Raw genomic sequence first — 57,671 nt, 5'->3', positions numbered from 1 at the left:
TCACCTTCATTTTCCAAGAGTATTGCTATCGGTTTGTTAAGCTAACGGGCAGTATAGTTCTGAAAACTGATATGTTATATTTGGTTTAAATGATAAGAAATGGGGATTGAATTTGGGAGTATCAGAGGACAATAAAAAAATTGCTCAGGCTGCCCTTAGTGCATTTGAAGGTAAACCTAAGGTCTTTGAGTATTCGGATGATAATAATGAAAGCTCAATAGATATACTATGCTCTTCCAACGACATGCATAATAGTCTTTCATTTTCTACCATTGGTCTTTCTGATTTTTCCGTTGGTTATGATTATAATGAAATACCCCTAAGGATTGAATTGGTAGGTGCAAGTCAATTTGAATGTTTTGCAAATGTACTGGCTACATGTGCATTTAACATAATAAATTCAAATTATAAATGCTATCCCGGTATTATTTTCAATGATATTGTGAAAATGTATTTACCAAATAGCCCTATGAGACATATTTTATTTGTTACTCCATTTCTATGGGAGGACAGTTTAAAAACAATGAATTTTATAAATAGACAAGTCGCTTGGTTAATGGCGGTTCCTATCTCGGAAGCGGAAAGAATTTATGCAGATGAACACGGGAGTGAAGCACTAGAAGAATTATTTGAAGTAAAACAAATCAGTGTATTTGACTTAGAACGCAGTTCTACAATTTAAATGTTTGTTCAACTAACGGGGAACGATAGTTCAATACTGACAGGGCTGCCACTTAGCAGCCTATTGTTCAACTAACGGGCAGGATAGTTTAATCATATCGCGAATACTTTAAGTTTCTGAACTTAGTAAATTAGGTTTAATGGGGGCAATAAATATGAAGTACACATGTCCTTGCTGTGGTTATAAAACTCTGGACTATGAGCCACCAGGCAACTATGACATCTGTGATATTTGTTTTTGGGAAGATGATGGTATTCAATATAACGACCCCGATTATGAGGGGGGAGCAAATACTCAGTCATTAAGGCAATATCAAAAAGCCTTTTTACTGGGACGTGTTAATCGCAAGCCAACCGCTAACGATAAACGTGATGAGAAGTGGAAACCACTTCCTGAGAAGTAACATTCGTTTCACTGACGGGCAATGAGAGCTAATTAAGCATAATGAGAAGGTGCTGCCGACATGAACAAAGTGGAGTTTCTAAAGGAACTTGATGAAATTATAGAAGATAAGATGTTCATTGGAAATGATATCGATGACTTAGAAGAAGAAATTTTACATAACACATGGTCAATTTCGATGAATCAACAGTTAGCTAGTGAGTTTACATTTGGGGAGATAAGAAACTTTTTTTGTAATGTAATTACTAATAGAGATGAACAAATGACAAAAGCAGACCGTAATCATGGAATGCTTTTTTATGTATGGTTTGATTGGCAATCTGGAAGGTTACGCTTTAATCTTATTTCAGACATCCATACAAAACTACCTTTTAAATGTGAGATTGAAACAGTAGAAAACATTGATTCGATAATAAATGAGTTTTTAAAATATCCGTATCATGATGGTATTCCTTTTGGGGAAGTAACAGATGAAGATGAGCAAACTGTGGAAAATACAAAAGTAAATTCACTAAATGTCTTTTTGTACGAATTGAGAAATTAGAGGAACAATTTGTTAAGCTAACGGGGAACGATAGTTAATAACACATATGATGAGCAAGCTCTACGTTAGCCTGCTCATCGAGCTATTTCATCGGAAATAAAATGGGGGCATGAAGTGAAATTACTTAACTGGAAATATGATGATGAGGTTAAAGGTTCTTTGGGCGAGTGGAACTGGATAGAGATCACCTTAACTTTTGAAGACGGCAGCAAACGGTGGAGCATTTTATATACACCTGAAAGATTGCATAATAACCTTTCACGCCCGAACATTGACCCACCAGGATTCCATATTCCACACATGATCATCGTTAGAAGCTACGAAAGTGATGATATTGAGAAAGTCCTCCGTTACCATGAAGCTGAGGGTGACCTACTCTCAGCTACAAAAGCGTATTGAGTTAAGCTAACGAGCAACGAGAGTTGATTGCAAATTAACAATAAAAAGGGGATGAATTGATGAAAAAGCCATTAGGTGTTCGAATTCAAGGCTGTGTTTATGCTGATGATGGAGATTTAGGGCATGACAAATTCCTGGATGCATTTATCGAATTCATCGAAAGTAAAGGGTGGCAATTCGGAGGAGGAACCGTTCAGATAGATGAAGAAGGAGAGAAAATTGATGATATAGATTAAACTAACGGGACACGATAGTTGAACGGAAAATGGAGCAGTTTGCCGCGGCAGCTGCTCCATTTATTATTAAGCTAACGGGCAGTTTAGTATGGTAGTAGTCTGTTATATCTCTCTCCTTTTACATATGGTAATATTAGTTAAAGTGTTTGTATAACGTTTGCTTAGTTTGTTATGAGTAAGGGAGTTGTTATCGGTATGGAGTACACCGAATTGATCCCAAAAGAAAAATCAGATTACGAGTGTGTAGAGAGATTAAAAGTAGCAGGAAAAGAAAAAATAATTCCTATTCTCCCTCAACTTCTTGAATGGTTACAGGACATGAACTGGCCTATTGCTCAAGATATTGAGGTTATCATTTCTGATTATGAAGAACACTTAATTCCTCATATTCGGGTTGTCTTGGAATCTAATGATGGTGTATGGAAGTCCTGCTTGCTCCATGGATTAATAAATGGTTTGTCAAATGAGAAACTGTTGGAACTGAAACCTGATCTAATACGGATGAAATTAAGCCCAACTAGAGATGAGGTAGATGAAGAACTTGCTGAACAAATTGAGGAATTGCTAACGAGGATCGATTCAGCTAACGGAGAACGATAGTTGTACAATCAAGGAGCAGTTTGATGCGGCAGCTGCTCCATTTCTTTGTTAAGCTAATGGGAAGTTTAGCGTAACAACTCTTGAGAATTACCCATTTAAAGATAAATCAATTCATTTCCTTAATTTATTCATCTAAGGAGTTTTAAAGAAACTTTTTCGTTTTCTTTACGTTAAAAAATTTATCAAACATCCTGATGGGTGAAGAAGATGATAAAACACGATCCAATCAGCAAATCTATAGCCTGAGGAAAGATCCTCGCCAGCAGGGCATGCGTCTTGCTGCTTTCTGCAAGTTTGCTGCTAACTCTGATCCCGTCTGCCGTTTCCGATTCCACCAATCCACTACCGCTTGCTTCACCCTCAGATTCTTTTGCCCGGTTGGCGGCTTGACCTACATGCCGATCCGCACACGTACTGCTGCTTTTTGCATCTCCGTAGAGTGGGACAATGTCAGCCGAAATGTTTTTATCGATCTTTAGCTTCCATTCCAGCAAAAAAAAGCACTCTCATCAGAGGAATTAGCCGGCTATGAGATTTCCACCTAGGGTCTATGACATTGCCTTGCTTTGTCCTGTTAAAAAAAGGAATATAGTTTATTGACTTACGGAAAATAATTGTCTATTCTATTATTGACTGATCTAGTCAATCTAAAAATCGAACACATTTTTTTAGTGAATAATTGACTGATTAAGTCAATCGAATGTTAGGGGTGAATCATATGAAGAATATACAAAAAGAAGGCAAGGCTATCGTGATCGGTGGTAGCATCACAGGTTTAATGACGGCTAGGGTCCTCTCGTCGTATTACGAAGAGGTAATCCTTTTCGACAAGGACAAATTTCCGCATCATCCCGCAGATCGGAATGGCGCTCCGCATGGCTTTCATCCCCATAGGTTCACACAGCGTGGTAAAATGATTATGGAGCAGCTTTTTCCTTGCTATGAGGAAGAATTGGTGGCTCTTGGTTCACCAAGTTCACTAAATAAAACCGTTCATATGATGAATCAATATGGAACAGTAGCCGGACCTTATCAACGGAACGACATCAAGTTCAGCCGTGCTGTACTGGAGTGGGTGATTCGTGGACGTGTAAAGGAGATTCCCAATGTACGGCTGCTAGCGGAGCATGATGTCATTGGGCTTCATACAACTCCGAATCATACGGCCGTTACGGGAGTCCAAGTACGTAGGCGGGGAACAAGCAAGAAGTGCGAATTCTTGGCGGATCTTGTTGTGGATGCCAGCGGCCGTGCCTCCAAACTGACGCAATGGTTGAAGGAGTTTGGATATGATATACCTCGATCTGATCGGATGAAAGCAGCTATAGGATATAGTACGCGTCGATATAACGTACCTGCACATTTGAAGCACCTGATTGAGAAATGGGATGTGATCAACATCATGGGCCAACCGGTCAAGGGAACATTTACGGGTGTATTTTCCTTTATAGAGAATCAGGTGGCTGAAATGCTACTGTATCGTCCAGGTGGGCACTATCCACCAACGAATGCAGAAGATTTCGAACAAGAGGTCGCTCAGCTTCCTACCCCCATGATTGCAGAAATCTTGTGTGAGCTCGAACCTATCACCCCGCCTAAGGGTTTTCGCGTACCAGAACTGTACCGTCACCACTATGAGCAAATGGAAAGATGGCCGGACGGATTGTTAGTGTTGGGCGACGCGTTCTGTATCTATGACCCGATTTTTGGTCAAGGGATGACGGTTGCTGCCATAGAAGTGGATTTGCTAAACACCTTGTTGCAGGAGCGACAGAACAACCCTGAGCCTCATTTCGAGCAAAAGGTGCTCCGTAGGATACAAGAAAAGGCCATTACCCCTGCCTGGTGGTTAAATTGCGCAGCGGATTTGCAGTGGGATGGCGTCGAATATGAGGCAGGCACTGAACCACTCAAGGGAATTGCTTTTGGCAGCAGGTATATGAATTTGATCCTAAAAGAGGGGACTGCGAATCATAATTTCAAGCTATTCGGTTTATACTGGGGCGTTAATTCGCTATCATTACCGCTGCATGAGTTGTTTAATCCACAGATGGTCAAGTCGGTGCTTGAGGCATCGGAGGAAGGACAGCAACTACTCGCGGACCTGCTGAAAGAATTCGAGCTGCCGTTAGAAGAAGCATTAACTAAAATGATTCCAAGTTAGGAGTGAAAGACGTATTGTCTCCGTTGAATGAAGAACAACAGCATCACATTCGAGATGAACGCAGGGAGCAAATTATAAGCGCTGCGCTTAAAGTTTTTGCAAGGCGGGGTATTATTGGGACGAAAATGAGCATGATTGCCGCTGAAGCCGAGATTAGTCATGGGCTGCTTTATCATTACTTTACGTCTAAAGAAGAGCTTTTTACAACACTTGTTGAAAGAGCAATGATTGCATCGGCTGAGGCTATGCAAAGTGTTTATGAGCTGCCGGGCTCGCCGATCGATAAAATCAGAGCGTTGACGCAAGATATGTTGGATGAAAGTGGTACGGACTACTTTCTGCTGATCCATCAGGCACGAACATCAGATGGAGTGCCTGAAAAGGTGGTGGAGTTGATGAAGCATTACTCGATGGACAATTACGTCAAGCAACTGCAGGCATTATTCCGGGAAGGACAAGAGCTCGGAGAGCTTGTGGTTGGCGATTTGGACGAAATGATTTCGTCTTACCTATCGGTCCTCTCCGGTCTGATGGTACTTAATGTGCAGAAGATTGGTGGCTACCAGCTTCCGAGAGTTGACGTGCTACTGAGGATGATTGCTCCTTTATAGCGAAGAGTAACATGGCAAGTAAGGGCTGTTTTCAAGTAGATAAATCTACTTCGAGACAGCCCGTTTTTTTAATTCGATGTTGCCATCATGCATGTAAATGATGGCATGCAGTTCTGAAGATTACATAAAAACATTAGAATTAGTACAGAAAAAATATCCTAACATTGATATGGAAATTAAGTTTGCAAGAAAAGCAATAGAATAACGTGTTTTATTCAACTAACGGGGAACGAAGGAGCAGTTACTACGGTAGCTGCTCCTTGTTTTTATTAAGCTAATGGGCAGCATTCCTATTCTGAAGAAATACGAGGTTAAAAAAATAAAAAGACTCCTTGGTATGATGTTAATGGCTCCACTACGCTGGTAGGCTGTTGAAGGTCAACCCTTTACTGTTTAATTAATTAAGGAAGGAACGTAGGTTCTGTTTTGATAAGAATGTTGCGAACGTGGGAGACAATGTTGGTAATTTTGTGTCATTAATGTAGGTGAATTCGTGTCCTACACCAACGTTTTCTCGCCATTCCCATTGTTTGAAGAAAATAATGTAATGTTCTAGACTGAAAAATAAAGTGTTAGACTGAGAAAATAAAGTTTTAGACTGACAATGCTTCATTAAGCTAACGGGCAGTTTAATGCAACTTTTATAAGCGCCATTGTCGGAAGTCAAGAACTTGATCCCATTCCCGACTAGTGACAAGAACATAGTCCCATTCCCGACGGGGAAATGATGCACCATGTCGTTCATTCTAAAAAACAAACGTGCTGCCGTAATACTCATGAGTAAGTCGTGTTATAGAAGATAAAGTATTAGACTGACGATGCTTCATTAAACTAACGGGCAGGTTAGCTTAATAAAACCTGGAATTTAATAATGAAATATCCATTTTCAATAAGGTAATCGAATTTCAAAATTCCTTAAAGCTCCTATAGCTTCTTATTGACTTAATATGGTCATTTTTAGCATAGAAAGAGTAAATAAGTTAAGGTATCTATTTCTAACTTTATTAGATACGAATCTGTATTATGAGAACGGGATAACCAAAATGCAGGATTTCGGATTCAATTTAAACAATTCGTTTAATAAGCTTTTAAGTGACTAGAATGTCACTTAAAAGTCACTTGAAAGTCATTTTGGGCAGATATACTAAATTTATCGCAACATGGGGGAGAGATTGTGGGTAGTGGGGTATTAAGTGTGACTAAGGATCCGTAGAGTTAGCAATGTAAATTCAACCTATATTAAAGGAGATATTATGGAAGTGAAATTACGAAAGACCATCTTTGTAGGATCCATCTTATACACAATTGTTGTCTTATATTTTATGTTCTTTGCTTTTAATAGAGTAGATCATGCAGCCAGTGAAAATGGATACACATTTATGCTTATTCCAGAGGGAGTTCCGCTTCTATTTCCAAAACTAACCTTCTCATGGATATTTGCATTTGGAAATATTGCTGCTTTTATCCCTTTTGGTGTACTCATTCCCCTATTGTATCGTATACGCTTTGGGAGGTTTATAACCTTCTTTATCTTGACGATTCTCGTTTTGGAAACACTGCAAGCTTTAACATATCTTGGCAGCTTTGATGTAGATGATGTAATATCCAATACATTAGGTGCAGCGATTGGATTTGTTATGTATAGAGTTGGATTTGCTTCAAAGATCTCTTATAAAAAGCTTATTGTTTCGGTTCTATCTATGGGTGTACTTCTTATTGGAATCATAGCGATCTCTGAAACCATCCATTACGTTCTAGAGAAAAGAGAAGGTCCTATTCAAGCTTTACATGATGTGAAAGAATTTACAGGAAGCATGCCTTTGACAGAAAATCTTCCTAGTCTCACCGTAGCAGGCAAGGGAATAGAGCCCAAAATGAACGTATATAGCGGTGAAGGTGAATCAAGCAAAAAATACACCTACATCCTAGGGAACAAAAAAGATGTATTGGTTTATTTCTATTACGGTATTCCCGACAATGGAGCCTTTATGGGTGAAGTTAAAATAATCGTAGATGGGAAAAAAATATTTCAGCGAATTGCCCAAGATGATCAAGAGGCAGAGGCTTTGGATTGGCATTTTGAGAAGATAAATGAAATTACGATTATAGTTTCTGGGAACGCTAAGCTGTGGGATGTTGGAATCAGTGAAATGAAGCATTGGTGGGAGTGAAGAACTAACACACAACAAATAGAAACGCAATAATCGAGGGCAGGCTGTCAAGAAAGTCTCTTGACAGCCTGCCTTCTATTATGACTTAATCATTTAATACGATACCGTGATATCCATGTAATGTTAGAGACGATTACATCTATTTATTTACTATGCTGGAAACACACAGGGGTATTAAACACCCAAAAAGAGATTAAAAAATGCAAGGCAGTTTAAGCACAGGGAATTAGCTCTCAGCTGGGAGAGCACTTGCATGGAATGCAAGAGGTCGTCGGTTTGATCCCGATTATCCCCACCAATACCTTAAACCTAAACGGCAGAGATACCGTTTTTTTGTGCTTTGATTAATTGTTGCCGCCGTTGACATGTGAAGTGTGTAATACTGATGGTTTTGTAAATAGTTGAGATGTGACAGTATGGCTCAAAATGTATTACTCCAATCTTAAAGTAATCGAAAATAGAAATTTGGTTCATTGGATCATAAATAAAGTCACGGCACATATATGCTTAAGCTATTTCAAAGAGTGGCTTAATATTGCAAAACAAAGATCAAAGAATTTAACCGTTCTGAAATAAAAGGAATGAAAGATAGATGTATTCCAGAGATGGCTTTTAGATTTCATCCTGACATGGCAAAAAAACAGTCTGTAGAATTTTATTATGAGACGAGAAACACTTTGCATTCGTTAATGAACAGATCGTTCGGTGAATGCCCGCACGAAAAGAAGTCAATTCGATCGAGTCTATATTCGATGAAATCCTACAATCCGCTAGGTGCATCAATGATGTACTACTCACATATGACCCAGGAAAACAAAGAGCTTTGTCAATATGTCGATCAGTATGTATTGAGATTGATATTATAAACTGCATAATCAACAATGGGAATCCGCGCAAGCGGATTTTTTTATTGTATTAATCGTGAAGGATTCGGGGAATCCGTGCAAGCATTTTTTTTCTTGTTTTGCTTATTCGCGAGGGAATGGGATCAAGTTCTTAGTCATCCGATGTCGGATGACAAGAATATGAGCCGATTAATTACCGCGTAAATCGCGGTTTTTTTGTTTTATCGGTACATATTCTTGGCAATGTACAATGTCAAGAATATGTACCGAATGCCGAAAAAGGCCAAGAATGTATACCGATTGCCGATATACTATTTATAAAGTGTTTGACTTATTTCAAAATAAAATCAAGACTCGACCTTTGTTATGCTGGGCATTCAGCTCTAACGGGTACAATTGCTCAGTGCGCCACGAGGCGCTGTAAATAGATACTTGTATCAAGTGAAGGGTTACCTCATACCCTATCAGGCTAGAATGGTATACGTCGGGTTCGAGCAAATCCGGGGTGTGAAGCCCATCCAACAATGTACCTGTGAAGAAAATCCATCTTTCCAAGAAGCAGGGCTAGCCTCAATGACCTGCCATGGTTAGCGAAAGCAAAGTCATGTACGAAGCGCGATCACGTTTAACACTTGAAAACGAATGGATGATACGAGTGGGTGGAATGAACGACATGTCCTTGAGCTTGACACGTCGACCCGATTCAAACAAGAACCGGTGGTTGTATGGATAAAGAGGTGCAATCCTGCAAATCTTCCCCGCGTATAGTGACGACCTAAAGTAGCGAGACGACTTACAGTGAACGTGGGAACCCCTTCTTTCGGTCTCACTGAGACTGGACAGCTGACGTTAATGTGAAAGAAGGGGGACGGAGGATTCGTAGTAGTCGGAGATAGGATAGCCTATTACATGGCGAAGGAATCCAGTCTAAAGTCAGTGCGTATTTGCAAAGTAGAGCCCCTAGCGAATCTTTAAAGATGGGGGGCGATTGCGATGTCTACCTTCGCTCTATCCTTCCATGAAGGAAAGAGATTCGAAACCCAAACACGCCTAGCGCAACGAGCCATTCAAAACCAAAAGTTTTCCCGGTTACATCAACTACTTCGATGGAACATATTCATCGATCTTTCCATTACACGGGTATTACGTAATTTGGGCTCCAAGACTCCGGGAGTGGATGGAAAAACGAGAAGCGACTACGCTACACCTGAGGAAAAACGAAATCTGAGGGAACCAGGTAAAGGAGACATTGAAGAACTATATGACTTCGCCTGTACGACGAATATACATTCCGAAACCGCATAAGCCACATGAAAGGCGCCCGCTCGGCATACCCACACTGGTATATCGAGTAGCTCAGGACGTAGTGCGTTGTATTCTAGAACCGATCTATGAAAGTAAACAACATCCTCACAGCTACGTCTTTCGTCCATTTCGTTGCACACATCACGCCATTGAGAGGGTACGCTCTCTTATGGGTAGTCATCACTACCACTGGGCGGTGGAAATTGACATCAAAGGCTTTTTCGATAATGTGGATCATGACACCTTGATTCAAATCTTATCCAAAGACTTTCAGGACAAAAAGCTGCTTCGTGTCATTTTGAACATGCTGGAATCCGGGATGATCTATGAGGATCAATTTCAAGAATCGAACCTCGGAACCCCACAGGGCGGCATTGTGAGTCCGTTATACTTACAGCATTAATAACCTGATTAAAGCTGGATACAACCAAATCGGCCAGTATGTTACAAAGAAAAATTGGATGTTATTTAGAAAATAATTAGATTGAGCAAGTCTGTTATGAGCTAAAGAGTCATTACCGTCAAAGGTAACGACTCTTTTTTATTTAGCTAGCTAGTTTTCCTCAAAGCAGAACAAAAGTCCGACAGCTAATAATATAATTCCTCCTACAATCTACTCTGTTGAGAGCAAGCGAAGCAATTGAAAGAACAATTGAATCAACTAACCTTTATGATTGATGATCTGAAGATCCAAAATGAAAATTTGATAACCGTTTCAGGTATCAAAGTAACATCTGAGTATGCAGAAGAATGTCAATCATTACTCGCCATTTTGGAAAAAGTACATAAATTACTAGAAAATCACAATGAAATTTTATAAAAAGAGAATCGGATAAATGTATTACAACCAAGCATGATGGACTGTCCTACTCAATAGGGTAACCCTTCATGCTTATTTAACATACATCTTCATTAACACGCCGATCCTGCGTGTCTTTTTATGCTTCGAACGATAATGTTCTTGAATCAGTGCCGTTCGAACAGACAGATTCTTGTATGCTCATTTGTTTACCGATACCCTTCCTAGAATAGTCGTAAAAGGAACAACTGGAATTTCGTCGACATGAACTTAGGTACTTTGTAGAAAAAGAAAAGAATGTACATTTAAAAATACAGTAAGCTCGAATAAAAACATTGATTCCTTCCTTTACGAACTTAGCAGAGGCTCAAATATTCAACTTGACAAGTAGATAGATATATTGTAGATTGGGTTAGTGGTTAGTGGCTTTAACCATTAACCATATAACTATAAAGGAGAAAAAGGTGATGCGATGAGAACTGACAAAACCGTTTTTTGCACAGGTTGCAGAGATAAATGAAAATGACTTTTATTTGGACATCGGTAAGACCGTCATACAGCAAGATCGAGTAAAAACATCTGCTCTTTCCTTTACGAATTTAGCAGAGGCACAAATGTTCAACTTGACAAGTTGATAGGTATATTGTAAGTTAGGTTAGTGACTTAAATCATTAACCATATAACCATAAGGAATAAGGGTGGTGCCATGAGAACTGACAAACCCGTTTTTGCACAAGTTGCTGAGATGATTGAAAATGACATTTTATCTGGAACATACAACCAGGATGACTTAATTATTTCAACCACTCAGATTTCTAAGCTTCTCTCAGTAAATCCAACTACATCGGTAAAGGCTGTTAGTATTCTTACGGATAAAGGGATACTCTACAAAAAGCGGGGGATCGGAATGGCGGTAACCAGTGAGGCAAAGCAAATCATATTGAAAGAGCGGAAAAAAGAACTGTTAGATACGATTCGACAATCGGTGAAAATTGGGATATCACGAGAAGAAATAATTAAATTAATAATGGAGGAAAACGATGATGATTAATCTATCCAATGTAACCAAAAATTACGGGAAAAATTATGGGTTACGAAACTTTTCCGTAAGCTTGGATTCACCCGGCATTTATTGTTTGCTGGGTAAAAACGGAGCTGGTAAAACTACCTTTCTCAAATTAATTGCAGGACATCACAATGCCAGCACTGGCAAAGTCACAGTGAACGGAAATACCGTGGATATGCTGCATATGCCGGAGCCAGTCCATTTCGTTGCAAGTGATGCAAAACATTTTAACATGCGTATAAAGGATTTATTCAAGACTGCAAACGAATTGCATTATCAGTTTGACATTAATTTTGCAATTGGAATTGCACAAAGATTCAAACTTGATTTAAGTAAAAAATATGAAGAGGCATCTTTTGGGATGAAGGTTATGGTCAATACAATTTTGGGTATGGCAAGTAACAAAGCTGTGATTATTCTCGATGAACCGGTTTTAGGTTTTTCTGCTATTACACGCAAAAAATTTTACGAATTATTACAGGAATGCAACGAACAGAAACCAAAAATTATTATTGTTTCCACACATCTAATCGATGAAATCTCCAAAGTCGCGGAAAAGCTTCTTATCATTGATAAAGGGGAACTCAAGTTATATGCCGATACCAACGATATTGATGAAATGGCCTATTCTGTAACAGGTCCGGTTAATATCGTTGAGCAGGTGACAAAAGGTCTAAATATTATCGGAACGCAAAACGTGGCTGGATTTGTATCGCAATACGTTTTTGACAAGCCAATTGAGGATTCAGACCCCAACGTAATTATTTCGCCATTGGGTCTACAGGATTTCTTCATTAGTTTTGTTGGAGATGAATAATAAGTTCTTGGTAATGAAAATATAAAATTGGGAGGAATCAAGATGACTGCACTTGCTGTAGCAAAATTGAATTTTAAGACTGTCAAATTATCTTACTTTATTTTTTTAGCAATAATTGTCTTACAACTATCTAGTTATCTGATCAACGATTTATTAAACACATCTAAGGAAGGCTTTTCTCTTAGTTTTGGATTTTATTCCTATATCATAATCATCATGAGTGCGATGTTAATACCTGCTAGAAATTTCCAAAAAATTATGAATCTTAATGTAAAGAAGTTGTATTATATGAGAGGTAGCTTTATTAATTATGTTGTTTTCTCCCTCATTATTTCTCTATTTACACTGCTTTGCTACCTTTATTTGGATAAATTAATACCTGTATCTAATAATGGTTTAGTGGCAAACCCATTTGGTGTTTTTGGTTGGAGTAACAATGGTGTTCTTGTTGCCTTCATTCGTCAATTTGTATTTATGTTGATGGTAGCTCTGATTTTTCATACATTAACTACAATCCAGGGCACTTGGTACGGTTGGCTTACGAATTTCATGATTGTAGCTGTCATTAGTGTATTTACACCTATTGCTTCCCTTCGAAAAGTATTGGTCTCGATATTTGACACTCTAATCTTTACTCCAAACGCAGTCATTCATATTGTAAGTTGTCTTGGGGTATCTGCTGTTGTCTATGGTTTATGTGTTTTGGCCGTGAGTCGCAAAAGAATTTAAATCCTAATCTTAAAATTATTCGCAAAATCGATAATTAGGGAAAGGGAGGAACGGAATAACGATGGAGACGTCAAATGGGAAGGTCGTTGCGCAGTCAATGTGGATGGTCTGGGAGAGTATCTTTGATATTTTCTCACGATTTCGGAGTGAGTCGATCTGGAGGTTCGGTATCTGCAAACTCGTCATTCGCAGGCACTACGGCAAACGGATCGTGTGCCATGACGGCAGCCAGATTCAGGCAGGAGATTGGATCGGGGAGCTTCATTTAGATAATCAACAAGTGATTGAGCTCTCTCGCGCCGTCGGATCGGATCGGGCCGGGATCATGACGGCACGCATGCTGCGCCGCGGTATGAAGCAGATCAGCCAGGCGATGAAGAACTCGCCGGAGCTAGCAAAAGTTCAGGCGATTACAGGGGTCACGCTGCTCCATCGCGGGATTATTCATGGGTTAGGTTTTGAACAGCATCAGATCACGTCCAAATGGGCAAAGGGATTCTCGAAGGTCTACCTTCGGTTTCTGCTTCGGATCTTGCATCCCGAAGGGAAGCAGCGAGTGAAACAAGCGGGGGAGAAGCTGGAGCCCAGGATACTCGTCATCTCGAGGCAGGCTTTATTCGAGCGATTCACAGAGAAAGATAAAGAGAAGGAACCGCAAATGATTTACATGTAAGCGTCATTTGCGGCTGAAGCGGAGAGCATATCATGGCTATTACCTTTGATGACGGGCCGCACCCGACTTAAACGCCTATTCTGCTGCATATGCTGCACACGCATGGGGTTAAAGTGACCTTATTCGTACTTTGCAGCGAGGCTGAGAACTGGAAGGACATCAAATCGGCATCCACACTTGAATGGAGTATAAGAACCTACGACGCCTGCATACACCATGAAACTACAACTTAGAGATTACTGGAGGATATAATTATTAACAACTTTTTCAAACCTATTATAGCGGGAGCAATAACAATTTCACTTGTCGCCTGTGCAACACCATCACAGCCTGATGAACATTCACAAAATCAAAATGCCACTCAAGGCACCCAAAGTTTTGATGCAGAGACTTTGAAAAAAAGAAGCGCCGCCTATTTAGAGCAGTTTCAGAAACATGAATTCGATCGCCTTTATGAAAATGTAACTGGTGAAATGGCTAGTAAACTGTCTAAGGAAAAGATTGCTTCTGAGTGGAATGATCTATTAACTCAAATAGGGCCTTCTCAGGGTATAGAATCAGAAGCATTTAATATAAAGGACCAAAATGGGATATCATCTATTACCACAGTACATCGGAAATATAATTTAAAATCTACTTTTGTTTATACAAAGGATGGCAAGATAACTGACATTCAAACTCAGCTGCAGCCCCTCATAGTTAAACCGCAGCAAAGCGACAAGTGGGAGGAGTCTTCGGTAAAGGTTGGTTATAATGAAAAAAAATGAATGGGTTGCTAACTCTCCCTAAAGGAATAGAAAAGCCACCTGTTGCAATTATACTCTCGGGCTCCGGTGCTAATAATATGGATTCCATTATTGGCACAGGTCTTAATCGTCCTTTAGCGGATATTGCTCATGGACTTGCTGATAGAGGGATTGCCTCTATCCGTTATGACAAGCGCTCTTATGCCTATACTGATGATGTCTCTGACATAGAAACTGAATATTTGTATGATGCAAAAGAGGCAGTCCGACTTGCCAAAGAAGATACAAGAATAGATAGTAACAGAATTTATCTAATTGGTCACAGCCAGGGTGGGTTAATTGGACCAAAGGTTGCGCAAGATAATCCTGATATAAAAGGCTTTGTCTCAATGGCAGGAACCTTGAGTCGCTTAGAAGATGCAGTTTTGTCCCAAACTACAATGCGATTGGAGCAAGATACGAACCTATCGAACGAACAGAAAAAAAAGGAATTAGACAAGACGACAGCGGAAGTACAAAAGGTCAAAAAGCTTGATCCTTCTGACAAATCCGGAATTTTTCTAGGCTACCCCACTAGTTACTGGATTAGTTTAAATGCAATTGATGGAGTTAGCATTGTAAAAAATCTTACGATTCCTATGTTTATCATTCAAGGTACAAATGATTTTCATGTCTCAATTCAAGTAGATTATAAACTTTGGCAAGAAACACTGACTGATAAAAAGAACGTGAGTTTTAAGCTCTATCCAGGACTGAATCATTTGTTCATGCCAGGTGGTTCCCCAGATAAATTTGACGGTAGTATATACAATAAACCTGCTCATGTAGATTCTCAGGTGATCGAGGATGTTGCTGAATGGATTAACGTTTTTCATTAATTCTATTACTCTTTTGAGGGTTTGGCCGAGACACATCCGTATTGAGAAATCATGTAAGAATCAACTTAATTCAAATTTATTATAGAAAGAGGTTTTAGTAGTTATGAAAAAAGCATTTAAGTCTGTTTATATAGCACTCGGGTTAGCACTTTTCACTTCAGCTTGTACAACAGATTCTGGATCGCAGAACACTACAACTTCATACGAAGAGAAAAATTATGCTGTTGATGCGGATAAAGTCAGCCAAATGTCTTTCACTGCTAGTCATCGTACGGTTGAACTTGTAGAATCAACTGATAATCAGATTCACATCAATTATTTTGAAAATGATAAAGAATCTTATGAAATTAATGTTTCAGACAATAAGGAACTTACAATGGAAGCTATTAACAATAAAAATTGGAAAGATTATATTGGGTTAGACACAGAGAAAACGCATCGTAATGTTAAGATAGCTGTTCCAAGCGATATTGCCGGTGGTATTAAAATTAAAACATCCAAAGGTGATATTATTATTTCTGAAATGGATATAGCTGGTTCCATCGATGCAGCAACTTCAGATGGAAAAATTGAAATTACTAATGTTGTGGTTGATAAGATTTTAAAATTGGAAAACAAAAATGATGACATAATTATATCGGATGTGAATACGAAAGGTTCCGTTGATGCATCCATATCAAATGGCAATATACTGGTGACGAATGTCGCGGTTGACGACACCTTGAAATTAAAATCAAAAAATGGCAATATTACTGGAACCGTTAAGGGTTCATATGATGTCTTTAGTATTTCAAGCAAAGCCTCCAAAGGGAAAAATAATCTCCCTAAGAATAAAGGTGGGGGTTCTAAGACTTTAGATGTCAGCTCGAATAATGGAGACATAAACCTTGAATTTGTTGATTAGTCATATGAAATGTCTGTAACTGGGCCAATGTATTATATTAGACTCCAGACATAAATTGAAATGTAAGTCTCTGCTATGGATAAGATCCATATCTTAATTTGATAATGCGGACTATATGGTAAAATGACATATAGTTAAAGGATTGATACGAAAGCTTATATGAAAAGGCTGTTATGGGCCGTTTGATAATTAAACGGTTCATGGCAGCCTTTCTTGGAAATTGGATAATTACTCTGCCCGAGACCTTGGCTATGAAGTGAGATAAAAAATATGGAATTTAAAGGGAGGAGGTACTTCCGTAATGGCGGATGTGATCGCACCGGATTTAGTACTTTCGTATATTTTACATTACAAAAGGACTTGAGCTAGAGTGAATGGAACAGATTTGTAAAAGTTGGACTTGAATTCATGGAATATAAAGTCAACCGCAACTGCTAAATATTCGGGAAAATATTGCTGTAGGACAAACCGATTGGATTCTTGCAACAGATCGTGTCCACAGCGCTGCGATGCAATCAGGAGCTAGCGAATACATTGCCGAATTAGAGGATGCTTATGAAACGATGCTCGGAAAAGAATTTGGTGGGGCAGAGTTGTCAAGGGGACAATGGCAGAAGATCGCTATCGCTAGAGCATACTTCCGAGATGCAGAATTACTTATATTGGACGAACCGACCGCTGCCTTAGTGTCGGATGACAAGAATATTAGCCGATTAATTACCGCGTAAATCGCGGTTTTTTTGTTTTATCGGTACATATTCTTGTCAATGTGCAACCAAGCCATGTAATGTCGGAAGTCAAGAACATTGTCCCATTCCCGACTAGTGACAAGAACATAGTCCCATTCCCGACGGGGAAATGATGTACCATGTCGTTCATTCTAAAAAACAAACGTGCTGCCGTAATAATCATGAGTAAGTCGTGTTATAGAAAATAAAGTATTAGACTGATGATGCGTCATTAAGCTAACGGGCAGGTTAGTGCAACAAATCCGAATAATATCCGTCTAAATATTGGAATCCATATAATGGGATAATTATTAAACGATCTAGTTTATTGCAACTTCTCATAGTTTTGTTTCTAAATTCTTATTTAGAAGGGAAGGAAAACCGAATGAACAAAGCAAAGAAAATAATGTTTTCCTGTGCGATTGCTACAGTTCTAGTCGTAGGTGTATCTGCGGCTATTTATACTCAACACTCCAGTCCTGCTACTACTGTTGCCCCTCAATATTCTGATCCTAGTGCCCCTGGTTTTGTGAAAATATCCAGGACTGAGTACGAGCGAATGTCTGATATTGTTATTTTAGTAAATAAAGGGGAACTTCCAGTTTCCGCTCTTAAAGATGCTGAGCCTCTATTAGAGCGTAGTCCAGAATATATCACAAAAAAAACTCGGGCTGAATACAACGCATTAAAGAAATAAAAACCTAGGCTACTAAACAAACCGCATCTCCCAATTCATACAGGAGTCACTCGATACGCATGGATGATACCTATTGGACTAAGCTAACGGATAACGATAGTTGAATAAAACAAATGAATGAGCAGGCGCTGTGGTGGCCTGCTCATTTTATTAAGCTAACTGGCAGTTTAATGGAAGTATTTACTTGTTGTTTCAAGGTTCTATTTACATATAGAGTAGTAGGCAAAAGAAGTGGAGAGGAAAAAATTGAGTAAGAAAGAACTTCTGCTATATTTAATTTCAGGTTCGTTTGTATATGGTGCAACAATTATTATATTAAATAGCTTTCTTTGGATCTTATTTTTTTTACTATTCATAAGTTTGTTAATCACTCTAAGAGTTTCCTCTACAAATCATAGTTTCGGTAAACAATTTTTTAGCGTTTGTATTGGGCTTTTCTTTTTTGGGTGGATTGCAGTATTAATTATCTTGATGGTTAAAGTGTTGTTCATGTACTTGTACAATCTATTAAGCTAACGGAGAACGATAGTTGAACAAATAAGGGGCAGTTTGCTGCTGCAGCTGTTCCCATTCTTTATTAAGCTAACGGGCAGTTTAATGCAAACAAGGTGATTTTAATTTTAATCTAAAATCAGAATCCATCAATAATTACCACATTAAAGATAAGTCGATATCTAATATTATTAAAACGTTCTGCAGAATTACCTAGAACAAGTGAAATTAGTGAGTGTTTTAGTTAGGAGGGAAAGAAATGGATGAGGGCTTGTTGTCCCTGATTATTTTACTTTTATTTGTTATGCTTATGTATACACTGTTTTGCGTAGTTAATTATATTGGGTATAAAAAACGTCAAGATAAACTTATTTCTCAGAAATTAGATCAAATAGTAGAATTACTTACAAAAAATAATTGATCTTGCTTTGAACGGTGTACAGCCATATCGTGTTTAGAACACAAGTAACGCCAATTCTCTTAATAGGGGGTGGCATTATTTGTGTTATTTTAGTTGAAAACCAATGTGGGAAGGAAACGTGTATCTCGTTCGAAAAGGTTCTTTTGGTGGCAAGAAATTCGCTAATTCATTAAGCTAACGAGTAATACGTAATTGTTATGTCTCTGTTATAATATTATAAATTGGGGAGGTAACAATGAAAAAACCATTTATAAGAGCTCTCGTTTTAGGACTAATATTTGTGTTTGTTTTTTATGCTTTTCAGATGCTTCAAGGATTGTATCTCACGCTGAATTATGTTCCAGATATTGTTGAGACATACGAATCAGATGATTATCTTCAACAAAAAGTCGCATTTGGATATGTTTTAAGCCCAGTATGGAGAACATTAGAAATCCTGGGATTAATGCTACTTGGAATAATTGTTTATTATGCTGGGAGAATATTAAGAAAGAAGAAATAATCTTGATTAAGCTAACGGGAAACGTTAGTTCAACGTGTTCCAGCAAGCATGTGAAATCCGCAAGGGTTGGGCTTAGAATGCACAAGCAGCGGTATATACAGAAGAAGAAGGTTGCCAATCAACGTTAAGCAAATTTCCAAGACGATTCCCCCAAACGCAATAAAACGCCCTCAACCAAAGAATAGGATGAGGGCGTTTTATTGCGTTTTATTTATTTAAATTCTTAATAGCGTAATCGGCTTCTTCTTGTGTAAATTTTTCACCGTATTCAGAAGTCAGTTGCTCCTTTATCGCTTCTGGTGACATATTCATTGATTCCTGATAATTTTTTGCTTTTTCCAAGGCATTTTCATTAAAATTGGCTTTCATATTATCAATTGCGTACTTAGCTTCATCGTCACTGAACTTTTCACCATGTTCTGAAGTTAATTGTTCAAAAACTCCTCGTTTTGACATGTGCATAGTTTTTGCATATGTTTCAGCCTTATTCAAAGCGTTTGCTTTCCAGTCAAATTCAAGATTATCCATTGCATACTTAGCAGATTCTGCGGAAAACTTTTCACCATATTCTGAAGTTAATTGTTCAAAAACTCCTTGTTTCGACATGTGCATAGTTTTTGCATATGTTTCAGCTTTTTTCAAAGCAGACTTATATTCTCTAGGAACATCATCCTCTGCCTTCGTATCTTCTTTTTTTGGTTCCTCTTTTTTCGGTTCTTCTTTTTCCCCTGTTGGCTTATCCTTTACTGGTTCGGTGACAGCTGGCTTGCTTTCCTTTTTGTCTGCGTCCGTTTTGTTATCATCATTGCCGTTGACAGCAGATACAATAATAATAATCGCAATCACCCAAACCCACCATTTTTTATAGAACGGTTTTTTCTGTTTTTGTTGTTTCTCCACTTCCTGTACCCCCTATGATGTCATTCAGTATAAAATTATATCATTCTTTTAGTCTGGCACAGAGTTGTAAAATTTTTCTGAGAATACCACATAGAGAGATTTGACGACTACGTAGCTGGCAAGGAATACACCGTTGATTCGTTGATGGCTGACTTCCATGTGACGACGAACAAGGTAGCCGTAGAAGTTTGAGATTGAAAAAAGGATTTATCAGAAACCTTCACAAATAACAGTTGCGGCTTCAACAGCGTAACATTTCTTATGTGGTTTTTTTTATTTGAAAGGCTCTGTTATTCGTCATTGTTGTTTTTGCTCATTGAGCTAACGGGTAGGATAGTTGAATGATTTCGCGAATAACTTAAGTCATTACGAATTTACGAAGTTCGCAAAAAGACGTTAGCCGAAAGAAGTTCTTAGTTTAGGAGGAGTCTATATGATATTAGAAAAAGTTATAAATAGAATTGTAATACAAAGTGAATATAAGGATTTTGTTGATAAGTATATAGATAATATACTTACCGAATTTAAAGGTAAGATTCATAGCATTTATATGTGTGGCTCGATTCCAAAAGGAACTGCTAAACCTTTTAAGTCAGATGCAGACTTTACTATTGTATGTGTAAATCCCAAAGATATTGATTACGAAAGATTGTCAAATATTAAAGACAGGCTTTTGGAAGAATATCCAGTAGTAACTAAGATTGATACGATAATTTGCTCGATTGACGATGTATTAAGTAAACCAAATGAGTGGGGTTTTTGGGTAAAGATAATTTGTGTTTGCATATATGGTCATGACGTTGGTGAAAAAGTACCACCGATAATTATTTCTCCAGAGTTCATTTTAGACTTAAATACAGAGACCAAGGAGGAAGTAGATCGTATACATAGTTTACTTTCTAATGCTAGTGATAACACAATGAAAACTAGATATATTAAAGGTTACTCTAAGAGATTAATTCGTGCATTATACTCTTTGGTTTTAGAAGATACAGGTGTATGGCAAGATGACATTATTAAGATGAAGAATGCCATATTAAACTATTGTGAGATTGACTCCGCTTTAGTTGATTATCTGTATGCTTGTTACTTGGATAGTAATGTACTTGTTGAAGAGTTTCTGGGAATTGCAGATGAAGTATATAGCTATTTTGAGAACGCCTTAAATGCAATGGCTGCTTCCAGAACTTCCTTCGGCTAACACCATATTGACGCTCCGGGTCACTCTGAGAAGCGAGTGACCACATCCAGCCCCCTAAGCCCGTCGGGACGTCACTGCGTTAGGTGTTCGGCAAGCCTCACAACTATAAGCAGCGACTCTAATTAAAACATAAGACTATTGAGCTAACGGGTAACGATAGTTCAAAAAAACAGCTCCTCGCGATCCGTTTCTGACACTCAGTCCCTTCTCGAAACTATGAAACGACAGGGGGGGTTTCGCATGACCGATGGTAATGTGATACCATTTCCAAATCAAAAGACCGTGCTGCAGATCGTTCAGGAAAATCGCGCCAAACGCATAGCAGAAGAAGAAATCCTAATCGCCGAAATCGAGGAATTGAAACGCAAACTTGGCGAAACAAAAGAAAAGATACATTGGCTTGATTGATCTCATCTGGTAGATAATTTTATAAATTCATGATAATTGAGGACTAAAATAATGGAACAATTACCGAAAGTAATAAAGGAACCACCGTATTTCAAGCTTTTAAATTATGACCCTCTGTATATTTTGGAAAAGCTAATAAATGCCCAAATTGTTTTGATTTTTTTAGAGGCATACGATGAAGAGACGATTGAATACTTTCTAAGAAATAATCAATTTACAATAATGGCTGAAGTAATACAAAGCAGAAAATCGAATGATGTAATGATGTCGTATTACCCTCATTTAAAGACCAGAGATCAACTTAGAAGCGCACTTCAAAATGAAGACTGGGGATTTTCATGTATTGGAATGACTCAAACATCACAACATTTATTTAACATACGGGGAATTGAAGAAGTGGGCGAAATGGGAATTAAGATTAAGGAAATGGAATATGGATTATACGACAGATTTATTAATATACATTGAAGTTTGTTTGATACAAAAGAAATTCGATATAAGCAACGGGAACGATAGCTTATTAAACGCGAAGAAACGGCAGCCAAGTCCATGGTTGCCGTTTTCTCAACTAACGGGCAGGATAACGCAAAAGTTGGTGCATCATTTTCCTGATAATTAAGTATAGATATTTGGAGGTGTTTGTTATTGTTTAGAAAATACTTTGTAGTCTTGATTTTATTCGGCACTTGCTTATTACTTGCTGGATGTAATCCAAGCAAAGATGAAGTGGTTCAGAATTTATTGCCTGCAAAGGAATGGAAAAATTCCCTACACGTTTTTTATTACCAAGAAGATGTTAGGAAATTAGGGGATGAACTAAATCTTTTTCAGAACTCCTTACCAGATTTGCAAAAAGGATTTCAAGTTCAACTATGGGATTATAACCAAGAGAGAATTAAACAATGGGCAGATGCTCTGGGAGTAAAAAAATTCCCTACGTATCTTATACTTAATAAAGATGGAGTTGTTCTGCAAACACAGGATATTGAAAAAGCAAAGAAATATCTAACAGAACATTAAACTAACCTGGAACGATAGTTGAATAATTCATATGGATGAGCAGGCGCTGAGGTGGCCTGCTCATTTTATTAAGCTAACTGGCAGTTATGCGAAAAAAATAAAATTCGTCTTCGTAATTAGAAGGAAGTATGCTGAGTACAGCGACTCTTATGACGTTATCCATGAGGAATGTCTCATATTTTAAAAAATCAGAAACCTATTCAAGACTCGACGACTTAAACATGAATTAGAATTACTCAAACCAATACATGTCATTTTGCATGAAAATAAAGAAGTCTTTGAAGATCATTGGCAAGCAAGAACAGAAGCGTATGAATCGCTACCGGAAGAAGATATTCAAAGTATTTTAGTCTATACTCATAAGAAACTAAATGAATTATCAAATTATTTGAATACCATTAAGTTCAATAAACGTTCAAAGGATATTTTATTCTTCTTTACGGACTATGTAGATCATTTATTGAAATATCACAAAAATAAATTTGATATGAGGTATCACCTACAATACATGTATTGTTATAGTGAATTATTACTAGGATCGCAAAGGTATATAACGATTAAGAATAATTTAAGAGAAATTGAAGGGGGGTTCGAGGAAGACGATTCATTAAGCTAACGGGTAACGTTAGTTGAATAATATACATGGATGAGCAGGCACTGCGGTGGCCTGCTCATTTTATTGAGCTAATTGGGAGATTAATGCAACAACTGCTCGTGATGATCGTCTAAATCGTTAGTAAGAACTAATCCAATCTACAGAACGGAGGCCAAACAGTGAGATCAATAAAAATAATGTTATTAGGTATTAGCATGATGATTTTTGCGGGCATTTTCATAGCTTATCCAATGGGCAGTCTTGGTGGTGCGGAGTTTTTTTTACTCATCGCAGGATTTTTTATTTCGGTCTTTGGTTTTATCTATGAAGGAAAAAAAAAGTGATCTCGCTATTACGCTAACGGGCAGGATAGTTCAATCACTTCACGAATACTTCAGTTACGGAGAATTTGTGAAGTTCGGAATAAGACGTTATAGGAAATCAACGCAAATCAGAATTAAAATACTTTTTAGGGGAGTTAATATGATTAACTTCTTAAAGCGACAAGTTCGAATCAATGATCCTGAAATAATTGATAAAGAGTTAATTTCTAATGAGCTTCAGACGGGGAGTCATGTAATAGTCCAATTCTCTGAAGCAAACTATAACTCACTTCTTTTAGATGAGCTTAATGAGCTATGCATTAAATATGATGATAGTTTTGCTATACGGTTTTTTGGTCATTACAACTCCACCTTTAATTGTAATGAACTATTAAAGATTCCAAATGTCAAATCTCTATATATTGACTGTTTACAGGATGCAGAGAACTTGGAAGCTATAACATCGTTGAAAGAGCTTAAGATGGTCAGTATCGACATCTTCAATTTGGATAACCCTGAAATTTTAAAATCTGAGAACTTCAAGATGCTAAGAGTTCTCATAATTTCTGGTACAAAGAAATCGATTAACCTTGATTACCTGAAAGAATACAGGGAATTAAATGCACTAATCATCAGTGGAAAGACCAGGAACATAGATTCAATTGGAGATGTAGTAAACTTAGAGTTCTTATCGTTGAATTCTATAAGTGGTTCTTCATTGAGTTTTGTAAACAGACTAAAAAAACTTAAAACACTTAAAATAATTCTTGGTGGCAGGGAAAATATAAATGAAATCAAGGAAAATTATATTGAAACCCTTGAAATAATAAGAGTTAAAGGATTAAGTGATTTAGACAGTTTGAATCGATTTATGGGACTTCGCAATTTGTTAATAGAAGATCAGATACAAATTTTCAAAATTAACTTGCAAATTAATCTTAATAAACTAGTGGATTTGAAATTATTAAACTGCAAACAATTAAATAGCTTGACTGGACTTGAGAATTTAAGGTCAATAAACCAAATAAGAATTTATAAAACCGATATTGATTTCAATTCTCTGATCAATGAACCACTTCCTAAAACATTAAAGATTTTTGGTTTCTATACAACCAAAGCTAAGGTAGATAAAGAGATAGAAAAAACTCTTATAAATTCGGGATACAGACTCACATCTTTTTAAATGAGGACTCGATGAAGACGCTGACTTCCTATAACACCATCTTCGCGCTTCGGGAGGGGCATTACGAGGAATATTAACTTTTTTCATTACGCTAACGGGAAACAAGAACACAAAGGTGGCTTAAGTTATGGTGAACATTGAAGTAGGTAAACATTACAGATTTATTTACGAAAATGGATTTAAAATAGCTGGGGAATTAACGGATATTAAACGGTTGGGTACTGTAATTTATTCACTTTGGATCGAAATCGGAAGGCAACCTGTCTACATAGCTTATTGCGATGTAAAAGAAATAGTGGAAATCGATTCTTATGAGTTTGAACATTAATGATTACACTAACGGAGAACGATAGTTCGACAAGAGCAGTTTGCTACGGCAGCTGCTCTTTTCTTCATTAAGTTAACGGGCAGGATAGTTCCAATATGTGGTACCATTAAATTCAGAATAATATTTGCATTGGGGGTTGGTAGTTATTAATAAAAAAAAGTTGTCCAAGGAATATATGAGTGATTTTTTAGCTATTAGAGAATTTGTTAATGAATTTGACCCTAGAATTCGACTAGGAGGCGGGCTACGGTGATAGACTCGGCTAGACTGTTTGATTTTCAAGCGGTTAACGAAGACATGGTCAGAAGGCTGTTCGCCGCTTTCGACCCCAAGGCGAGCATTACCCAAGTCTCGCCCTTGACGAAAGGCATGAGCACCAGCAATTATGCCTTACGGACAGACAACGGCAGCAAGTATGTGTTAAGGATTTATCCCGCTAACAACGACCACAGCGGGATTGAGGCGGCAGCCTATCAGTATGCAAAAGCAAAGATTCGCACCCCTGAGATTTTCTTCTTCGATGATAGCAAGCAGATTATCCCTTTTTCTTACCTAATCATGGTGTTTATTGAAGGCTCGACACTAGGGGACTTTATTGCCGAGAACGAGGGATGTCCCGACCATGTCGTGCATCGAATCGGCAGCTCACTTGCCTTGCTGCATCAAACCGAATATTCGCATATGGCGCTGTTAGACGAGCATTTGCAGATCGCGGAACAGCTTGAATCCTTCGCGAGCCAATATTACACCTTGCTAAACGGCCTTGCAGGAACCCACATTCAACCTTCAACGAAAGAGAAGTGCATGCAATTCCTGGCGAATCACGCCGCATTGTTAGAGAGGATTGCAGACAAGCATGTGTTCTCGCATGGCGATTTCATTTTCTCCAATATTATGGTCACGCCTTCATTGGAGCCTTGTTTCATCGACTACGAGTACTGTTTCGCGGCGCCTGTCTTTTATGACATAGGCAAATTCTTCAGGACAAGGACGCAAGTCGAGCGCTATATCGGCGCAGATACCATTGCCGCATTCGAGGAAGGCTACAACCGTAAGGCGAGAGAGCCTTTGCCCGAGGAGTGGTATGCGCTGTCCAAGCTTGCCGACATATCCACCATGCTCCACCTCATTAATAAACCGCAAATTCCTGACGGTTGGGGATCGGCGATTGACGGTGAGATCGAGAAGAATTTGAAGCTGCTGGCCGGGGAAGCCGGGCCGTTATCGGATAAATGAAGTGGGATTTCGGTATTTAAATGCTGACATGAATCATTGAGCTAACGGGAGACATTAGTTCAACGCACCATTGAGTAGTTTGCGATCCGCAGCTGAATGACCCAGCAGAAATAGGCGTTATGGTCGTGTATCATATTTTGAAATGAGGAAAATCAATATGGAGTACAAACAAGTTGATATTTATGTTTACGGTAAAAGAATTATTATGATTGCTAACGGAATTATTAATAAGTGGGGAGGAATTATTGCAAACATTGATGTAGTGAAGGAGGTTGAAATTCCTAACAGCGAGGAACAAATTGAGTCAGCGCTTGAATATGTATTTCAGAAATGCCATTCTCTAACTCCCGTGGAAAACGACATCTCTCCGCTTGAGAAGTATTTAGGAGTAAAAGGCTATGAAAAAGCGATAAAAGGGGGAAAAAAAGTTATATACTCATGGGATAGGGAAGAAGGTTATTCTTTAACTCCTACAAAGAAACAAAAAGGTTTTGATTTTTTAGATGATAAAAAAATACATTTAGGTCATGAAATTATTAATGGTAATCTGGCAAAAGACTTACGAGAAGCGATTAAGAATTCAGAGTAATGAAAACCACATGTGAGTATTGTACTTTTCCTTAAGGTTCCGGAAACCCGGAACCTTTTTGTATTGAGGAAAATTGCAGTGGGCTGTGAGAAAACATTAGTGTAGATACGAAATAGGAATATCCTTCGAGGTACATACGCTCGGTTCAATACCTCGTTCGAAAAGGGTTCTTTTGGTGTAAGGAAATTTGCTAAATCATTAAGCTAACGGGTACTTTAGTTTAACAATGAAGAGTAGTTTGTCGCGGCAGCTGCTCCTTATTGTTTATCAAACTAAGGGCAGTAATCTTCAAATAATATTGTGAGGTGGAGTGTGTTGGCGTGGACATCAATTAGAGACTTCCTTAAAATACCTCGTAATCTTACGGGGAAGAATATTAACATCGCAATTATTGACGGTCGATTCCCTCATCATCCTGACATTTCATCCGATGTAGGACGCAGAACTTTCTTAGTAAAAACCGCAGAAGTCAGCCCTGTACCAACCATAATGGTCGCAAATAAGGAGCAGGAACATTGGAATAAAGGTTTGCATGGGCTTTGGGCCGCTGCAGCTGCTGCCGGTTCAGGTAATCTTTCCAATGGTTATTATTCCGGCGCTGCACCAGAAGCAAATCTATACCTTCTTGAGACTGGTGGATTTAATACCTCTGAGGAAATAGAATCAAAGTTTGGGGGAGCATTAATTTGGCTAAAAGAAAATTGGCGCAAATACAATATTCGAGGAGTAGTGTTGACCGTTACTTCCTCACGAGATACCGGATTACTCCCCTGGCAAGCAGACCCTGTGCGAATACTTTGTGAAGAATTAGTTAGTGATGGGCTTTTGGTGGTGTCAGCAGTAGGAAATACGCTTGAATTAACTTGTAATGGACCAGCGGCTTCCCCGTCAGTTTTATCTGTCGGAGGAGTTGTTGTTCCACATGATGGAGAAATGATACATTCCTCTACCTATCATAGCTGTAGAGGCTTCACGTTTGAGAATAAATGGGTTCCTGAGATAGTGGCTCAAGCTGAAAACATTGTTCTGCCAATGCCGTTCCAATCAGAAGAAGAGCGTATGAATCATTATACGGCAACAATAGATGAACTACCTAGGGATTATGCACGTACCGAAGGAACATCATTTGCTGGACCAATCATTTTAGGCACCGCAGCTTGTATCTGGGAAGCTCATCCAGACTGGTCAGCATTTCAAGTAAAATCAGTGATGATAAATAGTGGTTTATTTCTTCCCAGTTGGGTAGAGTTGCGTTCTGGTTTAGTCGACGTTTCAGCGGCGATAAATTCAGCTCCCGAACCAAAACCATATTATACGGAAACTCCATTCTCTCGCTGGAATAGTTGGAAACAAAAAACTGTTGAAGAACGGTTAGAGACGATTAAAGGATATGATGAAGAATTGGTAACGGAGGCATTGTTATCTTTTTTTTCAGAGAATATTCCCAAAAAATTAGTTAAATTTGTGCAAGAATTATTACGACATTCTTCATATCGTATCCGTACAACGGCTATTGTTCTGTTGTCTTCCAGTCCCCAACACGTAGAAAGTAGCCAAATGAGTCAGTTATTAATGGATTCAAACAGTTACGTCAGGATGGGAGCTCTATACACACTGAGTAAATGTCCGGATCTGTGGGAGCCGATATCTGGTGATTTAATAGCACTTTTTTCTGATGGAGATTCAGATATTGTGTATTGTTCCCTTAATCTTGCGTCAAAAATTAAGAGTAGTAGCTTCGTAAAACCAATCATTTCAGCTCTAAAGAGTGATGCGATAAATAAAAGTGTTTCTACCTTCGGAGCACGCTTGGGGGCGCTTGAGGAAATTACAGGTATTCGATTCTCCTCAAGTCCTGAATGGCAGGAAGGAATGTGCTGGTATTCCGAACGAAGCACTCAAATTAGGCTCAGTATTGCTCAAAAGTGGTTAGATTGGTTGGAAATAAGCTAACCATAGTAACATGGTCAAACTTTGAACTAACGGCGAACTTTAGTGCAGGAGCTGCGGTACAGCTCCTTTTTGGTTTGTTCAACAAACTAGCAGTTATGCTCAATGAACTGGGTTATAATAGAAATTATCAAGTCGATGCAGAGGTGATATGAATGCTCGGATTACCCAAAGGTAAAGTTTTTCTAATCGCTTGGACGGCAGAGTGGGAGAAGGAATTTACATCGGAGAATAAACAAATAGAAAATGAACTTGGCGAACTTATCTTGGCAGTCCACCATATAGGCAGTACGGCTGTGAAAAACTTATCCGCGAAACCTATTATTGATATCGCAATTGAATTAAAAGAATTTCAACTTGGGAATCAATGTGTCCACGGCTTAGAAAGACTTGGATATGCTTATAAAGGAACAAACATACTTCCCGATAGACATTATTTGAGTAAGGGTGAGCCAAGAACTCAACAAATTCACATGTACCAAACAGGCAGTTTATATCTAGAAAAGCAATTTGCATTTAGAGATTATTTATTGACAAATGATGCAGAACTAAAAGAATATCAAGAGTTGAAAGTGAAACTCTCCCAGGCATATCAAACAGATAAACTATTGTATGCTGATGAAAAAACGGAGTTAGTAAATTCAATTTTGGACAGTTTAGGATTCGCACCAACTGCATGCAAGAATAATTAAAAACTAAACTTTAGATTAGAACAATCCGTTTAACTAAACATTCCTGTTGAGGCTAAGAAATAGCCATTGTCAAAAAGGAGCGCCCCGGTATGATGGGTTTGCCCACAACACATCAAGGAGGCGCTCTTACTATGAAGTTTAAGCAATCAGACTCACAAAATCAACGGATTGAACAAATTACCACCTCACATCTCGTCGTAGGAATTGACATGGCCAAAGAAACTCACGTGGCACAGTCCACGAATTTCCGAGGAATCGTCATTTCAAATCGGTATCTCTCGTTTTCGAATTCTATCGAAGGTTTTGAAAAAATAAGCCGCTGGATGACCGGATTACAGCAGAAAAATCGATTAAAGAGGCTCATCATCGGCATGGAGCCAACCGGTCATTACTGGTTTAACCTAGCTAACTGGTTATCAGATAAGGGATTACACGTGGTCATGGTTAAGCCTGCTACGACGAAGCGTAATAAAGAAAATCGAGATAACAGTCCATCAAAGAACGACCCCAAAGATGCACTTGTCATCGCAAATGGCGCAGCAGCTTCGCACCATAAAAGGTCTCGGGAAGATCTTCACCGCGGCCATACTAGCAGGCACAGGAGATATAAGCCAGTATGCGCATAGACGTGTCAGGTATTACGGAAAGCAGGCCTAAATTTGGCTGAAAGTACGTCAGGAAAGCGAAAAGGACGAATGGTACTTTCGAAACGAGGAGACTCCGCCTTGCGAAAATATCTCTATCTCGCGACGGTTCAGCTCGTTTGGAATAACCCCGTGTTCCGCCATTTGCATGAGCGTAATGTGCAAGAAAAGAAGATGAAAAAGCAGCAATCCATATTTAAGTTAATAGGAAAGCTGGCACGAATTCTAGTTGGTATTGTTCAACGAGGAGAAAAGTTCACGCCAGAGAAAACCGTCCTTGCATGGGTAGAAGCAGCTTAAATTAAGTAGCAATCACGTATATTGATCCGTAAGAATTGCATAATATGGAGATACATTTACCTTTAAATTATGCGAAGTACTTATGGGGTTGGCCAAATAAATTTATTGATAGAATGGAGTCTGTCAACACGCGAGTCGTAATCGTAGAGGGAAATGGTAAATGGTCAGAAGGATTTGATACAAAAGAAAGCCTTGAAAAAATTCCAGAAAGATATCAGGGGTATATATGCACAAATAGGGTTGATATGGTTACTAAATGAATTAATTCATTCATCAAAAATAGTTGATTCTTCATTATAAAGATTCGTACTTCTGATGTTATTAAAGGGCAACATTCCTGTAGTGAATTGTCTGATTTTATATGCAATGCAAGAGTAACTAAGTTTGTGAATTTGTATACTTATACTAACGGTGGCTTTTCAAACTTCATTCTAAATCAACAAAAGAAATCGTTTCAAACAAAGGTTGATCTTCATTACTGAAGATCAACCTTTGTTTGAAATTAATAACAGACTTGTTAACCGACATCAACCTACGCAGGTGATTGTGGACTATTAGTTTGATTGTGACACAAGCCATACACGTAAGTGTTGGATGACAAGATTAAGTACCGAATGCCGAAAAAGAGCAAGATTGTATACCGATTGCTGATAAGCTATTTATCACGTGTTCGGCTATTTTCGCAATAAACCCAAAATAGACTACAAAATAAAATCGCTAAAAAGTGTATATCCATCTATTTAGTGTAATTTGGAATTCGCAGATAATATCTTCATTTGCACCTTCAGGCTACGCACGCGAAAAAGACGAATACATGAGACCTTGCTCCATGTGATTTAAGGTTTTTCATGTATTCGTCTCAGGCGCACAATCTAGGATTAGAAGTATTCAGCTTCAAAGCTTTCTCTTACAAAGCTTTAAGCTCCTATCCCTTTAGCGAGCCGGATGTGATGCCGTTAATGATATATTTTTGCATGAAAATGTAGAACAGAATAAGTGGTGCAACCGCCAGGAGCATCATCGGGAAGAAATTCGTCCAGTCGGTCGAGAATTGCCCAATGTTGCGGAATACTTCTAAGAGCAATACACCCTTTGAACGGGATTGCAAGAACAACAATGGCGTCATGAAATCATTCCACACAGCAAGTGTATTCAAAATAGCTACAGTGGCCATTACCGGCGTAAGCAACGGGAACACAATCTGCCAGAATGTTCTCCAAACCCCACAGCCATCTACTCTTGCTGCTTCTTCCAGTTCAAATGGAACGGTAGAACTGATAAAGCTTTTAATTAAAAAGATAGAGAACGGAAGGCTGTAACAAATTTCTATTAGAATAATGCCAGTGAAGGTATTCATAAGCCCAAGCTGGGATACCTGTTTATACAGTGCTAAGATCCCCATTTGGTACGGTACCATCATCCCAACCATGAATAAAAGGAACACGATCCGACTGAAATGATTAGTGCGTCGTATCAAGCTGTAAGCAGCCATCGAAGAAAATATTGCAATACCCGCAACGGAGGAAATCGTAATGATAAGGTTGTTTCCTAACACATGTAAATAGTTCATTGCCTTAAAGGCACGAATGTAATTGTCGAACGTGATGTTAACTGGAAGGCCCAACGGATGAGAGACCGCATCAGCTGGCGTCTTAAATGTCGTGATGATCAAGTAGTAAACTGGGATCATAAAAATCGCCGCTAAGACGAGCATAAGAATTTCCGTGACAGCAGTTTCCTTAGTATATCGATTCATGATTACCGCCGCTCCCACATCTTGATTAGTGAAATATGAATAAAGGTGATGATGCCTACGAGGATAACGAAGACGATACCGAATGCGGCTCCGTAGCTATAGAACCCTTCACTGAGCCCTTTCTTCAGCATGAGTGATACGATCGTTTCCGTAGAATACCCCGGACCACCACCAGTCAAGGCATAAACAATATCAAATACCTTCATGCCGTTTATCATCCCCATAACCGTGTTGAAAGTGATCGCCGGAAGCAGTAGAGGAAGTGTGATATAGCGGAACATTTGCAGCCCACTCGCTCTGTCAATCTTCGCCGCTTCGTAATAATCTGTTGAGATGCTCTGCAAGTTGGCCAAATAAATAACCATTGTGTAACCAACCCACTGCCATACGGAGACAATGATGACCGAATAAAGTGCAAGATGAGGATCGCCGAGAAAATTGATGCGTTCAAAGCCAAGAGCGACTACAAGCTGATTAATTAAGCCAAAGTCGGAGGGTGAGTACATAAAATTCCAGAGAAAACCGATAACCAATACGCTGAACACCGCAGGAAGGAATAACGCAGCTCGCAGCAGATTTTTTGTTTTTAATTTTTTATTGAGAAACACCGCTAATGGAATGGCTAGTACATTCTGTCCAAGCATCGCGAGTACCGCATAGATTAAAGTGTTTCTAATACCTGTCAAATAGATTGAATCTTTAAATAAAGCGATATAATTGTCTAGACCAACAAATTTGACAGCAGTCGGATGCACGTCCGACCAGTTTGTAAAGCTGTATAAAGCGGTCTTTAACGTCGGAAATATGAAAAAGGTACAATAAATAAGTAAGGCAGGAAGCAGAAGCAAAACATAATTGATCTCTCGTTTGAAAATGTTTGGTTTGTTCATGTGTAACAACCTTTAGCATATAGGATGTACAAGAGGCAAATCGCTTTGCCCCTTGTATTTTATACGGCCTATTTAGATTTCTCCAGCAGTTCAGTTGCTTTCTTGTCTACCGCTTCTAGCACTTGATGAGGCGTTTTGATACCGGCTACGAGTTCTTGAATACCTTTTCCCAGATCTGTGAAAGCAGCAAAAGCTACGCCCCAATTATTAACAGGGAACATGACATTACCCGCCTTGAAAGCTTCTTGAGCACCGTTATACTCAGCTGGCATTTCAAAAGTAACGCCTTTCAAGAAAGATGAACCGCCTTTATTATCGGCCCAGTAAGCATTCTGACCTTCTGGTGTGGATAACAGATCAAGCACCTTGTACGCCGCATCTTTGACTTCGGACTTCGCATTCAAACCAAACGATACTCCTGGACCACCGACCATCCATCCCGGACCGCCTTTTGTGCCCAGGTTCGGGAACATATCAATCTTCATGTTTGGCGCTTTTTGTTTAAAGGTTTCCATGTACCAAGGCCCTGCTTGGAACATAGCTGCCTTGCCGCTTGTAAACTCGTCAATGGCTTGTTCTTCTTCAAGCCCAAGCATATCTTTGGTGAAGACACCGTGTTTCAAGTATTCAGTCCATGTCGTCAAAGCAGGCTCCAGCGCATCGGCTATTTTCGCGGTTCCTTTACCAAAATCGTCATTCCATTTTTTCCCTTCTTCTGTGCCGATAAAATCATTTAATGCCAAACCAAGGAAGGACTGGCCCGCTACGTTAGGATTCTTTAGACCGATCGCTTGGGGTTTGATGCCATTCTTCTTCAGCACATCCGCTACTTGGAAGTACTCATCAAGCGTTGTTGGTACTTTCAAGTTATATTTGGTGAATAGTTCAACGTTATAGAAAACCCCGTTAAACCAACTCGCTTGCGGCAACCCGTACAGTTTATTATCAAATGTTACCGTGGACGTGCCGGTTTCATGATACTTGCTAGCGTAGCGTTCTGTTAAATCTTCGAAGTAACCTGTTTTGACCGTATTAGCATCAATTATTCCACCGATAATGTCAGGACCCTCGCCTGCTGCAAGTTGTGTTTTGATGACATCTGCGTAAGTCTTGTTATCGATGAACTGATACTCCACATCTACATCGGGAAGTTTATCTTTGAATAATTGCAGTAGTGTCTTTACACTGTCTTCTTTGTTCCAATACGATAATCTGACTTTCACTTTCTTTACTGGTTCTGGATCCTGAGTTTCTTTCGTTTCGGTTGTATCCTTCGCTGTTGCATTTCCCTTTGTGCTGCTATTCTCCGTACTGTTCTTACCGCAGCCTGTAAATAGGATCGTGAAGGCGAGTATAGCGATAGCGGAGATTATCCATGTTCTCTTCATACAAAGACCTCCCAAATAGATAGTTTGTTTCTCAATACATTTATCATTGTAGTATAAATGTCATTTTCATCGAAATAACAGATTTTTGCGAAACCTAACAGAATTCATTTGGAAGTAAGAACTAAAGAATGTGATTTAATACAATGGTATGAATTGGAATGTCCAGTGTGCTATGCTTTGGATTGTAGTGAGTATCCTCAAGAGGTGAGTGAATAGCCATCGATTGAACAGACAGGGAGGGAAATATGTATCATATATTAGTCGTCGATGATCAACAAGCAGAAATCGAAGCCATAGAATGGCTTATTCATAAGCATGCTCTACCATTTTCTGTTGCTCAGGCCAATGATGGGGAAGTAGCTCTGGAATATATAAGGGGCCATCATGTAGATCTGTTATTCACGGATATTCGCATGCCATTCATGGACGGTCTAGAGTTAATTAAGCAGGCAAAAGTAGTCCTTCCGGACCTTAAGGTGCTTATTTACAGTGCTTACGGGGAATTTGAATATGCACAAAAAGCGATTCAGCTTGGAACGGTTAATTATATGTTGAAGCCGATCGATGTGAAGGAATTCCTCAAAATGTTCCAATCCATAATCGCTATACTAGAGGACGAACGACTTCAGAGGGAGAAAGATGAGCTGCTGATCAAAGGTTTTCATAAAGGAGTGGCGTATGAGAAAGAGAAGCTCCTGTTTGATCTCCTTCAAGGTCGTGAGAGTGACGTCCATTACGAGGAACGGGCAGCTTTTGCAGGCCTAAACGATCTGGTAAATATGCGGATGTATATGATTATGATTGGATTGCAAAATCGTTTTTTTGATCAACATCATACAGAAGTGTTCGAATTTCTTCAATCGACTTGTAAACAAGAGATGCTTTTTTTAAATATGAATGAGTATCAAAGCATCATGCTAGTCGCTATTGATCCAGCTTCAAAGAACAGCGATAACCTGCAAGAGCTTATGGTTTATGGGGATTGGGTTAAAGAATGGCTTGAGACTCGCTTCGATCGGCGAAGTTTCATTATTGTTGGTAGTCCGGTTGATAAGCTAGAGGGACTTCATGACGAGTTCACCCAAATGGAAGAGTTAATGAATTTTCGGTTTTTTATGGAAAGCAGTGTCGTTTGTTCCAAAGAAGATGAAAGCATTCATGACCATATAGACGACGAATCGTTAGAGCTTATGCTGAAGGATATTTATACTTCAATTGCACGAAATGAATATCGTACACTTGAGCATCGTATAGAGTTTCTTATTGCGAGTATGCGCAGTGGTAAGCGCTTTAGTTCTATGTATGCCAAGTTATTATTTACAGAAATATTAAAGAAAATAGTAGAGTCTCAAGGCAAAAGAAACAGCAATTTACTAAAGAATGGTTTTGAGCGAATCGCACTATGCAATTCGATTACTGAGTTGAGGCAAGTCATTTTATCCGTTTTCCAGGAGCATTTGCTGCAAATCGAAACGGCGACAGATGATCAATGCCGCAAAGTGATTGAAGATGTTCAGACACTCATCCAGATGGAATACGGAAGTGATATTGGGGTCGCCTATTTAGCCAATCGCGTCTTTTTATCGCCAAGTTATTTAAGTTTTTTGTTTAAAAAAAGTACAGGTCAAAACCTAGTCAAATATATTACAGCCGTTCGTATGGAGCGAGCGAAGGAGTTGCTGCGAGATTCAACGATTAAAGTTGTTGATATTGCCAGTACAGTTGGATTCACGAACACTTCCTATTTTAATTTAATGTTTAAGCAATATAATGGCTTGACTCCTGTTCAATATCGTGAGGTGGGTGGGCGGAGGTGACTCTACTCAAATTTATCCGTAATCTCCGCCTGCGCCAGAAATTATTGCTTTCTTATGTGATTGTCATCTTCCTGCCAACCATTGTACTGGGCTTGTATGCCTACCATAACTCTAAATCTTCATTGGAAAGCCAGTTTTTGCAAAGCGCGGATAACGAGGCGAAGAAGGTCACACTAGAGATCAGTTACCGACTTCAGAGGCAGGATGTGTCAATAAAATCGATAGTTTTCCATCCTACGGTTATTGAGTTGATGAGTAACCCGAATCTGGATTTGTACACACAACTTATGATGCTGAATGATAAAATTGAACCTATTTTTTTTAACTTGATGTATATGGTTAGGGATATGAATGAGATTATGTTGTACTCCGAGATTCATCAATCTGAAGTAGGAAACTTCATGACTCCTTCTTCAGTAGCTAGGGATAAGGATTGGTATCAAGTGACTAAGGGCAGTGATACAACGAAGTGGTGGTTCGAAGATGGAGAGTTGTTTGCCACAAGAGTGATTTACAATATCGAGTTTCAAACCGTGAGCGCAGTACTTTATGTCAGGTTTGATTACAATAAGATCTTCGGCGATTTCATTGGTAGGGTGAATGGTGGGAATGGCATCATCATCACCGATAGACAGAATCGGCCCGTATTATCAGAGCATGTTGGGCAAATGGATGATGTTCAACTTCAATCACTTTCAAGGAAGGGTACTTCAAAAGTAAGATTAGGTGGCGAATCCTATTTAGTTGTAAACAAAGATATTCCTCAAACCGATTGGATACTGCATTATATGGTTCCCGACAATCAGCACAAAACAGGCATTGGCAATATTTTAAGCGCGACGGGAATCATTGTACTCATCTGCATGGTTTTCCTCAGTATTATTATCTTCTTGTTCTCAGAAACGCTGTTAAAAGGAATCGAGAAATTAAACACCAAAATGAAGATGGTGGAAGACGGTGATCTTACTATTGTTGTATCAGCGAATTCCAAAGATGAAATCGGGCAGCTTACCAATCGATTCGGTTCTATGCTTAAACAAATTAATCAGCTCATTTCGGAGGTATATCAAACAAAAATCACGCAAAAGTCTGCCGAACTGAAAGCGCTACAAGCTCAGATTAATCCCCATTTTCTATACAATTCTTTATCTTTAATTAATTCAAAAGCGCTGCGTATCGATGCCCAAGAAATTAGTGACTTGGTGAATCATCTATCTAGTTATTACAGAACGACTTTAAATAAAGGGAAGCAGATTATTTCGATTCAAGATGAATGGACAAACGTCCAAGCGTACATACATATTCAATTAGCAATGCACAATAAAAGGTTTGACGTAGAATTTGATGTGGACGACAAGGTATTTCAATTTGAAATGATCCATTTGATTTTGCAGCCGATTGTTGAAAACTCGATTATGCATGGCATCGATCTTAAGCGGGAGGGTCGAGGTAAACTCATCCTGCGGGCAAATCTCGACGGTGAGGATATTGTTTTTGTCGTGGAGGATAATGGCGTCGGTATGGAACCGTATAAGATTGAGCGTATTCTTGAACATGAAAGTGCTGGTTATGGCATTAAAAATGTTCAAGAAAGATTACAGCTCTTATTTGGATCCGAATACGGGATTTTAATTCATAGTCAATCCGGGATTGGCACTTCAGTTATCGTACGCATACCACAGTATCGTCACATAAGTGAACAATAGTCATGATCAAAAAAGGGTCAATGCTCATAAGAGCACGGCCCTTTTTTTGTTTCTAATCGAAATCTGTTAGATTTCAAAAAATACTGTTATTTTGCAGGGTTTCAAATGATAATACAATGTATATGTGAACAGACGGCGTTGTCAACTACCTCTGTAAGCGCTTCAAAAGATGGTTTCTGAAATAAAAAAAAAGAATGAGAGGATTGTTGATCTATGTTCAAACGAACAATGTGTAAAATGATCTGCTTTTTGATTCTAACAAGCTTCTTTCTTCAGGACAATGTTCCTCGTGTCCATGCTAACAGCAGCCAACTGGACGTGTGGGTGGTCAATGCATTGAAAGCCGTATATAGGACCAGTACGATCCCCGCAAATCCTGGGAAAAGCATTGATCTTGTCTCAGCTAGAAACGAATACGAAAATGAGCAAATTGCGATAAGAAGCAATAGCGATTTTGAGATTACTGGAGTTGAATTTTCCGATCTTGTATCTTCTGGCAATACGATCTCAAACAGCAACTTAAGCTATCATTTTGCGGAATACGAACTTAAAGATACCGTGCAACCCAATCAATATTGGCCGGATTTGGTAGGCGCGCAAATCTATCCCTTATCAGCAATCCCCGACCCGCTGTCCAACGAGCCATCTATAGATGTGGCGGTAAATTCAACTCAACCCATTTTAATAACGAATTATGTTCCAGCCGGTGCTGCTCCTGGCCTTTATCAAGGTATGGTTACAGTGAAAACGACTTTAGGCGATTATCAAGTACCTATTAACGTTGAGGTATCTAACGTTGAAATCCCTCAAACCTCTGAAGCTAATTTCGTTAATTATCAGTGGGCGATGACGAATGGTTTTATGATTGGAGGTAATCCACCTGAGAATGTTGATGATCCTTTAACTCAGAATAGTTATGACGTTGGTCAGTATTATTACGGAGTGGAGACGTATAGCGATGAATGGTTTGAGCTTATGGATAATTTCGCCAAAACCATGAGCGACTATCGCCAGAACATGATTTGGGTTCGTACAGACTTATTATTAAATGCAAATGGTACCAAAATGGTGTCTTTTAAAGACGGGATACCTAAAGATATCGACTGGTCTTTGTTCGATCGATATGTTCAAACCTTTATGGATAGAGGGATTACTCATTTTGCGAACATTCACTTGATCCATGCATTAGGACAAATGCCGCAAAGCGAAAGGCCAAACAAAGATAATCCCCAAGATCCATGGTTAACGTCAATACCCGAACCCAATTCACTACCTGTAACAGACGCTTATCTTACTAACTACTTGACGGCATTGCACGATCATTTAGAGGATAAAGGTTGGCTTAACGTTAATGGCTTCACTTGGTATCAGCATACTAAGGACGAACCGAGCGGTTCTAGCACTATAAACTATATGACGTATATCGCTAGAAAAGTAAAAGAAATCGTTCCGGATTTCAAAACATTGGACGCTGATGCGGGCGGTACTTTAATGAACGAAGCCATCAAACCCTATGTGGATGTTTGGGTCCCGTTAACGCCGGTTTTTCATTACAATAAGGATTTTTATAAAACGGAGCAAGCGGCAGGCAAAGACTTGTGGGTGTATACTTGCGATGCTAATCCGGCTCCGTGGTTGAACAGACACTGGACACAGCCCACTATGACTGGCAGGCTGTTATTCTGGAATCTTAGTCAAGACGATGTTAAAGGGCACTTGCATTGGGGATGGAACGTATGGTATGTCCCTCATTATGGCGATTCCACGATCGTATATCCGGATAAGGATAATATGACGGTTAAGAGCTCGCTGCGCTACGAGGCCCAAAGAGACGGACTTGAGGATTACGAACTGATGCATCAACTCAAACAAACCAATCCTGATCTTGCAAAACGTATAGCTGACAGCGCTGTTAGCCCGTCTGATCCGAGAAAATATACCATTGACCCTGAATATATCAGAATGCTTCATAATTATCTGGTTAAAGCTGCTGCCGGAGAACCTGTGGGTGCAATTCCCGTGCCAAGAAGTCCCTACGATGGTCAAGATGTACCTATGACATTCATGACCGATAACGCGACCGGCGAGATCACCTTTAACGGTGAATGGTTTGCAAAAAGCCGGAAATACGCTTATATGGGCGGTGTGCAAGCCACATTGAAAGCGGAAGATTATTTGACCTATACATTTACAGGGTCCGGAATCGATCTTATTGCAGAGAAAAATGAATACTCCGGTAAAATTGCCGTATACATCGACGATTCCGCTCCGGTAATTATAGATCTATATGAGAAGGTTCAACTCGATTCGATATCGGTATACAGCAATCATAATTTATCAGCAGGCAAGCACACGATCAAGGTAGTGAACCTGGAAGACAAAAACCTTTTCGTTGACGGCTTTCGAGTAAGCATGTATGAAGGACAGCAGATCTATGACGGAACGCTGCAAAGTTTGGACCTGACTAACTCACCTTCGTTTCATTTTAATAAGAACAATATTAATTACCAAGTTATTGTTCCCAATGATGTTAACGTATTCTCCATTACGCCAACGCTTTCGGATGCAAATGGAACCCTGGAGGTCAACGGACAACGTATTGGCAGCGGTAAGAGGCTTACATTCAACATCCCTACAGGTAAAAGTAAGATCCATATTCGGTCTACCGCAAGTGATGGGGAAACCACGAGACTATATACTTTGAACTTTCTCAAAGGCAATGTGAATCAACCGACCACCAATATTGCGAGAAGTTATTCAGCTATTACAGCAACAGCTGCCAGGGAAGACAGTAGCGGCTATGGCGTTTCGAATATGGTTGACGGCAGTTACGGTTCCATGTTTGCTAGTATTAGCGGGTATACTAACACCCACCCGTTCCCACATGAGATCAATCTTACTTGGGATCAACAGATGACCTTTAATACGATTGTCATGGCCACGCCATCAGGGTTATTACAGGGTATAACGGATATTGACGTTGAGGCTACTTCGGATGGAACGAATTGGACAACGATTGCGAAGCGGGTACCGATTCAATGGAATAGCAGCACAGACGACAACAAAATGGAATACACGTATGCCAATATCCCTACAGTTAATGACGCGCTGAAGCTGAGGATACGGGTCAATGACGCTAACAATACGTATTGGGGCATATACGCTTTATATGAGCTTGAGCTTTATAACCTTCCAGACAACGGAGAGATTAGTCCTGTAGCAGATGGAACGCTAAGAAATTTAGCAATCTCTAATGTTCCTTCCTTTACGTTTGACAACAGCACGACGACCTACCCGGTAATGATTCCTAATGATGTAAACACCATCGCGATTACGGCAACACTTTCGGATGAAGCGGGTACGCTGCAGATCAACGGAAAGACCGTCGACAATAACACGGCGCAGGCGATTGATATTCCAATCGGTAAAAGCATGGTTCATATCAAGTCCACCGCAAGCGACGGGACGACGTCAATGCTCTACACGTTGAACATTCTGAAAGGCAATGTGAATGAACCCGGCACCAATATTGCCAGAAGCTATTCTACTATTACAGCATCAGCTGCAAGGGAAGATAATAGCGGCTATGGTGTTTCGAATATGGTTGACGGCAGTTATGGTACCATGTTCGCGAGTTTACGAGCCAATCATCAATTTCCGCATCAGATTAATCTTACTTGGGAACAGCCGCAAACCTTTAACACCATCGTCATGGCCACAACTTCTGGATTACTCCAGGGTATTTCCAATATTGATGTTCAGGCTTCTACAGACGGAGTAAACTTTGAAACCATAGCGAATGGGGTACCGATCCAATGGAAAAGCAGCGTAGATGACAACGTCATGGAGTACACCTTTGCCAATATTCCTACAATAAAGGACGCAATGAAGCTGAGAATACAGATCAATGATGCGAACTATACGACGTGGGGCATGTACGCTTTGTATGAGCTTGAGCTCTATAACCTTCGGGAAAATGGTGAGATTGGTGCTAAGACACATACGATCACAGCGAGTGCGGGGGAAAACGGAACGATCAGCCCTAACGGCGCCGTTGTAGTCGATGAGGGTGCTGATCAAACCTTTACATTCAATCCGAACAATGGATACGAAATCGACAAGTTGTGGGTAAACGGTACCGACGTGTCAGTGACCGCCAACGTCTATACGGTAACCAACGTAACTGCCGACCATATGATCAATGTTACGTTTAAGCCAAAGGACACTGGTGGTGGTAACCAGACACATACGATCACAGCGAGTGCGGGGGAAAACGGAACGATCAGCCCTAACGGCGCCGTTGTAGTCGATGAGGGTGCTGATCAAACTTTTACATTCAATCCGAACGCTGGATACGAAATCGACAAGGTGAGTTTAGACGGCACCGACGTATCGGTGACGGCCAACGTCTATACGGTTGCCAAAGTAACTGCCGACCATATGATCAATGTTACGTTTAAGCCAAAGGACACTGGTGGAGGGGACAATAACCCTTCTACTGGTGGTGGCAGTGGTACAGTCAATGGAAATACACTTATAGTGAAAACGGAAGACCTTACCTCTACAGCTTCCAACGGAGTTGTGACGATCATAGCCAAAGATAAAGAGAAAATTGTACTTCCTGCTAATGCAGCCGAACTGCTCGGACATAATCAATTAGTTATTCAAATGGGTCCATTCACGTTGGATGTACCTGCTGAATTGCTTAAACAGTTGGTAGATAAATTGTCCGCAGAAGATAAACAAAACAGCAAGATAGAGTTGATCATGACTCCCTTATCCGAATCCGATGCTAACAACCTTCTAGCGATAAGCCAATCTTCCACACTTGCACAAATTAAACTTTCTGGCAAAGTGATCAATTTTAGCTTATCGATTGTCGGGAAAGATGGTAAAGTGACAAGCTTGAGCAGCTTCGATAAGCCGATGACGATTCGATTCAAAGTGGATCCTTCCTTAAATCCAAAACTGACTGGCATTTACTACTTGGCTGACAATGGTTCGCTGGAATATGTGCGAGGCACGTTTATTAACGGAGAATGGGTCGCTAATATTCACCATTTCAGCAAATATGCGATGCTCGAATTCAAGAAATCATTTACCGATGTTAAGTCCACTCATTGGGCGGCTGATGCGATCGAACAGTTAGCGGCGAAGCACATTATTGACGGTACTAGTGCGGCAATGTTCGAGCCAGAGCGTTCCATCACACGGGCCGAATTTACAGCGATGCTTGTCAAAGCATTGAATCTGACATCAGTAGGCGAATCGAAATTTACGGATGTGTCGAAGGGTGCCTGGTACGAAGATGCTGTTTCCATAGCTGTCAAAGCAGGCATTATTAAAGGAACAAGCACAACGACTTTCGATCCCAATGCGAGAATCAAACGTGAAGAAATGGTCACCATGATGATGCGGGCGTATGTGATCTTGAAAGACGTCAAGTTGAACGGAAATACGGCTTCATTCTTCACAGACGAATCCGCTGTGGCAGCCTGGGCGCTTGATTCAGTAAGAGCGGCGGCGGCACTTCATTTTATTAATGGACGCGATTCAAACAAATTCGTTCCGAGCGGTATCTCTTCCCGTGCCGAAGCAGCAGCTTTGCTCAATAGAGTTTTACAGTAAGCATGTTAACCCCAAAAGTCCTATATAGGGAGTTTTCGTTGAGACGATAGAACAATCCAATATAGGACTTGCTTGGGGACATCCTAAGTAGAGCCTTTACAAATTAATTTACCTAATAAAATAACGAATGACGAAATGGACGATATGAGTCAAAGAGGGATGACAATGAAAAGATACGGATGGATCATTAAGGTGAAAATGGATAGGTTAGCCGAATACAAAGCATTACACGCGGCAGCATGGCCTGAAGTCTTAAATCGGTTAAAAGAATGTAACATCCAAAATTACTCTATATACTACCGAGATGGGAATCTCTTTAGTTACTTGGAATACACGGGACAAGACTTCGAGAAAGATATGGCTAATATGGCTGCTGACCCGAACACGCAAGCGTGGTGGAAACTAACTGATCCGTGTCAGGAACCAGTTGATTCCGCTTCGGAAGGAGAATGGTGGGCGACAATGGAGGAAGTATTTCATATGGATTAGGGCGTTTCTTCAAACTTAACTACATAGAGTGATTGAGTTAAAAGAATTTGAGGAAAGTCTTCGACAATCTTAAAATTTTCACTTCGAAGTGATACGGAGAACCGAAGGAGGCAACCCGATGAAGGATATGGAAATCAAGGAATTTCAGCAAGCCGATGGGCCGGAATTGAATGAAGGCGTCCACGGTTACAGCAGTGAGACGAATTGGATGAAACCAGAAAATTCGATTACGCTGGAAAGATTGGAATGGTTCAAGGATCAGAAATTGGCCCTAATGATGCATTGGGGACCTTATTCGCAGATCGAGGCCGAGTCCTGGATTCTCAGCGATGAAGACGGTGATTGGGCGCGTAAAGATGTCGACTGGACGAGCGACTACGAAGAGTTGAAGCGCGAATATTTCGGCCTGAACCGCACGTTCAATCCGTTCCGCCTCCAGCCGGAGGTATGGGCGGAAATCGCCGCCGAAGGCGGGTTCAAATATTTGATTTTTACGACCAAGCATCACGACGGATTTTGCATGTGGGACACACATACGACGAATTATCGGATTACCGGCACCGAAACGCCGTTTCATGCACACCGCTATGCCGACGTTTGCAAGCATGTGTTTGACGCTTTCCGCAGCAAGGGGCTGGCGATCGCCACTTATTTCTCGAAGGCGGATTGGCATATGCCGTACTACTGGGCGCCAGGAATGGAGAGGGGCCGCGATACGTGGAGAGGGCCATCGTACTCCCCCGAGGAATATCCGTGGCTGTGGGAGAAATTCGTTGATTTTACCCATGAGCAAATCATGGAGCTGATGACCCGTTACGGCCGGATCGATATATTGTGGCTGGATGCGGGCTGGGTCAAAGAGAGTGACGAGGTTAAGCAGGACATTCGATTAGGCGAGGTCGTCGAGCGAGCCCGTCAAATGCAGCCTTGGCTGCTGTCCGCGGACCGTACAGTCGGAGGGCCTTACGAAAATTATGTGACGCCGGAGCAAGCGATTCCGGAGCGTCCGCTGAACGTACCGTGGGAAAGCTGCATTACGATCGGCAAACAGTGGGCTTTCAAATACGATGACCAGTATAAATCGGGGAGGGAGATCGTTCGAATTCTGATGGAAATCGTATCCAAAGGAGGCAATTTAGCGCTGAATGTAGGTCCTCAGCCCGACGGACGATTGCCGGCCGGGGCGGTCAAAAGCATCAAGGAATTGGGCGCATGGATGGAGGTTTACGGCGAGGCGGTATACGGCACACGTGTGTGCGCGCCGTATTATATCGGTGCCTGCGCATTCACCTCGAAAGGAAATACCGTGTACTGTACCTACTTGTATGAAAGCGCAAATGCAGCCGTCTCCAAGGTCGTTCATATTCCTTATCAGGAGCCCGTTTCCAGCATCGAGCTTGTCGGAAGCGACGCATTGCTGCAGGTTGAGCGTACGCCGGAAGGTATCTCGATCACGCTTCCGGATTGCGAATTGAACGGGCATGCTCCGATCGCCCATGTTTTCCGCATGCAGAAGGGCGAGGAGGCAAAGTGAGTAATAAGATTAAGTCGCGTAAATCGCGGCTTTTTCTATTTATGGGAGCAAGTTCTTGTCATTGCATAATGCCATTACGACGAGGAAATAGGATTCTACGAGTGCTTATTTACCCTAGAAGGTGAAGATATGGATGATTACTTGACTATCACCTCCTAAATCATAAGACAAGACCTAATTTATGTGATGTTGAAAGAGCATAAAAAACATTGGAGATGGAAGAGTTTTTGACGTATACATATGATGGGAATACACATTAGAATGAAGCGCTACTATTTATTCAAGATACGTTTAATCCCTTTATAGATATTGTAAAAGAGCGTTCAATCACGGTTCAATTTATACCTATTGAGTTTAAGCCGCCTAGTTATTTGACATATGATCATATTAGGGATGAACTGAAAAAATGTGATAGGAAGATTCTTGAGCATGACTATGCGGGGGCTATAACAAACGCAAGAAGTCTTTTAGAGGGCGTACTAAAAGAGATTGTCTTTACAATTACTGGTGAGCATCCTGATCCCAAAAATGATTTGGTTAAATTATCAAACGAGGCTAGAAAGGTATTAAATCTTGACCCATCTAAGCCAGAAATAATTGAACCGTTAAAGCAAGTAATACTGGACTAGCAAGCACAGTTCAAGGGTTAGGAACGATACGAAACGTTATTAGTGACTCGCATTCAAGGAAATACGAACCAGACGCACATCACGCTATTCTAGTGGTTAATGCATCAAAAACGATAGCTTCTTTTATATTTGGAACATTTCAATATCAGCAATCAAGAGGCATCTTAAAAAAGGAAAATAAGAAAAAAGCGTAAAAGTGTAAAAGTGTAAAAGTGTTTATTACGCTAACGGCTAACTTTAGTTTAACAATGAGGATCAGTATGCCGAGGCAGCTGCTCTCTTTCTTTGATATGCTAACGTAAAGAGCATGATAGTTTAATTGACATCGCGCATATCTTGAATATGGGAATTTTGCGACGTTCACAAATAAGATGTAGTCGGAAATTCATGCAATAACACAGGAGAGATATTATGGGGACAGTAATGTTATGCTACGTGGAGGAGATGTTTTTTCGACGTGACGATATCTTAAAACAAAATGGAGTCTGGGTCTCTCTAGATAAGTGGATAAAGAACCAATATGCAGTATTGTACCCTGAACGAAAGCATTCGTTGTGGCATATAGATTGGAGAGATTTGGTATATACAGGTGGAGGATATTGGCTTCATGCAATTCTGGCAAATCAAAGAAACGCATACATTGATATTCCATATATTAGTAATCCCAGAGGATTGCCGAATGATGTTTCAGAAGAGATAAGACAAGAGTTTGAATGTGGAGAGTCTCATACGTGTACCTGGTTTACGTTTGACGAAATCTTCAAGTTTAATTGGGATCAAAAGATAGAATATGAGGATTACACAATGGATAACGAATTAGTCGTTGATGTTGTTGATTATAGTGCAATCGGAGAAGAGTTTTTAAAGGCGTTGAAGAGATTAGTACATAGAGATCCATCCCATTATAGAGTTGTAATTATGTTTCATGATTAAGTTATATCTCATTTAGCAAATTCGAGGAAGGCATGAACTTCCGATAACAAACCATTCACGCTTCGGGTATTAGCCTCTCGCTCGGCCCGAGGCATTTCGAAGTAGCGGATACAGGTGGACGCTAACGGGATAAGATAGTTTAACACACAAGGGGGTAGTTTGCTACGGCAGTTGCTCCTTTTCTTTATTAAGCTAACGGCCAGAATAGTGATACTGTTATATTCAGACAAATTGAGAGGAGAGGGACTAGGAGGTGTGTCTAGAAGTGTTGGATCTTAACGAAGACAAAAGAAAGAGAGGGAAATGATATGCCTAAGTTAATCATGTTAGTTGGCTTGCCCGGAGCAGGGAAATCTACATTCGCAAAGGAATTAGCTATTAAAGAAACTGCGGTAATACTGTCTTCGGATGCATTAAAAGAAGAGTTATTTCCCGGTGGTTATGAAGAAAAGAATGATCCTATTGTATTTAATGAATTATATTCTAGGGCATTTAATAATATAACAAAGGGAATTAGTGTCATACTTGATGCTACAAATGTTGCATCAGTAACAAGAGTAGCTGCTTTAAAGAGATATTCTAACTGTGAAAAAATTAGCTATTACATAAACACACCGATTGAGGTTTGCCGTAAAAGAAACAGTCTAAGAGATAAGCCAGTTTCTGATACTGCTATAATGAAAATGCACAATAGTCTGGAAATTCCAACGGTGTCTGAAGGGTTTCATAAAGTATGTATAGTTGATTGATTGAAGCAAAGATTATGAAATAATGTACTTAAACTAACGGGACACGATAGTTGAACAATCAAGGAGCAGTTTGCCGTGGCAGCTGCTTCTTTTCTTTATTACGCTAACGGGCAGGATAACGCAACAACGGCCCCGAATTTGTAATTAAAATCGGAAAGAATTGGGTTTTAGGAATGCCTGTCTTAAAAGAGTTTGATTTGGACATCACGTATACCAATAAGGCTGGAACACCTGAGGACTATGAAGTAAATTGGAAACAAAAAAGAGTTCAATTTCGGGATGAAATTCGCCGTGTTTCTTCGTTATATGAAAGATCTTTTGACAAATTCAAGACCACTGATTCATGGAAAGTATTAATTGAATGTGTAGATGAAATCACGGATCCCGGGATAAAAGACTTTACAGGTGTTTGTACGGCTCAAGTTCAATTTCACAAAGATACATTCCTCTCCATGAATGATCAAGAAAAAAAGGAAATAACATTGAAATTATTGAGAAAAGGAATTGATAAGATTATTTCTGAAAAAGGTTGGGATTCAGCTCCATTCAACCAAGCATTTGATCTGGTAATAAAAGCAGATATGAAAAATGAATGGTTTTGGAAAAAGACATTTTCAAGTCCTGATAGAAAACAAAAAGCAAGTCTATATATTGTCCATGAAGTATCTGTTGTAAAAGCTTATTTAATTGTTATTGATAAAAATAATGAAGTGATACTCCGCTCAGAGGTTTTTAGGGGACGCCCGAATGAATGGGATTATGCGCCTTACCTTGGTGAAAATTCAATGGTTATCTCCAAATGAGGTAGCTCTCTTTGATAAAAATAACGAGGTAGTCGGTAAAGCATCTTTATTCTAGGGGCTCTAATAGGACGTTACACATAGGATAAATGAAATAGCGAGCATTAAGCTAACGGGTAACGATAGTTGAATAACGTATTGATGAGCAGGTGCTGCGGTGGCCTGCTCATTTTATTAAGCTAACGGACAGTATTAGTGCAACAATCCCTAATCTTTTTCGTTTGTAATTGTACGTGCATACTTATGAATGATAATGTGATGGTTTGGGAGTCACATCATACCCATTTAAGTGGAGGTAAAGATGGCAACAAGGGTTTATTTGTTTTTGGAGGAGAAAGAATTTGTACTGGAGGCATGGGAGGATGCAAATCTGGAAATTAAGCATTGCGTAGATAACCATCGAATAACGGTTCATTCTGGACGTAATTCCAACCATGCTGATATTGAAGTTAATTGCGAAAGTATAGAACTGACGCTGAAGTTTAGCCTGCGCGATTTGAAGCAGGAAAAATCGTCGATGCTTGCATCCATGGAGCAAAGCGTCGTAAAGGATATAGAAGATAAGGATTTTGATTTTTGGGATACTATTCCACCGTTTGGAGTCGTAGAGTTATTTGGGATTGGATTCAAGCGGGGGAAAGAAACGACTGAAGCTGAAGTTGAGGCTTTTTTCTTATTGCTCAATAATTTTCTGCTAAAGCATTTTATGATGTACGTCTTTCTTGAAAGTGAGATAGAGTCGGTTCTTCCATATATCATTGAATGGAAAAGCAGTCTAAAAGAGTTTTCTCATAATGGAGTGAAAGGCTATCGGGTAGCCAATTTATGATGAGAAACAAAAAATATTGAACTAACGGGAAACGTTACTTCAATGAAGGACTCTATACAAAGTTGAAGGAGCTGCCGCGGCAGCTCCTTTTTACTACATCACAAAATAGTGGTTTTTGTACATATGTAGCTGATAGGCGTTACAACAAATTAATTATAAATTTGGTCTAATGTTATTGAGAGTCAATTAACTGATAAACTCAGAAAGAGGGTGGCAATAAACAAATGTACTTGAGATATCTTGTGACACTATTATTGACTGCGTTTATGTTGACATCTTGTTCAAATGTAGATGAAACAACAAATGACGGAAACCGATTTTCAGGCAATGATGCCATTGCCAAAGTAGTTCAGGAAAAAAGAAATGGCTTTCCTCTTGAAGCTTCAAGGGTGAAGGGAACAATCCACGGTGGAGGACCAGCTCCAGGGATAACGATTCCTGGTGAGTTTGAATCATCAGCAACTAAGAAGGAGAATGATGTGTACATCGTTACTTTGACTGAATATTGGAAAGCAGTAGACTTTCGAGACTCAGCGGAGAAAGAAGGTACTTTGAGTGCATATTGGAAGTATGAAGTTACTCCAACTGAGATAATTTTTCTCGAACAGGGTGGAGATACCTCTCCAGAACTTATCGAGTAGCATGGTCGCTTAGCTCATCCATTACGCTAACGGGCAGAATAGTTCCAATATGTGGTAGTATAAGAAAGGCTTAAGGTAAGTGGAGTTACACATTAAACTTTAAAAGAGTTGATTTTATGTTCACTGTTACTGTGGAGATGACTCAGGAGCGAAAATATCAATTGCGTGAATGGATAAATACACATGAGAATGCAACAGATCAATACTTTATGGGAGTCTACGCAGGGCTAAAGTGGATGATTGATAAAGTTGGTAGGGAATGGGATCAAGTTCTTGACATCCGACAATATAATTGTCGGAAGTCAAGAACATTGTCCCATTAAAGCCGCGCAAAATGCGGTTTTTTTTATTAATGGGATCAAGTTCTTGTCATTTGATGATGACAAGAACTTGATCCCATTCCCGACTAGTGACAAGAACATAGTCCCATTCCCGACGGGGAAATGATGTACCATGTCGTTCATTCTAAAAAACAAACGTGCTGCAGATTCCTCTTTCCTTTAGATCATGCGAAAGCTCGATTAACTGCTTAGTCGTCCGACCAAGGCGATCCAATTTCCAAATGACTAATGCATCCCCGGAACGCAAGTTCGCAAAATACCTTTAGAAAACCGTATGAACTATATTCGTTAATTTCATGAAATATCCCTTGCTGATTATTAAGATTTAGTTAGCTTAATGACGCATCATCAGTCTAATACTTTATTTTCTATAACACGACTTACTCATGATCCCCTAAGTTCTGCTTCTTGGGAAGATGCAGTGGCTTATTGTGATTGGGCAGGAGTAAGACTGCCATATGAAGCTGAATGGGAGTATGCAGCTAGAGGACCGGAAGGTAGAATCTTTCCTTGGGGAGACTCGTTAGATCTACATGACTGTCGATGTGGAGACTCTGTTGCAAATAAGTTCTTCGTACGATCCGGATTATTATAATCAAAGCCAACGAAAGAACCCGCGAGGTCCAGAAAAGCATGGAAGTCGACCTGGTCACGCACCTTGCAGAATATTGAGAGGTGGGTCTTGGTCTAGTCCAGCATATACAAGCAGAGGATCTCAACGTTTGTACTATCCACCGGATAGGCGTGATTCTAACGACCATGGTTTTAGACCAGTGATAAATATTCCGATCTCCTGAGTTGAATCTATTGTTAAGCTAACGGGACACGATAGTGGAGGAGCTTGCTCGCTGCAGCTTCTCTTTCTTTTTGAAGTAAGGGGCCGTATACTGGGGAAACTTACCTGTATCAGAAGCAGGGATTCACAAGTAAATTAGAATAATCAAACTATAGAAGGTTGTTAGGGGAGCTTTTATGAAAACCAAGGTACTTGAAGTATTAATTTGTATTGTCCTAGGCTTTTTTTCAGGTTTATTACTGAGTGGGACTGGGAGACATATTGAAGAAAGTGGAATTCATATTTTGCTCGGATGCATCTTTTGGATTTCTGTTTTTACTTATCTTAAAAATAAATGATCGACTTGTTATTAAACTAACGGAAGAAAAGTGATCGACCTGAGTTAGCTCGCTGCTTTTCAGTTCCTTTAACGGGTTTCCCATCATGCCAAGCACTGTTCAATCGACTGTGAATCGTATTATCAACTGGTGCTGGGTGTCCAGTGTCTTGCATAAAAAGATAATATTGTCCAATCGTAATTAAATCACGATAAACCCAAAACCCATCTATTTCAACTTCATGATGAAATAACTCCCCAACCCAATCCTTGCCTCCAACTTGAGCATTAAACCAATCTTCATGCCATTCATTCTTTGTCCAAAGTTGTCTAACTTAAAATTCATTGCTTCCCATCATGAATGTTTCAGTCTGCAGATCATCACACTCGGAGTAGATACCAGAACACCAGCAGGCAAGCTTTTTTTTGCTATTGTGGCTCTGAAATGGAGGCAGAGACGATTCGAGAGAGAACCCAGGCCGGTTTACAAGCAGCTCGGGCTCGAGGTAGAAAAGGAGGAAGACCGCCATTGGATAAGAGCCCTCCTTCAGAGTGAAACATAATATTAATAATGATGAGACTACTATTGTAACTATTCTAAATCAAGTTGGAGGCTAATATATCTGTGAAAAAAACTGAGGAATTATATCAACTTATAGGAAATAATCTAGTAGGAATAATTCCTGATGAGTGGGATAAAATATATCTCTACGCTGAAATATTACCAGATTCAAGAATAGTCTACTTTTACTATAAATCCACCAAAAAAAACAGTTTAATACATTGTCATAATATTCCTGATGTTTATGGAGTAGATAGTCGCATTTATGACCAGCTGTTTATAGAGTTAGAAGAGAACTTCGTTAATCTTAACGCGGAATCTTGTAAAAATTCTCTTCAACCATGGACAAATCTGACTATGTTTCTGGATCAATCAGGTAAGTTTAACGTTGATTATAACTATGATGAAATTTTGCTTTCCCCAAATAGACAACGTACAATCTGGAAGTATGAAGTTTTAGGGATATATCCTACGGATGAATTTCAGCGAGAGACTGTAGATGAGTATTTAAAACAAAAGACTGATTAATTTCTCAGAGGTGTCCCGAAAGCCATCTAATTTCTGCTTGGGGCACCTTGTTGTTTGTGTAGGATTTAAGGGGGATACAGGTGACGCTAACAGGAGACGATAGTTGAACACACAAGGGGTAGTTTGCTACGGCAGCTGCTCCTTTTCTTTATTAAGCTAACGGGCAGGATAACGTAACAACGGCCCCGAATTTGTAATAAAATCGGAAAGAATTGGGGTTTAGGAATGCCTTTCTTAAAAGAGTTTGATTTGGACATCCCATATACCAATAAGGCTGGAACACCGGAGCACTATGAAGCAACTTGGAAACAAAAAAGAGTTCAATTTCGGGATGAAATTCGCCGTGTTTCTTCGTTATATGAAAGATCTTTTGACAAATTCAAGACCACTGATTCATGGAAAGTATTAATTGAATGTGTAGATGAAATCACGGATCCCGGGATAAAAGACTTTACAGGTGTTTGTACGGCTCAAGTTCAATTTCACAAAGATACATTCCTCTCCATGAATGATCAAGAAAAAAAGGAAATAACATTGAAATTATTGAGAAAAGGAATTGATAAGATTATTTCTGAAAAAGGTTGGGATTCAGCTCCATTCAACCAAGCATTTGATCTGGTAATAAAAGCAGATATGAAAAATGAATGGTTTTGGAAAAAGACATTTTCAAGTCCTGATAGAAAACAAAAAGCAAGTCTATATATTGTCCATGAAGTATCTGTTGTAAAAGCTTATTTAATTGTTATTGATAAAAATAATGAAGTGATACTCCGCTCAGAGGTTTTTAGGGGACGCCCGAATGAATGGGATTATGCGCCTTACCTTGGTGAAAATTCAATGGTTATCTCCAAATGAGGTAGCTCTCTTTGATAAAAATAACGAGGTAGTCGGCAAAGCAACTTTATTCTAGGGGCACTATTAGGGAGTAACATATAAGGATAGCAGCTTGAAAATGGAATTACTCAATTTTTGATTTATCACGAGGGTATGTGCAAGTGGATTTGGTGTCCCGCAGATGAATACAAACCGATTACCGACTGAATATTGAAATACATGGGCAAATGCTAAAAAAATCCCGCCCGAGGGGCAGGATTAAATTAATATTTATGTGTTAACAATCTCAGGTCGCTTTACTTGAAGTGGTGGAGGGATAAGCCAACCCTTTTCTTTGCTCAACTGGAGTATTTTTAACCCTAATGCTGTTTTTGTGAGATGGTATTTAGCAAACAAAGCACCAATATCCTCTCTAACTGATTGGCCCATAACTTGGCTGCAAGCAACTAGTCCTAATGAAGCGTCACATGCAATTTTTGCTGCTATTTCAGGGTCAGTAAATCTTGCACCTACTGGAATGTCTTCGAGTTTTACTGGTGGCCTTTCAGGCATTAAAGGCGCAGAAGCAATGCCGTTATCGGTAAGCAAAGTATCAAATTCTTTTATCTCCAACTTTGCTTGATCAATTAGAGCGTCAAGTATCTTTTTTAGCTCTTTGTCACCGGAATGATTTAAGTATGCTTGGTAACAAGATACGGCGCCTTTAGCTACAGTGGAAGCTTGCCATACACTAAAAATCTCACCATAGTGCATTGGTTCGTCTTTAGGATTACCACTTAAAATTCCCAATTAATTCACTCCTTGTTTCATTTTTAACAGTTTTTTGGTTAGGTACGTTCCCGATCGCGACTTTTTAACCCAATCAGGCCTGCCAACCCAAGTAAACCTAACCAGCCCCAATCCATGTCATTATCATCAGTTGCGGCATTAGTTCGGTAATTGTTAGTGTTCATATCTGTTCCGTTGTTAATCATTCGGTTGTTGTCCAAAGTCATAGTATCCGATTGATTTGATTTCTCTGATTTCTCTGCAAATACAGGAATAGACATTGCAGACGACAGGATTGAAAAAGCGATTAGAAACGAGCATAACTTTTTCATTTTTCATTTTCTCCTCGTATTTTTATTTTTGAATGAGTATATGTTACCCATCCAAGAAACAAATATTCATACGTCTAATTCATGTGTTAAGTATTGAATACAGAAATACATGGGAGGGTTACATGGGAGGGTTGCAAATGATCGTTCAGGTGACGTTTACAGATGATGTTGTGATGATGTTCGGGGCAACGTACAAGTCTTGGACAGTGCAGTTTGATGAGTATTGTTGGGATTACAAAAACTACTGCATACATAAGGGAATAATTTGGATCTAATGAGAAATGGATCGGATGGGGCGAAAATGGTGTCCAGAAGAGAACTTTCAGAATCATCCATTGTTGAATATTAATTATTTCAATATGGAAAAACAAACAAAAACGCTCATTGCGAGCATCAATGTAATCCTTATTTATTATTTGATCAAGATGACCGTACAAGCTTATGAGATTAGGGTGTATACACCACCAGATATAGCAATAGGGATTTGGCAGCTTTTGGACAAAATTCCGATTCATGCGATATCTCTAAGGGATTATGTTGCTGCTGTGTTTCGTTTTTGAAGACATATAGACATCCCATTCTTTCCCATCCCCGCAATAGGAAAAAACGTTCTTTGTGAAAATAGTATTCGAGGATCGCGGCATTAAGCCTAGCTGTCTCAAGTCTCTTTATTTGAAGTGGAGAAGGAATGAGCCTTTTTTTATTCATTTTAAGTATTATAACGACTAATGCTATTTTAGTGATAAGGTATTTAGCGAAAAATGCCCCAATATCTTCTCGTATGGATTGACCAATAACCTGACTACAAGTAACTACCGCTTGGATCAGCATATCTAAACTAATACTTTATTTTCTTTTTACAATTACTTGCTATTCAGCGTAAATCGTGGTTTTTTTGCGTTATAGGATTAATGTTAAGAATTATACAAAAATTCATAAGTAATCTACATGGTCAAGCCATCCGGTAACAAGTGACTCGAACCTTAGAGTGTCCCAATTTGTGCATATAAACAGGATGCTTGGACACAATAATTTGAGTTAACTACGACCAATAACATGACCAGTATTTAAGATAAAGAATAGAGGTGCAATACTAATGTCGAATAAAAAAAGTTATTATGCATTTGAGGATCCATTTGGCACCACAATAGAATTTAAAGCCACCAGCTTACAACAGGCCATGATGATTAAAAAGAAGAAGGCACAAGAACTAGGGATTCATAAAGAGGCTTTTGAGCTCACAAGCATACGCAAGAAACCGAGCCAGAGCGAATAGCCTGGTTTTCTATATTGGAAGGATTATGTTTGCATGTTCCATTACAAATTTCAAGCCTATAAATTCTTGCTCGATATTCGGATACCCCACAACGTTTAATCATTCATTTTCAACAAACCTCCACAGTCATTGGTAAATTGCCATTAGGAAAAAGGAAAAAACCCTGCTATTCAACAGGGTTTTTCCTATCTGGAAGCAGCTTGCATTCTAAACACTAAGCATTCATATCGTAAATTCCTGGACTATGCTCACTCGGAAGTTCGGGAAGATAAGGTAGAGGGAAACCTTCAGGTGGGGGAATCACCATTAACTCTCCTTCATTCCTGCTTGGTGTTTGACCACTGAATATTTCGCCTATCCTTGTCGAATCCATACGGAAGTTAAATTGAGCGTTATGATAGCCCAATTCTACATATTTTCGACATTCAGGATATTTATTAATATCATAATTTGGGACTGGAAACAGGTTGCCCCAATCGACGCCAAGTGTCTCTAATGCTTTTGCAAATGCATTTTGATGAGAGTTATCTCGCACCATGAGAAACGCTAAAGTCTCACGGAACGTTTGATTTGAACTCATTTCATAAATACGAGATTTTTGAAGAACACCAGTGGACTCAAGTACGACGTTGTCTAGTAAATCACTGATTAAATTGCCGTGACTATAGACGTAATTTCCTAGCCAAGGATTACCAGCAGCATCTACCGGCAACGAGCTTTGTGCACCCACTATATAATGATGTGGATTTGCATGCTTTACAGCTTGATCGAGAGGAGTAGAGTCCAGACCCGCATTACCAGGCTGCTCCTCACTTGAACCATTCAGTAATTGGTTAATCGTATGTTGTACGAGTTCAACGTGACTAATTTCTTCAAGAAACACACCGCGGATTAAATCACGATACTGTGTTGCTTTTCCGCGAAAATTGCTGCTCTGGAAGAAATATTGCATCATGGTGCGCATTTCGCCAAACTGACCGCCGAGCGTTTCCTGAAGAACTTTAGCAGCGGCAGGATCAGGTTTATCTACAACGATTTGATTAATCAAATCCTCTTTATAGAAATACAATTTATTTCCTCATTCCATTATTAATGCGAATAGTTGTTAAAGCCTAGTGGTTGTTGATGGTTCATATTTGAAAACGCCGGAATTTGTGAATGTGAGGACTGAGACACTTGGTTGCAGATGTTTGAAATTTGTTGTAATTGCTGAAGAGCTGTTTGATGGCCTTGTAGAGCAGTTTGTATGATTTGAGCAGCTTGCTGTTCACGTTGTGCAATTTGTTCAAGTGCTTTTGCATTATTGAGTTCCTGATTTAGCAATTGTTGATATTGACCTGATGCTTGCT

At 39.5% G+C, this 57,671-nt stretch carries 61 protein-coding genes, 1 tRNA gene and 2 pseudogenes (1 of these 64 running past the window's edge); 54 read left to right on the top strand and 10 right to left on the bottom strand.

Translation table 11 applies throughout. From position 1 onward, the window contains the following. Positions 1-112 precede the first annotated feature (112 nt). From AC787_RS12075 to AC787_RS12055, 6 genes are all read left to right on the top strand, one after another. On the top strand, positions 113-682 hold the full coding sequence (locus AC787_RS12075; RefSeq protein ID WP_054025016.1) for a suppressor of fused domain protein: 570 nt from the start codon (positions 113-115) through the stop codon (positions 680-682). Between the two features lie 154 nt (positions 683-836). Beyond that, positions 837-1,085, top strand: coding sequence for a CPCC family cysteine-rich protein (locus AC787_RS12070; RefSeq protein WP_054025015.1), 249 nt, complete (start codon positions 837-839; stop codon positions 1,083-1,085). A 60-nt stretch (positions 1,086-1,145) separates the two neighbouring features. Continuing rightward, positions 1,146-1,628: a hypothetical protein gene (locus tag AC787_RS12065; RefSeq protein WP_063847512.1), complete on the top strand. Its 483-nt coding sequence runs from the start codon at positions 1,146-1,148 to the stop codon at positions 1,626-1,628. Positions 1,629-1,742: 114 nt separating this feature from the next. Next, on the top strand, positions 1,743-2,027 hold the full coding sequence (locus AC787_RS12060; protein ID WP_054025014.1) for a hypothetical protein: 285 nt from the start codon (positions 1,743-1,745) through the stop codon (positions 2,025-2,027). Positions 2,028-2,086: 59 nt separating this feature from the next. Continuing rightward, entirely contained in the window at positions 2,087-2,263 is a 177-nt protein-coding gene (locus AC787_RS34455) for a hypothetical protein (RefSeq protein WP_162839310.1), read from the top strand. 195 nt (positions 2,264-2,458) lie between these two features. Then, positions 2,459-2,863 (top strand): DUF5071 domain-containing protein, encoded by a 405-nt coding sequence (locus tag AC787_RS12055; RefSeq protein ID WP_054025013.1) that lies wholly within the window; start codon positions 2,459-2,461, stop codon positions 2,861-2,863. A gap of 182 nt (positions 2,864-3,045) precedes the next feature. On the opposite strand, the gene AC787_RS12050 is transcribed toward AC787_RS12055, so the two are convergent. After that, entirely contained in the window at positions 3,046-3,357 is a 312-nt protein-coding gene (locus AC787_RS12050) for a hypothetical protein (protein ID WP_054025012.1), read from the bottom strand. A gap of 224 nt (positions 3,358-3,581) precedes the next feature. Between AC787_RS12050 and AC787_RS12045 the strand changes: the two genes are divergently transcribed. The 17 genes from AC787_RS12045 to AC787_RS11975 all read left to right on the top strand — a co-directional run bounded on the left by AC787_RS12045 (position 3,582) and on the right by AC787_RS11975 (position 19,411). Then, positions 3,582-5,027, top strand: a complete 1,446-nt coding sequence (locus AC787_RS12045; RefSeq protein ID WP_152970621.1) for an FAD-dependent oxidoreductase — start codon at positions 3,582-3,584, stop codon at positions 5,025-5,027. Positions 5,028-5,041: 14 nt separating this feature from the next. Next, positions 5,042-5,638, top strand: coding sequence for a TetR/AcrR family transcriptional regulator (locus AC787_RS12040; protein WP_054025010.1), 597 nt, complete (start codon positions 5,042-5,044; stop codon positions 5,636-5,638). Positions 5,639-6,891: 1,253 nt separating this feature from the next. Further along, on the top strand, positions 6,892-7,809 hold the full coding sequence (locus AC787_RS12035; protein WP_054025009.1) for a VanZ family protein: 918 nt from the start codon (positions 6,892-6,894) through the stop codon (positions 7,807-7,809). 221 nt (positions 7,810-8,030) lie between these two features. Further along, positions 8,031-8,107, top strand: a tRNA-Ser gene (locus AC787_RS12030). A 1,808-nt stretch (positions 8,108-9,915) separates the two neighbouring features. Beyond that, complete coding sequence (locus tag AC787_RS33240; protein WP_082360727.1) at positions 9,916-10,362, top strand: reverse transcriptase domain-containing protein; 447 nt, start codon at positions 9,916-9,918, stop codon at positions 10,360-10,362. Positions 10,363-10,599: 237 nt separating this feature from the next. Further along, on the top strand, positions 10,600-10,779 hold the full coding sequence (locus tag AC787_RS12015) for a hypothetical protein (protein ID WP_054025006.1): 180 nt from the start codon (positions 10,600-10,602) through the stop codon (positions 10,777-10,779). 685 nt (positions 10,780-11,464) lie between these two features. Next, positions 11,465-11,809 (top strand): GntR family transcriptional regulator, encoded by a 345-nt coding sequence (locus tag AC787_RS12010; RefSeq protein WP_054025005.1) that lies wholly within the window; start codon positions 11,465-11,467, stop codon positions 11,807-11,809. Further along, complete coding sequence (locus AC787_RS12005; protein WP_235560959.1) at positions 11,799-12,641, top strand: ABC transporter ATP-binding protein; 843 nt, start codon at positions 11,799-11,801, stop codon at positions 12,639-12,641. The genes AC787_RS12010 and AC787_RS12005 overlap by 11 nt, the downstream gene beginning before the upstream one ends. Before the next feature lie 42 nt (positions 12,642-12,683). After that, the gene (locus AC787_RS12000; RefSeq protein WP_054025003.1) at positions 12,684-13,370 is read left to right on the top strand and encodes a hypothetical protein; all 687 of its coding nucleotides are present in this window, start codon (positions 12,684-12,686) and stop codon (positions 13,368-13,370) included. A 61-nt stretch (positions 13,371-13,431) separates the two neighbouring features. Next, complete coding sequence (locus AC787_RS11995) at positions 13,432-14,043, top strand: YkoP family protein (RefSeq protein ID WP_054025002.1); 612 nt, start codon at positions 13,432-13,434, stop codon at positions 14,041-14,043. Positions 14,044-14,435: 392 nt separating this feature from the next. After that, positions 14,436-14,810: a DUF3887 domain-containing protein gene (locus AC787_RS34785; RefSeq protein WP_235560958.1), complete on the top strand. Its 375-nt coding sequence runs from the start codon at positions 14,436-14,438 to the stop codon at positions 14,808-14,810. Between the two features lie 77 nt (positions 14,811-14,887). Continuing rightward, a complete protein-coding gene (locus tag AC787_RS34780; RefSeq protein WP_235560957.1) occupies positions 14,888-15,667 on the top strand; it encodes an alpha/beta hydrolase family protein in 780 nt (259 codons plus the stop codon). Positions 15,668-15,770: 103 nt separating this feature from the next. Further along, complete coding sequence (locus tag AC787_RS11985; protein WP_054025001.1) at positions 15,771-16,571, top strand: DUF4097 family beta strand repeat-containing protein; 801 nt, start codon at positions 15,771-15,773, stop codon at positions 16,569-16,571. A 431-nt stretch (positions 16,572-17,002) separates the two neighbouring features. Continuing rightward, the gene (locus AC787_RS33235) at positions 17,003-17,299 is read left to right on the top strand and encodes an ATP-binding cassette domain-containing protein (RefSeq protein WP_082360726.1); all 297 of its coding nucleotides are present in this window, start codon (positions 17,003-17,005) and stop codon (positions 17,297-17,299) included. A 385-nt stretch (positions 17,300-17,684) separates the two neighbouring features. Further along, positions 17,685-17,996 carry a hypothetical protein gene (locus tag AC787_RS11980; protein WP_054025000.1) on the top strand — a complete coding sequence of 104 codons (312 nt, stop codon included), beginning with the start codon at positions 17,685-17,687 and terminating at the stop codon, positions 17,994-17,996. Positions 17,997-18,747: 751 nt separating this feature from the next. Beyond that, positions 18,748-18,909, top strand: a complete 162-nt coding sequence (locus AC787_RS33765) for a DUF4083 family protein (protein ID WP_152970620.1) — start codon at positions 18,748-18,750, stop codon at positions 18,907-18,909. Between the two features lie 235 nt (positions 18,910-19,144). Continuing rightward, the gene (locus AC787_RS11975; protein ID WP_054024999.1) at positions 19,145-19,411 is read left to right on the top strand and encodes a hypothetical protein; all 267 of its coding nucleotides are present in this window, start codon (positions 19,145-19,147) and stop codon (positions 19,409-19,411) included. Positions 19,412-19,618: 207 nt separating this feature from the next. Here AC787_RS11975 and AC787_RS11970 read toward each other — a convergent pair whose 3' ends face one another. Then, complete coding sequence (locus tag AC787_RS11970) at positions 19,619-20,311, bottom strand: Ltp family lipoprotein (RefSeq protein WP_054024998.1); 693 nt, start codon at positions 20,309-20,311, stop codon at positions 19,619-19,621. A gap of 433 nt (positions 20,312-20,744) precedes the next feature. Between AC787_RS11970 and AC787_RS11965 the strand changes: the two genes are divergently transcribed. The 13 genes and pseudogenes from AC787_RS11965 to AC787_RS34770 all read left to right on the top strand — a co-directional run. Next, positions 20,745-21,512 (top strand): nucleotidyltransferase domain-containing protein, encoded by a 768-nt coding sequence (locus AC787_RS11965; RefSeq protein WP_054024997.1) that lies wholly within the window; start codon positions 20,745-20,747, stop codon positions 21,510-21,512. Between the two features lie 240 nt (positions 21,513-21,752). Next, a complete protein-coding gene (locus tag AC787_RS34085) occupies positions 21,753-21,920 on the top strand; it encodes a hypothetical protein (RefSeq protein WP_161807532.1) in 168 nt (55 codons plus the stop codon). Between the two features lie 51 nt (positions 21,921-21,971). Next, a complete protein-coding gene (locus AC787_RS11960) occupies positions 21,972-22,388 on the top strand; it encodes a hypothetical protein (protein ID WP_054024996.1) in 417 nt (138 codons plus the stop codon). Between the two features lie 177 nt (positions 22,389-22,565). Next, positions 22,566-22,940 carry a hypothetical protein gene (locus tag AC787_RS11955; protein ID WP_054024995.1) on the top strand — a complete coding sequence of 125 codons (375 nt, stop codon included), beginning with the start codon at positions 22,566-22,568 and terminating at the stop codon, positions 22,938-22,940. A gap of 774 nt (positions 22,941-23,714) precedes the next feature. Further along, positions 23,715-23,879, top strand: a complete 165-nt coding sequence (locus AC787_RS34080) for a hypothetical protein (RefSeq protein ID WP_161807531.1) — start codon at positions 23,715-23,717, stop codon at positions 23,877-23,879. A 139-nt stretch (positions 23,880-24,018) separates the two neighbouring features. Beyond that, positions 24,019-25,041 carry a hypothetical protein gene (locus tag AC787_RS11950; RefSeq protein WP_054024994.1) on the top strand — a complete coding sequence of 341 codons (1,023 nt, stop codon included), beginning with the start codon at positions 24,019-24,021 and terminating at the stop codon, positions 25,039-25,041. 127 nt (positions 25,042-25,168) lie between these two features. Next, on the top strand, positions 25,169-25,369 hold the full coding sequence (locus tag AC787_RS11945) for a hypothetical protein (protein ID WP_054024993.1): 201 nt from the start codon (positions 25,169-25,171) through the stop codon (positions 25,367-25,369). A 249-nt stretch (positions 25,370-25,618) separates the two neighbouring features. Then, positions 25,619-26,605, top strand: a complete 987-nt coding sequence (locus tag AC787_RS11940) for a phosphotransferase family protein (RefSeq protein WP_054024992.1) — start codon at positions 25,619-25,621, stop codon at positions 26,603-26,605. Positions 26,606-26,762: 157 nt separating this feature from the next. Continuing rightward, on the top strand, positions 26,763-27,194 hold the full coding sequence (locus AC787_RS11935) for a hypothetical protein (protein ID WP_054024991.1): 432 nt from the start codon (positions 26,763-26,765) through the stop codon (positions 27,192-27,194). A gap of 315 nt (positions 27,195-27,509) precedes the next feature. Beyond that, positions 27,510-29,147 carry a S8 family serine peptidase gene (locus tag AC787_RS11930; protein WP_054024990.1) on the top strand — a complete coding sequence of 546 codons (1,638 nt, stop codon included), beginning with the start codon at positions 27,510-27,512 and terminating at the stop codon, positions 29,145-29,147. A gap of 152 nt (positions 29,148-29,299) precedes the next feature. Then, positions 29,300-29,836 (top strand): GrpB family protein, encoded by a 537-nt coding sequence (locus AC787_RS11925; protein ID WP_054024989.1) that lies wholly within the window; start codon positions 29,300-29,302, stop codon positions 29,834-29,836. Positions 29,837-29,967: 131 nt separating this feature from the next. After that, the gene (locus AC787_RS34775) at positions 29,968-30,462 is read left to right on the top strand and encodes an IS110 family transposase (protein ID WP_235560955.1); all 495 of its coding nucleotides are present in this window, start codon (positions 29,968-29,970) and stop codon (positions 30,460-30,462) included. A gap of 24 nt (positions 30,463-30,486) precedes the next feature. Next, positions 30,487-30,780: pseudogene (locus tag AC787_RS34770) on the top strand (transposase); the annotation flags it as partial. 925 nt (positions 30,781-31,705) lie between these two features. Here AC787_RS34770 and AC787_RS11905 read toward each other — a convergent pair. The 3 genes from AC787_RS11905 to AC787_RS11895 form a co-directional block, all read right to left on the bottom strand. Next, the gene (locus tag AC787_RS11905; protein WP_054024986.1) at positions 31,706-32,536 is read right to left on the bottom strand and encodes a carbohydrate ABC transporter permease; all 831 of its coding nucleotides are present in this window, start codon (positions 32,534-32,536) and stop codon (positions 31,706-31,708) included. A gap of 2 nt (positions 32,537-32,538) precedes the next feature. Beyond that, the gene (locus AC787_RS11900; protein ID WP_054024985.1) at positions 32,539-33,426 is read right to left on the bottom strand and encodes a carbohydrate ABC transporter permease; all 888 of its coding nucleotides are present in this window, start codon (positions 33,424-33,426) and stop codon (positions 32,539-32,541) included. Between the two features lie 68 nt (positions 33,427-33,494). Next, positions 33,495-34,814: an ABC transporter substrate-binding protein gene (locus AC787_RS11895; protein WP_054024984.1), complete on the bottom strand. Its 1,320-nt coding sequence runs from the start codon at positions 34,812-34,814 to the stop codon at positions 33,495-33,497. 245 nt (positions 34,815-35,059) lie between these two features. On the opposite strand from AC787_RS11895, the gene AC787_RS11890 reads away from it, so the two are divergent. From AC787_RS11890 to AC787_RS11840, 12 genes are all read left to right on the top strand, one after another. Beyond that, positions 35,060-36,631 (top strand): response regulator transcription factor, encoded by a 1,572-nt coding sequence (locus AC787_RS11890; protein WP_054024983.1) that lies wholly within the window; start codon positions 35,060-35,062, stop codon positions 36,629-36,631. Continuing rightward, on the top strand, positions 36,628-38,337 hold the full coding sequence (locus AC787_RS11885; protein WP_054024982.1) for a sensor histidine kinase: 1,710 nt from the start codon (positions 36,628-36,630) through the stop codon (positions 38,335-38,337). The genes AC787_RS11890 and AC787_RS11885 overlap by 4 nt, the downstream gene beginning before the upstream one ends. 213 nt (positions 38,338-38,550) lie before the next feature. Then, positions 38,551-43,965 (top strand): glycoside hydrolase domain-containing protein, encoded by a 5,415-nt coding sequence (locus tag AC787_RS11880; RefSeq protein ID WP_054024981.1) that lies wholly within the window; start codon positions 38,551-38,553, stop codon positions 43,963-43,965. Between the two features lie 165 nt (positions 43,966-44,130). After that, complete coding sequence (locus tag AC787_RS11875) at positions 44,131-44,454, top strand: L-rhamnose mutarotase (protein WP_054024980.1); 324 nt, start codon at positions 44,131-44,133, stop codon at positions 44,452-44,454. Positions 44,455-44,572: 118 nt separating this feature from the next. Further along, the gene (locus tag AC787_RS11870; protein ID WP_054024979.1) at positions 44,573-45,988 is read left to right on the top strand and encodes an alpha-L-fucosidase; all 1,416 of its coding nucleotides are present in this window, start codon (positions 44,573-44,575) and stop codon (positions 45,986-45,988) included. A gap of 371 nt (positions 45,989-46,359) precedes the next feature. After that, complete coding sequence (locus tag AC787_RS11865; RefSeq protein WP_054024978.1) at positions 46,360-46,617, top strand: hypothetical protein; 258 nt, start codon at positions 46,360-46,362, stop codon at positions 46,615-46,617. A gap of 26 nt (positions 46,618-46,643) precedes the next feature. Beyond that, the gene (locus AC787_RS35345; protein WP_082360724.1) at positions 46,644-46,811 is read left to right on the top strand and encodes an abortive infection family protein; all 168 of its coding nucleotides are present in this window, start codon (positions 46,644-46,646) and stop codon (positions 46,809-46,811) included. 217 nt (positions 46,812-47,028) lie between these two features. Further along, positions 47,029-47,550 carry a hypothetical protein gene (locus AC787_RS11860; RefSeq protein ID WP_054024977.1) on the top strand — a complete coding sequence of 174 codons (522 nt, stop codon included), beginning with the start codon at positions 47,029-47,031 and terminating at the stop codon, positions 47,548-47,550. A 272-nt stretch (positions 47,551-47,822) separates the two neighbouring features. Further along, complete coding sequence (locus AC787_RS11855; protein ID WP_268760189.1) at positions 47,823-48,299, top strand: ATP-binding protein; 477 nt, start codon at positions 47,823-47,825, stop codon at positions 48,297-48,299. A gap of 173 nt (positions 48,300-48,472) precedes the next feature. Beyond that, positions 48,473-49,102, top strand: a complete 630-nt coding sequence (locus AC787_RS11850) for a hypothetical protein (RefSeq protein ID WP_054024976.1) — start codon at positions 48,473-48,475, stop codon at positions 49,100-49,102. A 298-nt stretch (positions 49,103-49,400) separates the two neighbouring features. After that, entirely contained in the window at positions 49,401-49,928 is a 528-nt protein-coding gene (locus AC787_RS11845) for a hypothetical protein (RefSeq protein WP_054024975.1), read from the top strand. Between the two features lie 224 nt (positions 49,929-50,152). Further along, a complete protein-coding gene (locus AC787_RS11840; RefSeq protein WP_054024974.1) occupies positions 50,153-50,569 on the top strand; it encodes a hypothetical protein in 417 nt (138 codons plus the stop codon). A gap of 486 nt (positions 50,570-51,055) precedes the next feature. Here the strand turns inward: AC787_RS11840 and AC787_RS34560 are convergent. Further along, positions 51,056-51,157, bottom strand: a pseudogene (locus tag AC787_RS34560) (recombinase family protein); the annotation flags it as partial. A gap of 90 nt (positions 51,158-51,247) precedes the next feature. Between AC787_RS34560 and AC787_RS34765 the strand changes: the two are divergent. The 3 genes from AC787_RS34765 (at position 51,248) to AC787_RS11820 (ending at position 53,967) form a co-directional block, all read left to right on the top strand. Next, positions 51,248-51,505 (top strand): formylglycine-generating enzyme family protein, encoded by a 258-nt coding sequence (locus AC787_RS34765; RefSeq protein ID WP_082360722.1) that lies wholly within the window; start codon positions 51,248-51,250, stop codon positions 51,503-51,505. A gap of 1,142 nt (positions 51,506-52,647) precedes the next feature. Further along, on the top strand, positions 52,648-53,112 hold the full coding sequence (locus AC787_RS11825) for an immunity protein YezG family protein (RefSeq protein WP_054024971.1): 465 nt from the start codon (positions 52,648-52,650) through the stop codon (positions 53,110-53,112). A 225-nt stretch (positions 53,113-53,337) separates the two neighbouring features. Further along, the gene (locus AC787_RS11820; protein ID WP_054024970.1) at positions 53,338-53,967 is read left to right on the top strand and encodes a hypothetical protein; all 630 of its coding nucleotides are present in this window, start codon (positions 53,338-53,340) and stop codon (positions 53,965-53,967) included. Between the two features lie 249 nt (positions 53,968-54,216). On the opposite strand, the gene AC787_RS11815 is transcribed toward AC787_RS11820, so the two are convergent. Further along, complete coding sequence (locus AC787_RS11815; RefSeq protein WP_054024969.1) at positions 54,217-54,735, bottom strand: DUF3231 family protein; 519 nt, start codon at positions 54,733-54,735, stop codon at positions 54,217-54,219. A 38-nt stretch (positions 54,736-54,773) separates the two neighbouring features. Further along, entirely contained in the window at positions 54,774-55,046 is a 273-nt protein-coding gene (locus tag AC787_RS11810; protein WP_054024968.1) for a WGxxGxxG family protein, read from the bottom strand. 137 nt (positions 55,047-55,183) lie between these two features. Here AC787_RS11810 and AC787_RS34075 point away from each other — a divergent pair, with 137 nt between their 5' ends. The 3 genes from AC787_RS34075 to AC787_RS11800 all read left to right on the top strand — a co-directional run bounded on the left by AC787_RS34075 (position 55,184) and on the right by AC787_RS11800 (position 56,322). After that, the gene (locus tag AC787_RS34075; RefSeq protein WP_161807530.1) at positions 55,184-55,321 is read left to right on the top strand and encodes a hypothetical protein; all 138 of its coding nucleotides are present in this window, start codon (positions 55,184-55,186) and stop codon (positions 55,319-55,321) included. A 15-nt stretch (positions 55,322-55,336) separates the two neighbouring features. Next, a complete protein-coding gene (locus tag AC787_RS11805; protein ID WP_054024967.1) occupies positions 55,337-55,606 on the top strand; it encodes a hypothetical protein in 270 nt (89 codons plus the stop codon). A 536-nt stretch (positions 55,607-56,142) separates the two neighbouring features. Next, on the top strand, positions 56,143-56,322 hold the full coding sequence (locus tag AC787_RS11800; RefSeq protein WP_054024966.1) for a hypothetical protein: 180 nt from the start codon (positions 56,143-56,145) through the stop codon (positions 56,320-56,322). A gap of 214 nt (positions 56,323-56,536) precedes the next feature. Here the strand turns inward: AC787_RS11800 and AC787_RS11795 are convergent, their stop codons facing one another. Together AC787_RS11795 and AC787_RS11790 are read right to left on the bottom strand one after the other, a co-directional pair. Beyond that, entirely contained in the window at positions 56,537-57,391 is an 855-nt protein-coding gene (locus AC787_RS11795) for a manganese catalase family protein (RefSeq protein WP_054024965.1), read from the bottom strand. A 20-nt stretch (positions 57,392-57,411) separates the two neighbouring features. After that, positions 57,412-57,671, bottom strand: partial view of an AMP-dependent synthetase and ligase gene (locus AC787_RS11790; RefSeq protein ID WP_082360720.1) — the 3' portion only. Its footprint extends 85 nt past the window's final position; only the last 260 of its 345 coding nucleotides appear in the window; the start codon falls outside the window, past its right edge — the gene reads right to left on this strand; the stop codon is at positions 57,412-57,414.

Source organism: Bacillus sp. FJAT-28004 (genome assembly GCF_001280845.1).
GTDB lineage: Bacteria > Bacillota > Bacilli > Paenibacillales > Paenibacillaceae > Pristimantibacillus.
Note: the sequence above shows the minus strand (reverse complement) of the source record. Positions and strands in the feature narration are given on the sequence as shown.

What these genes read in the sequence shown, in the direction of transcription:
- AC787_RS12070 (WP_054025015.1), top strand. Translation starts at nt 837, where the DNA reads ATGAAGTACACATGTCCTTGCTGTGGTTATAAAACTCTGGACTATGAG.
- AC787_RS12065 (WP_063847512.1), top strand. Translation starts at nt 1,146, where the DNA reads ATGAACAAAGTGGAGTTTCTAAAGGAACTTGATGAAATTATAGAAGAT.
- AC787_RS34455 (WP_162839310.1), top strand. Translation starts at nt 2,087, where the DNA reads ATGAAAAAGCCATTAGGTGTTCGAATTCAAGGCTGTGTTTATGCTGAT.
- AC787_RS12055 (WP_054025013.1), top strand. Translation starts at nt 2,459, where the DNA reads ATGGAGTACACCGAATTGATCCCAAAAGAAAAATCAGATTACGAGTGT.
- AC787_RS12045 (WP_152970621.1), top strand. Translation starts at nt 3,582, where the DNA reads ATGAAGAATATACAAAAAGAAGGCAAGGCTATCGTGATCGGTGGTAGC.
- AC787_RS12035 (WP_054025009.1), top strand. Translation starts at nt 6,892, where the DNA reads ATGGAAGTGAAATTACGAAAGACCATCTTTGTAGGATCCATCTTATAC.
- AC787_RS33240 (WP_082360727.1), top strand. Translation starts at nt 9,916, where the DNA reads ATGACTTCGCCTGTACGACGAATATACATTCCGAAACCGCATAAGCCA.
- AC787_RS12010 (WP_054025005.1), top strand. Translation starts at nt 11,465, where the DNA reads ATGAGAACTGACAAACCCGTTTTTGCACAAGTTGCTGAGATGATTGAA.
- AC787_RS12005 (WP_235560959.1), top strand. Translation starts at nt 11,799, where the DNA reads ATGATGATTAATCTATCCAATGTAACCAAAAATTACGGGAAAAATTAT.
- AC787_RS12000 (WP_054025003.1), top strand. Translation starts at nt 12,684, where the DNA reads ATGACTGCACTTGCTGTAGCAAAATTGAATTTTAAGACTGTCAAATTA.
- AC787_RS11995 (WP_054025002.1), top strand. Translation starts at nt 13,432, where the DNA reads ATGGAGACGTCAAATGGGAAGGTCGTTGCGCAGTCAATGTGGATGGTC.
- AC787_RS34780 (WP_235560957.1), top strand. Translation starts at nt 14,888, where the DNA reads ATGGATTCCATTATTGGCACAGGTCTTAATCGTCCTTTAGCGGATATT.
- AC787_RS11985 (WP_054025001.1), top strand. Translation starts at nt 15,771, where the DNA reads ATGAAAAAAGCATTTAAGTCTGTTTATATAGCACTCGGGTTAGCACTT.
- AC787_RS11980 (WP_054025000.1), top strand. Translation starts at nt 17,685, where the DNA reads ATGAACAAAGCAAAGAAAATAATGTTTTCCTGTGCGATTGCTACAGTT.
- AC787_RS33765 (WP_152970620.1), top strand. Translation starts at nt 18,748, where the DNA reads ATGGATGAGGGCTTGTTGTCCCTGATTATTTTACTTTTATTTGTTATG.
- AC787_RS11975 (WP_054024999.1), top strand. Translation starts at nt 19,145, where the DNA reads ATGAAAAAACCATTTATAAGAGCTCTCGTTTTAGGACTAATATTTGTG.
- AC787_RS11965 (WP_054024997.1), top strand. Translation starts at nt 20,745, where the DNA reads ATGATATTAGAAAAAGTTATAAATAGAATTGTAATACAAAGTGAATAT.
- AC787_RS34085 (WP_161807532.1), top strand. Translation starts at nt 21,753, where the DNA reads ATGACCGATGGTAATGTGATACCATTTCCAAATCAAAAGACCGTGCTG.
- AC787_RS11960 (WP_054024996.1), top strand. Translation starts at nt 21,972, where the DNA reads ATGGAACAATTACCGAAAGTAATAAAGGAACCACCGTATTTCAAGCTT.
- AC787_RS11950 (WP_054024994.1), top strand. Translation starts at nt 24,019, where the DNA reads ATGATTAACTTCTTAAAGCGACAAGTTCGAATCAATGATCCTGAAATA.
- AC787_RS11945 (WP_054024993.1), top strand. Translation starts at nt 25,169, where the DNA reads ATGGTGAACATTGAAGTAGGTAAACATTACAGATTTATTTACGAAAAT.
- AC787_RS11935 (WP_054024991.1), top strand. Translation starts at nt 26,763, where the DNA reads ATGGAGTACAAACAAGTTGATATTTATGTTTACGGTAAAAGAATTATT.
- AC787_RS11925 (WP_054024989.1), top strand. Translation starts at nt 29,300, where the DNA reads ATGCTCGGATTACCCAAAGGTAAAGTTTTTCTAATCGCTTGGACGGCA.
- AC787_RS34775 (WP_235560955.1), top strand. Translation starts at nt 29,968, where the DNA reads ATGAAGTTTAAGCAATCAGACTCACAAAATCAACGGATTGAACAAATT.
- AC787_RS11905 (WP_054024986.1), bottom strand. Translation starts at nt 32,536, where the DNA reads ATGAATCGATATACTAAGGAAACTGCTGTCACGGAAATTCTTATGCTC.
- AC787_RS11900 (WP_054024985.1), bottom strand. Translation starts at nt 33,426, where the DNA reads ATGAACAAACCAAACATTTTCAAACGAGAGATCAATTATGTTTTGCTT.
- AC787_RS11895 (WP_054024984.1), bottom strand. Translation starts at nt 34,814, where the DNA reads ATGAAGAGAACATGGATAATCTCCGCTATCGCTATACTCGCCTTCACG.
- AC787_RS11890 (WP_054024983.1), top strand. Translation starts at nt 35,060, where the DNA reads ATGTATCATATATTAGTCGTCGATGATCAACAAGCAGAAATCGAAGCC.
- AC787_RS11880 (WP_054024981.1), top strand. Translation starts at nt 38,551, where the DNA reads ATGTTCAAACGAACAATGTGTAAAATGATCTGCTTTTTGATTCTAACA.
- AC787_RS11875 (WP_054024980.1), top strand. Translation starts at nt 44,131, where the DNA reads ATGAAAAGATACGGATGGATCATTAAGGTGAAAATGGATAGGTTAGCC.
- AC787_RS11870 (WP_054024979.1), top strand. Translation starts at nt 44,573, where the DNA reads ATGAAGGATATGGAAATCAAGGAATTTCAGCAAGCCGATGGGCCGGAA.
- AC787_RS11860 (WP_054024977.1), top strand. Translation starts at nt 47,029, where the DNA reads ATGGGGACAGTAATGTTATGCTACGTGGAGGAGATGTTTTTTCGACGT.
- AC787_RS11850 (WP_054024976.1), top strand. Translation starts at nt 48,473, where the DNA reads ATGCCTGTCTTAAAAGAGTTTGATTTGGACATCACGTATACCAATAAG.
- AC787_RS11845 (WP_054024975.1), top strand. Translation starts at nt 49,401, where the DNA reads ATGGCAACAAGGGTTTATTTGTTTTTGGAGGAGAAAGAATTTGTACTG.
- AC787_RS11840 (WP_054024974.1), top strand. Translation starts at nt 50,153, where the DNA reads ATGTACTTGAGATATCTTGTGACACTATTATTGACTGCGTTTATGTTG.
- AC787_RS34765 (WP_082360722.1), top strand. Translation starts at nt 51,248, where the DNA reads ATGACGCATCATCAGTCTAATACTTTATTTTCTATAACACGACTTACT.
- AC787_RS11820 (WP_054024970.1), top strand. Translation starts at nt 53,338, where the DNA reads ATGCCTTTCTTAAAAGAGTTTGATTTGGACATCCCATATACCAATAAG.
- AC787_RS11810 (WP_054024968.1), bottom strand. Translation starts at nt 55,046, where the DNA reads ATGAAAAAGTTATGCTCGTTTCTAATCGCTTTTTCAATCCTGTCGTCT.
- AC787_RS34075 (WP_161807530.1), top strand. Translation starts at nt 55,184, where the DNA reads ATGATCGTTCAGGTGACGTTTACAGATGATGTTGTGATGATGTTCGGG.
- AC787_RS11805 (WP_054024967.1), top strand. Translation starts at nt 55,337, where the DNA reads ATGGGGCGAAAATGGTGTCCAGAAGAGAACTTTCAGAATCATCCATTG.
- AC787_RS11800 (WP_054024966.1), top strand. Translation starts at nt 56,143, where the DNA reads ATGTCGAATAAAAAAAGTTATTATGCATTTGAGGATCCATTTGGCACC.